General features: G+C 70.7%; 50 protein-coding genes (1 of these 50 cut by a window edge). 32 read left to right on the forward strand and 18 right to left on the reverse strand.

The window, feature by feature from the left end:
* Positions 1-83: 83 nt before the first annotated feature.
* Positions 84-1,109 carry an alpha/beta hydrolase gene (locus ABZV00_RS29915; RefSeq protein WP_355612239.1) on the forward strand — a complete coding sequence of 342 codons (1,026 nt, stop codon included), beginning with the start codon at positions 84-86 and terminating at the stop codon, positions 1,107-1,109.
* Between the two features lie 34 nt (positions 1,110-1,143).
* Here the strand turns inward: ABZV00_RS29915 and prfH are convergent, their stop codons facing one another.
* The gene (gene prfH / locus ABZV00_RS29920) at positions 1,144-1,824 is read right to left on the reverse strand and encodes a peptide chain release factor H (protein WP_355612242.1); all 681 of its coding nucleotides are present in this window, start codon (positions 1,822-1,824) and stop codon (positions 1,144-1,146) included.
* The gene (locus tag ABZV00_RS29925; RefSeq protein ID WP_355612245.1) at positions 1,821-3,008 is read right to left on the reverse strand and encodes an RNA ligase RtcB family protein; all 1,188 of its coding nucleotides are present in this window, start codon (positions 3,006-3,008) and stop codon (positions 1,821-1,823) included. Before ABZV00_RS29925 ends, prfH begins: the two co-directional genes overlap by 4 nt.
* 169 nt (positions 3,009-3,177) lie before the next feature.
* Here ABZV00_RS29925 and ABZV00_RS29930 point away from each other — a divergent pair, with 169 nt between their 5' ends.
* Positions 3,178-3,708 (forward strand): AAA family ATPase, encoded by a 531-nt coding sequence (locus tag ABZV00_RS29930; protein ID WP_355612248.1) that lies wholly within the window; start codon positions 3,178-3,180, stop codon positions 3,706-3,708.
* Positions 3,709-3,783: 75 nt separating this feature from the next.
* Here the strand turns inward: ABZV00_RS29930 and ABZV00_RS29935 are convergent, their stop codons facing one another.
* Positions 3,784-4,437, reverse strand: a complete 654-nt coding sequence (locus ABZV00_RS29935; protein WP_355612251.1) for a methyltransferase domain-containing protein — start codon at positions 4,435-4,437, stop codon at positions 3,784-3,786.
* 243 nt (positions 4,438-4,680) lie between these two features.
* Between ABZV00_RS29935 and ABZV00_RS29940 the strand changes: the two genes are divergently transcribed.
* On the forward strand, positions 4,681-5,436 hold the full coding sequence (locus ABZV00_RS29940; protein ID WP_355612254.1) for an SDR family oxidoreductase: 756 nt from the start codon (positions 4,681-4,683) through the stop codon (positions 5,434-5,436).
* Positions 5,437-5,438: 2 nt separating this feature from the next.
* On the opposite strand, the gene ABZV00_RS29945 is transcribed toward ABZV00_RS29940, so the two are convergent.
* The 3 genes from ABZV00_RS29945 to ABZV00_RS29955 form a co-directional block, all read right to left on the reverse strand.
* Positions 5,439-7,667, reverse strand: coding sequence for a hypothetical protein (locus ABZV00_RS29945; protein ID WP_355612257.1), 2,229 nt, complete (start codon positions 7,665-7,667; stop codon positions 5,439-5,441).
* 220 nt (positions 7,668-7,887) lie between these two features.
* The gene (locus ABZV00_RS29950) at positions 7,888-8,736 is read right to left on the reverse strand and encodes a nuclear transport factor 2 family protein (RefSeq protein ID WP_355612260.1); all 849 of its coding nucleotides are present in this window, start codon (positions 8,734-8,736) and stop codon (positions 7,888-7,890) included.
* Between the two features lie 33 nt (positions 8,737-8,769).
* The gene (locus ABZV00_RS29955) at positions 8,770-9,867 is read right to left on the reverse strand and encodes a sigma-70 family RNA polymerase sigma factor (RefSeq protein WP_355612363.1); all 1,098 of its coding nucleotides are present in this window, start codon (positions 9,865-9,867) and stop codon (positions 8,770-8,772) included.
* A gap of 18 nt (positions 9,868-9,885) precedes the next feature.
* Here ABZV00_RS29955 and ABZV00_RS29960 point away from each other — a divergent pair, with 18 nt between their 5' ends.
* The 21 genes from ABZV00_RS29960 (at position 9,886) to ABZV00_RS30060 (ending at position 34,255) form a co-directional block, all read left to right on the forward strand.
* Positions 9,886-11,100: an FUSC family protein gene (locus ABZV00_RS29960; RefSeq protein WP_355612263.1), complete on the forward strand. Its 1,215-nt coding sequence runs from the start codon at positions 9,886-9,888 to the stop codon at positions 11,098-11,100.
* Between the two features lie 75 nt (positions 11,101-11,175).
* Entirely contained in the window at positions 11,176-11,700 is a 525-nt protein-coding gene (locus tag ABZV00_RS29965; RefSeq protein ID WP_328425369.1) for a hypothetical protein, read from the forward strand.
* A gap of 74 nt (positions 11,701-11,774) precedes the next feature.
* Positions 11,775-12,617 carry a DUF4097 family beta strand repeat-containing protein gene (locus tag ABZV00_RS29970; RefSeq protein WP_355612267.1) on the forward strand — a complete coding sequence of 281 codons (843 nt, stop codon included), beginning with the start codon at positions 11,775-11,777 and terminating at the stop codon, positions 12,615-12,617.
* 41 nt (positions 12,618-12,658) lie between these two features.
* Positions 12,659-13,615 carry an ATP-binding cassette domain-containing protein gene (locus ABZV00_RS29975; RefSeq protein ID WP_355612269.1) on the forward strand — a complete coding sequence of 319 codons (957 nt, stop codon included), beginning with the start codon at positions 12,659-12,661 and terminating at the stop codon, positions 13,613-13,615.
* Positions 13,612-14,400: an ABC transporter permease gene (locus tag ABZV00_RS29980; protein ID WP_355612272.1), complete on the forward strand. Its 789-nt coding sequence runs from the start codon at positions 13,612-13,614 to the stop codon at positions 14,398-14,400. Before ABZV00_RS29975 ends, ABZV00_RS29980 begins: the two co-directional genes overlap by 4 nt.
* A gap of 178 nt (positions 14,401-14,578) precedes the next feature.
* The gene (gene araB, locus ABZV00_RS29985) at positions 14,579-16,261 is read left to right on the forward strand and encodes a ribulokinase (RefSeq protein ID WP_355612275.1); all 1,683 of its coding nucleotides are present in this window, start codon (positions 14,579-14,581) and stop codon (positions 16,259-16,261) included.
* Entirely contained in the window at positions 16,258-16,950 is a 693-nt protein-coding gene (locus ABZV00_RS29990) for an L-ribulose-5-phosphate 4-epimerase (RefSeq protein WP_355612278.1), read from the forward strand. The genes araB and ABZV00_RS29990 overlap by 4 nt, the downstream gene beginning before the upstream one ends.
* A 130-nt stretch (positions 16,951-17,080) precedes the next feature.
* Entirely contained in the window at positions 17,081-18,079 is a 999-nt protein-coding gene (locus ABZV00_RS29995) for an ABC transporter substrate-binding protein (protein ID WP_355612281.1), read from the forward strand.
* 87 nt (positions 18,080-18,166) lie between these two features.
* Positions 18,167-19,708, forward strand: a complete 1,542-nt coding sequence (locus ABZV00_RS30000; RefSeq protein WP_355612284.1) for a sugar ABC transporter ATP-binding protein — start codon at positions 18,167-18,169, stop codon at positions 19,706-19,708.
* Positions 19,705-20,775, forward strand: coding sequence for an ABC transporter permease (locus ABZV00_RS30005; RefSeq protein WP_355612287.1), 1,071 nt, complete (start codon positions 19,705-19,707; stop codon positions 20,773-20,775). Before ABZV00_RS30000 ends, ABZV00_RS30005 begins: the two co-directional genes overlap by 4 nt.
* Positions 20,772-21,761 (forward strand): galactofuranose ABC transporter, permease protein YjfF, encoded by a 990-nt coding sequence (gene yjfF / locus ABZV00_RS30010; RefSeq protein WP_328425387.1) that lies wholly within the window; start codon positions 20,772-20,774, stop codon positions 21,759-21,761. The genes ABZV00_RS30005 and yjfF overlap by 4 nt, the downstream gene beginning before the upstream one ends.
* A 26-nt stretch (positions 21,762-21,787) precedes the next feature.
* Positions 21,788-23,290, forward strand: a complete 1,503-nt coding sequence (araA, locus tag ABZV00_RS30015) for an L-arabinose isomerase (RefSeq protein ID WP_355612291.1) — start codon at positions 21,788-21,790, stop codon at positions 23,288-23,290.
* Positions 23,291-23,653: 363 nt separating this feature from the next.
* Positions 23,654-24,643, forward strand: coding sequence for a LacI family DNA-binding transcriptional regulator (locus ABZV00_RS30020; protein WP_328425391.1), 990 nt, complete (start codon positions 23,654-23,656; stop codon positions 24,641-24,643).
* A gap of 213 nt (positions 24,644-24,856) precedes the next feature.
* The gene (gene chvE, locus ABZV00_RS30025; protein WP_355612294.1) at positions 24,857-25,999 is read left to right on the forward strand and encodes a multiple monosaccharide ABC transporter substrate-binding protein; all 1,143 of its coding nucleotides are present in this window, start codon (positions 24,857-24,859) and stop codon (positions 25,997-25,999) included.
* 79 nt (positions 26,000-26,078) lie between these two features.
* On the forward strand, positions 26,079-27,617 hold the full coding sequence (mmsA, locus tag ABZV00_RS30030) for a multiple monosaccharide ABC transporter ATP-binding protein (protein ID WP_355612297.1): 1,539 nt from the start codon (positions 26,079-26,081) through the stop codon (positions 27,615-27,617).
* Positions 27,614-28,864 (forward strand): multiple monosaccharide ABC transporter permease, encoded by a 1,251-nt coding sequence (mmsB, locus tag ABZV00_RS30035; protein ID WP_355612300.1) that lies wholly within the window; start codon positions 27,614-27,616, stop codon positions 28,862-28,864. The genes mmsA and mmsB overlap by 4 nt, the downstream gene beginning before the upstream one ends.
* A gap of 346 nt (positions 28,865-29,210) precedes the next feature.
* Positions 29,211-29,972, forward strand: a complete 762-nt coding sequence (locus tag ABZV00_RS30040; RefSeq protein ID WP_328425398.1) for a DeoR/GlpR family DNA-binding transcription regulator — start codon at positions 29,211-29,213, stop codon at positions 29,970-29,972.
* A 54-nt stretch (positions 29,973-30,026) separates the two neighbouring features.
* Complete coding sequence (locus tag ABZV00_RS30045; RefSeq protein ID WP_328425400.1) at positions 30,027-31,388, forward strand: sugar ABC transporter substrate-binding protein; 1,362 nt, start codon at positions 30,027-30,029, stop codon at positions 31,386-31,388.
* A gap of 61 nt (positions 31,389-31,449) precedes the next feature.
* Positions 31,450-32,418, forward strand: coding sequence for a sugar ABC transporter permease (locus ABZV00_RS30050; RefSeq protein WP_355612303.1), 969 nt, complete (start codon positions 31,450-31,452; stop codon positions 32,416-32,418).
* Entirely contained in the window at positions 32,415-33,269 is an 855-nt protein-coding gene (locus ABZV00_RS30055; RefSeq protein ID WP_328425404.1) for a carbohydrate ABC transporter permease, read from the forward strand. The genes ABZV00_RS30050 and ABZV00_RS30055 overlap by 4 nt, the downstream gene beginning before the upstream one ends.
* Entirely contained in the window at positions 33,266-34,255 is a 990-nt protein-coding gene (locus ABZV00_RS30060; RefSeq protein WP_355612306.1) for a zinc-dependent alcohol dehydrogenase family protein, read from the forward strand. Before ABZV00_RS30055 ends, ABZV00_RS30060 begins: the two co-directional genes overlap by 4 nt.
* 108 nt (positions 34,256-34,363) lie before the next feature.
* Here ABZV00_RS30060 and ABZV00_RS30065 read toward each other — a convergent pair whose 3' ends face one another.
* The 3 genes from ABZV00_RS30065 to ABZV00_RS30075 all read right to left on the reverse strand — a co-directional run bounded on the left by ABZV00_RS30065 (position 34,364) and on the right by ABZV00_RS30075 (position 39,033).
* A complete protein-coding gene (locus ABZV00_RS30065) occupies positions 34,364-35,272 on the reverse strand; it encodes an ATP-binding cassette domain-containing protein (protein ID WP_355612309.1) in 909 nt (302 codons plus the stop codon).
* Positions 35,269-38,301, reverse strand: a complete 3,033-nt coding sequence (locus tag ABZV00_RS30070; RefSeq protein ID WP_355612312.1) for an FtsX-like permease family protein — start codon at positions 38,299-38,301, stop codon at positions 35,269-35,271. The genes ABZV00_RS30065 and ABZV00_RS30070 overlap by 4 nt, the downstream gene beginning before the upstream one ends.
* A 66-nt stretch (positions 38,302-38,367) precedes the next feature.
* The gene (locus tag ABZV00_RS30075) at positions 38,368-39,033 is read right to left on the reverse strand and encodes an ATP-binding cassette domain-containing protein (RefSeq protein WP_355612315.1); all 666 of its coding nucleotides are present in this window, start codon (positions 39,031-39,033) and stop codon (positions 38,368-38,370) included.
* Between the two features lie 200 nt (positions 39,034-39,233).
* Here ABZV00_RS30075 and ABZV00_RS30080 point away from each other — a divergent pair, with 200 nt between their 5' ends.
* Together ABZV00_RS30080 and ABZV00_RS30085 are read left to right on the forward strand one after the other, a co-directional pair.
* Positions 39,234-40,493 carry a peptidoglycan DD-metalloendopeptidase family protein gene (locus ABZV00_RS30080; protein ID WP_355612318.1) on the forward strand — a complete coding sequence of 420 codons (1,260 nt, stop codon included), beginning with the start codon at positions 39,234-39,236 and terminating at the stop codon, positions 40,491-40,493.
* 71 nt (positions 40,494-40,564) lie between these two features.
* Positions 40,565-41,953, forward strand: coding sequence for an N-acetylmuramoyl-L-alanine amidase (locus ABZV00_RS30085; protein WP_355612321.1), 1,389 nt, complete (start codon positions 40,565-40,567; stop codon positions 41,951-41,953).
* Positions 41,954-41,967: 14 nt separating this feature from the next.
* Here the strand turns inward: ABZV00_RS30085 and ABZV00_RS30090 are convergent, their stop codons facing one another.
* From ABZV00_RS30090 to ABZV00_RS30100, 3 genes are read right to left on the reverse strand one after another with little or no spacing between them, the layout of a single operon-like run.
* Positions 41,968-42,534 carry a TetR family transcriptional regulator C-terminal domain-containing protein gene (locus ABZV00_RS30090; RefSeq protein ID WP_355612323.1) on the reverse strand — a complete coding sequence of 189 codons (567 nt, stop codon included), beginning with the start codon at positions 42,532-42,534 and terminating at the stop codon, positions 41,968-41,970.
* A gap of 53 nt (positions 42,535-42,587) precedes the next feature.
* Positions 42,588-43,253, reverse strand: coding sequence for a hypothetical protein (locus ABZV00_RS30095; protein ID WP_355612325.1), 666 nt, complete (start codon positions 43,251-43,253; stop codon positions 42,588-42,590).
* Positions 43,254-43,280: 27 nt separating this feature from the next.
* Positions 43,281-45,683, reverse strand: coding sequence for a PEP/pyruvate-binding domain-containing protein (locus ABZV00_RS30100; RefSeq protein WP_355612328.1), 2,403 nt, complete (start codon positions 45,681-45,683; stop codon positions 43,281-43,283).
* Positions 45,684-45,808: 125 nt separating this feature from the next.
* On the opposite strand from ABZV00_RS30100, the gene ABZV00_RS30105 reads away from it, so the two are divergent.
* Both ABZV00_RS30105 and ABZV00_RS30110 read left to right on the forward strand, forming a co-directional pair.
* Positions 45,809-46,465, forward strand: a complete 657-nt coding sequence (locus ABZV00_RS30105; protein ID WP_355612366.1) for a M23 family metallopeptidase — start codon at positions 45,809-45,811, stop codon at positions 46,463-46,465.
* A gap of 108 nt (positions 46,466-46,573) precedes the next feature.
* Positions 46,574-46,804 carry a DUF2188 domain-containing protein gene (locus ABZV00_RS30110; protein ID WP_328425424.1) on the forward strand — a complete coding sequence of 77 codons (231 nt, stop codon included), beginning with the start codon at positions 46,574-46,576 and terminating at the stop codon, positions 46,802-46,804.
* A gap of 87 nt (positions 46,805-46,891) precedes the next feature.
* Here the strand turns inward: ABZV00_RS30110 and ABZV00_RS30115 are convergent, their stop codons facing one another.
* On the reverse strand, positions 46,892-47,914 hold the full coding sequence (locus ABZV00_RS30115) for a DUF4331 family protein (protein WP_355612331.1): 1,023 nt from the start codon (positions 47,912-47,914) through the stop codon (positions 46,892-46,894).
* 74 nt (positions 47,915-47,988) lie between these two features.
* On the reverse strand, positions 47,989-49,161 hold the full coding sequence (locus ABZV00_RS30120; RefSeq protein WP_355612334.1) for an ROK family transcriptional regulator: 1,173 nt from the start codon (positions 49,159-49,161) through the stop codon (positions 47,989-47,991).
* Between the two features lie 90 nt (positions 49,162-49,251).
* On the opposite strand from ABZV00_RS30120, the gene ABZV00_RS30125 reads away from it, so the two are divergent.
* Complete coding sequence (locus ABZV00_RS30125; protein ID WP_355612337.1) at positions 49,252-50,550, forward strand: DUF1479 domain-containing protein; 1,299 nt, start codon at positions 49,252-49,254, stop codon at positions 50,548-50,550.
* 103 nt (positions 50,551-50,653) lie between these two features.
* Here the strand turns inward: ABZV00_RS30125 and ABZV00_RS30130 are convergent, their stop codons facing one another.
* Positions 50,654-51,913, reverse strand: a complete 1,260-nt coding sequence (locus tag ABZV00_RS30130) for a family 16 glycosylhydrolase (RefSeq protein WP_355612340.1) — start codon at positions 51,911-51,913, stop codon at positions 50,654-50,656.
* A gap of 338 nt (positions 51,914-52,251) precedes the next feature.
* On the opposite strand from ABZV00_RS30130, the gene ABZV00_RS30135 reads away from it, so the two are divergent.
* A complete protein-coding gene (locus ABZV00_RS30135; RefSeq protein WP_328425434.1) occupies positions 52,252-52,650 on the forward strand; it encodes a hypothetical protein in 399 nt (132 codons plus the stop codon).
* An 85-nt stretch (positions 52,651-52,735) separates the two neighbouring features.
* A complete protein-coding gene (locus ABZV00_RS30140) occupies positions 52,736-53,095 on the forward strand; it encodes a VOC family protein (RefSeq protein WP_355612343.1) in 360 nt (119 codons plus the stop codon).
* 17 nt (positions 53,096-53,112) lie between these two features.
* On the opposite strand, the gene ABZV00_RS30145 is transcribed toward ABZV00_RS30140, so the two are convergent.
* From ABZV00_RS30145 to ABZV00_RS30155, 3 genes are all read right to left on the reverse strand, one after another.
* Complete coding sequence (locus tag ABZV00_RS30145; protein WP_355612346.1) at positions 53,113-54,591, reverse strand: aminotransferase class V-fold PLP-dependent enzyme; 1,479 nt, start codon at positions 54,589-54,591, stop codon at positions 53,113-53,115.
* On the reverse strand, positions 54,581-56,263 hold the full coding sequence (locus ABZV00_RS30150) for an ATP-binding cassette domain-containing protein (RefSeq protein WP_355612349.1): 1,683 nt from the start codon (positions 56,261-56,263) through the stop codon (positions 54,581-54,583). The genes ABZV00_RS30145 and ABZV00_RS30150 overlap by 11 nt, the downstream gene beginning before the upstream one ends.
* Before the next feature lie 91 nt (positions 56,264-56,354).
* Positions 56,355-56,975 (reverse strand): TetR/AcrR family transcriptional regulator, encoded by a 621-nt coding sequence (locus tag ABZV00_RS30155; protein WP_328425442.1) that lies wholly within the window; start codon positions 56,973-56,975, stop codon positions 56,355-56,357.
* 117 nt (positions 56,976-57,092) lie between these two features.
* Between ABZV00_RS30155 and ABZV00_RS30160 the strand changes: the two genes are divergently transcribed.
* Positions 57,093-57,406: the start of an SDR family oxidoreductase gene (locus ABZV00_RS30160; RefSeq protein ID WP_355612352.1), read on the forward strand. Its footprint extends 403 nt past the window's final position; only the first 314 of its 717 coding nucleotides appear in the window; the start codon lies at positions 57,093-57,095; the stop codon falls past the right edge of the window.

Consider the following 57,406-nt stretch of genomic DNA (forward strand, 5'->3'; position numbering starts at 1 on the left):
GAGACCAGCATCCCCCACGCCGAGCAGTCCCTGGACGAGGAGGAGACCGCGCCGCTCGCGGTGGACGACGACGCCGAGCCCAGGTGGCAATCGGTCGCCCCGGTCCTTGTGCAACCCGCCGTCGTGGCCGGCCCAACGCCCTACGATTCAAGCTTGTCGGGCAGGCCCGAACCGCGTTCAGGCACGGGGAGCAGCCGACAAGAGGGGCCGGTGCGATGGCAATGTTCGATGAGGTGAAGCAGGTCGATGCCGGTGTCCTGAATATCGGCTACGTCGACGCTGGCCCGTCGGATGGTGCCGCCATGATCCTTCTCCACGGCTGGCCGTACGACATTCACAGCTTCGTTGACGTCGTGCCTCTGCTGACGGACGCCGGTTGCCGGGTCATCGTGCCGTACCTGCGTGGATTCGGCTCGACGCGGTTCCGGTCCGACGAATCCGTCCGGAACGGCCAACCGGCGGCCATCGCACTCGACCTCGTCGCCCTCATGGACGCCCTCAAGATTGACGCGGCGAAGCTGGCCGGCTTCGACTGGGGTGCCCGCACCGCCGACATCGTGGCCGCGCTGTGGCCCGAGCGGTGCCGCGGCCTGGTCTCGGTGAGCGGCTATCTGATCGACGGCCAGGAATCGGGCCGGAACCCGCTCCCGCCGAAGGCGGAAATTGCCTGGTGGTACCAGTTCTACTTCGCCACCGAACGCGGCCGGAAAGGGTACGACAAGAACCGGCGCGACTTCGCCAAGCTGATCTGGCACACCGCCTCGCCGAGATGGATGTTCGACGACGCGACATTCGACCGCAGCGCGGCGGCGTTCGACAACCCCGATCACGTCGAAATCGTGATCCACAACTACCGGTGGCGGCTGGCCCTCGCCGCGGGTGAGCCGCAGTACGAGGAGTTCGAGAAACGGCTGGCCGACAAGCCGAAGATCACGGTGCCCAGCATCTCCCTGGAAGGGGATGCCAACAGTGCGCCACACCTGGAGCCCAGCGTCTACGGCACGCAGTTCTCTGGCCGGTACGAACACCGGACCATCAGCGGCGGGGTGGGGCACAACCTGCCGCAGGAGGCGCCCGGGGCCTTCGCCGACGCGGTGCTGCAGGTCTGAGCCGCCCCCGAGCGGGCCGCGCCAACAGCCTCCCTCAGGCTGCCCCGCCGGCCGGTCGCCGTCGCTTGTGCCCGCGCTGCTGAGAGGCCAGATCGCGTCCCGACGGTTCGGGGCGTTCGACGCGGGTGGGGTTGCCGCGTACGAGCTCGTCGTGGATGCGCCAGCGGGATGTGGTGACGGCGCGTCGGGCCGCCTCGTCGCCGTGCTCGATGCGCTGTCGCAGCAGGTTCAGGGCGATCCGGCGGTTCAGGCTGAACTGCCGCTCGTCGTCCACCACCACGACGATGCCCGAGGGACGGTGGGTCGCCCGTACCGCCGTGCTGGCCTTGTTGCGGTGCTGACCACCGGGGCCCCCGGTACGGCAGGCCACGATGTCGACATCTGCCTCCGTGAACCTCGTCGGCGCGGTGTCGAGCTGGGGCGGTTGAGCAATGACGTACCAGTTCTTGCGCCCGGTGCTCGCCCGGTACGGGCTGGGAGCCTGCCAGCACAGGGTTCCGGTCCAGGAGGCGGCGAACGCCTCGGCGCCGGCGCCCGAGACCTGGATCAGGACCGACCGGTAGGTGCCGGGCCGGTCGCCCGACACGGCCTGGACTCGCTGGGTCGTCAGGCGCTGTCCGGTGGCGTCGTCCTCCAGGCGGCTCAGCAGTTGGGCCAGCGCCCAGGCGCACTCCTGCGGGCCACGCCCGGCCGACAGCAGCAGCTGGACGCTCATCGCCGGCCTCGCCCGCGGCGCTGGTCCCGGCGGTCGGATCGGTGCGGGGACCCGAGGTCGGGTGTCTTGTAGGTGACCAGCGGAGTGGTGGTGGCCACCGGCGTGGCCAGGTGGTGGTCGACGAGGTCGGCGATCACCTGCTCGATGCGCTTGTACGCCGTGGGTGCCTCCTCGAAGAGCAGTTGGCGGTCGCCGCACACCACGATCGAGCCCACCGGCGTGCGGCGCAGCTCCTCGACCGTGTGCTTGGCCCGGCCCCGGCGCAGGGCGTCGGCGCGGGACATCTTGCGGCCCGCGCCATGCGCCACCGAGTGGTTGGCGTCCGAGCCGGCGTGGGCGGCCACGAGGTACGAGGCGGTACCGCGCGTACCGGCGATGAGCACGTCGCGGCCGTCGCCGGGGGCAGCCCCCTTGCGGTGCAGGTAGACCCCGTCACGGACCTCGACCAGGTTGTGGCACTGGTCGACGATCGGCTCGGTCGGTTCGGCGCCCAGGGCGTGCGCGACCCGGGCGGCCATCAACCGCCGGTTGAGCGACCCCCATCGCACGGCGTCGTCATGCATCGCCAGGTAGGCGGCCGGATCGGGGGCGGGGCCGGCACCGTGGGCACCGGTGTGCGCCCGCAGGATCCGCTCGCCCAGGCCGCGCGAGCCACTGTGGACGATGAGGACGAGGCCACCGGCGTCGAGCCCGAGGCGGCTCGCGTGGCCCGGGTCGAAGACGGTCTCGACGCGTGCGAGCTCGACGAAGTGGTTGCCCCGGCCCACCGTCCCGAGGCCCTCCAGGTGGTCGGCGGGAATGTCACCCGACACGACGGCCCAGGCCGGGTCGTCGGCGTCCTGCGCAGGGTCCAGCGGGCGGTCCAGGTCGGGGAACCGGGCGGCGAGCCGTTCGGGTACGGCGCGCTTGAGGTGGATGGGGAACACGGCGATGCCGCAACCGATGTCGGAGCCCACCAGGAACGGGTACAACACGCTCGACGCCATGGCCGCGCCGATGGGCGCGCCCTTGCCTGGGTGCAGGTCCGGCATGGCGGCAACATGGATCATGCCGTCGAGGGCGGCCACCTGCTGGCACTGCGCGAGCGCGTCAGACTCGATCCAACTGGCGGGGGAGGCGAATACGGTGACGGTTGCAGGGGTGGACGGAGACAGAGACTCCCGACGGGAGTGGTGCTGGGACAAGGATGCTCACTTCTGGCTGAGACGTAGGGGCGGACGGCGTCACGGCCCCGGGGCGGCGTCACCGGGGGCTCGGAGCAGAGGGGTTGTCCGTCAGTACGTCATGGACGCCACTCTGGTGGAACCCACCGCGCCCGGCAAGCGAGTTTCGATCGCCGCGTACGCTGCCGCGATGAGCGCACCGCGTCGCATCCTGATCTACGGGGTGCATGGCGCTGGCAAGTCCACCCTCGCGGAGCGGCTGGCCGAGCACCTCGGGTTGCCGTGGTACCCGGTGGACGATCTGCTCTGGAAGCCGGGGTGGGTTGAGGTGCCGGTCGCGCAGCAGCGGAGTCGGATCGAGAAGATCTGCCAACGGGACCGCTGGATCCTCGATGGGGCGTACCACGGGTGGCGCGACGTACCCCTGGCTCGGGCCGACCTGGTGGTCGGCCTGGACTATCCGCGGTGGTGCTCCTTCTGGCGGTTGCTGCGTCGCACCATGCGCCGGTTGGTGACGGGCGAGGAGATCTGCAACGGCAACCGCGAATCACTGGGCAGTGTGCTGTCCCGGGACTCGATCCTGGTCTGGCACATCGGCGGGTTCGGCCGGGCCCGGCGGCGGATGCGGGCGTGGCAGACCGATCCGTCCGCGCCACCGGTGCTGTTGATGCAGTCCCCGGCCGACCTGGATGACTGGCTGATCGACCTCCCCCGTCGTTGAACGACCGCGCTCACCGGCTGAACCGACCAGCCGGTGACGGCCGGATCGCCGCCGGCGGTCGACTGGCTGCCGTCGTCACTGCCCGCTGTTGGGCGCCGGTTTGATCGCGCGCCCGACGACGCACGGCGAGGACGGGCTGTTGCTGGCTGTTGGGAACCGGAACCGGTGCAACTCCTCGATGACGAAACCGGCTGCCGTGATGGCGGCGGTGGTGTCGCGGCCGGTGTGGCAGCCGGCGAACAACTTCGGCCACAGCGTCGCGTCGAGCACCCGTTGGACCCGGCGCAGACCGCCGGGCTTCTCGGCGGCGACGTGCTCGAAGAAGCGCAACTGACCGCCGGGGCGCAGGACCCTGCCGATCTCGGCGAGCGCGCCCGCCTGATCGGGCACGGTGCACAACACCAACGCGACCACGGCAGCGTCGAACTCGCCCTCGCCGGCCGGTAGTGCCTCGGCCAGAGCGTCGACGACCCGGACCGGTACCGGCGCTGTCGTGGCCGCTCGGACGGCGGCTGCACGCAGACGCCGTTCCGGCTCGACCGCGACGACCTCGGTCACCCCGGGTGGGTAGTGGGGGAACATGCGGCCGTTGCCCGCGCCTATCTCGATCACCCGACCGGAGAGGCCGGCGACCAGATTCCGTCGGTGCTCGGCGGTGCCGGCCCGGTCCATGGCCACGCTGAGCCGCTCGTAGAACCGGGCGAACACCGGGTGGGACACCGCTGCCATGCCGACCTCCAGAGGCGATGGGATGCCGTCACCCATCGTGTACGACGCACACAATCATGAGTCGTGATGTCTCCCCGCCGCGTACCCGCAGGTACGTAGCCTGATTTCATCCGTGACACCGCCCACCGTAGCCACCTCGTGCACCGACATCGGTGGACGTGTCACGGATCGGCGCCCTGGTTACGTCGTACTTGGTTGGCAACGACTCGGCCCCACCGCGGGCAGGTAGGAAGTGTTCAGATCATGAAGATAGTCGTCATCGGCGGCAGCGGCCTCATCGGCTCCAAGCTCGTGGACCGCCTCGGTGCGCAGGGGCACGAGGCGGTGGCGGCGTCGCCCAAGACCGGCGTGAACACGCTGACCGGCGAAGGAGTGGGCGAGGTACTCGACGGCGCCGATGTCGTCGTGGACGTGTCGAACTCGCCCTCGTTCGAGGACGCCGCCGTGCTGGACTTCTTCCAGACGTCCACCCGGAATCTCCTCGCGGCCGCGACGGAGGCCGGAGTGGGGCACTACGTGGCGCTCTCCGTCGTGGGCTCGGACGGCCTTCCGGACAGCGGGTACATGCGGGCGAAGGTCGCCCAGGAGAAGCTCATCGCCGAGTCCGGGCTGCCCTATTCGCTGGTGCACGCCACGCAGTTCTTCGAGTTCGTCCAGGGCATCATCGACGCCGGCACGGATGGCGACACGGTTCACCTCGCGCCGGTGCTCATCCAGCCGATCGCGGCCGACGATGTCGCGGCCACGGTGGCCGACGTCGCGGTCGGGACGCCGACGAACGCCGTGGTCGAGGTCGCCGGGCCGGAGCAGTTCCGCCTCGACGAGCTGGGCCGGTCCGTTCTCGCGGGCAGTAAGGACCCCCGTTCTGTGGTGACCGACCCCGCCGCCCGGTACTTCGGCGCCACCCTGGGCGAACGCTCACTCGTTCCCGCCGACGGCGCCCGCGTCGCTGACCGGAGCCTTGACGACTGGCGCACCCAGGCGGCCCGCGGGCGGTAACGCTACGGCGGGCCGGCGGTCGGATCCGCCGGCCTGCCGAGGCGCTCCAGCAGGTCCCGCACCGCCTGGGTGAACCGTTCCTCGGATTCGCACGGCCAGTGCCCCTGAATGGGTGGTGGGACGCTGTCGCTGGGTGGAGTCACCACGTCGCGGGGATCTCGCAGGCGGCGGTCCACCGTCGCCGCCGGACCGTCGACGGCCGCCGGCTCACCTGGCCGGTGGCCGGAGAAGATCCAGCCGCCGATGGCATCGGTGTCGCGCCACAGGTTCACCCACCGCCAGCCGACCCGGCTGCCGACCTCGTGCAGCACCGCATCGTTGATGAAGGCGGGGAAGAGCCGCCCGTAGAGTCGGCGCAGCGGTGCCCCTTCGGTGATCAGGGCGACCCGGTTGCCGACCTGCGGTGGCAACTGGAGCACCGTCGCGGCGACCAGGACCGAACCATGGCTGTGCCCGGTGAGCAGCACCGCGTTGCCGCGGGAGACCAGGTACGTGATTCGTCGGGCCAGCTCCGGCACGGCTCGTTCGGCGTAGCAGGCCGGTGCGAACGGGTGGGCGGCCCGCGGCCAGAAGGTGCCCAGGTCCCAGAGGACGCCGACGTGCCGCCGGAACGGGAGGGTCCGATAGCCGAAGATCCCGCCGATGATCAGGCCGAGGATGATCGCCGCGATCACCCAGCTGCCGAACGCGATGCCGAAGGTGACCACGTCGGCCGGCACGCCGATGTTGCGCTCGATGACGTCGCTCGGGAACAGCTCCAGCAGGCCGATGGTGGTGGTGGCCGTGCCGAGTCCAGCGAGGCAGCTGTAGACCACGGCCAACGGCACCAGTTTCTCGGTGAACAAGGCCCGGGCGATCGTTTGCTGCACCTGTCGCAGGCGGGGCGCGGCCTCGGCGGGCGCGTCGGGGAAGTCGCGCTCGACGATCTTCGCCGCAGCGCGGTACCGCCCGCGGCGGGAGATCAGAACGAGCAGGCCCGCGACAATCAGTGTGATCAGTACCGCCCGGAGGAAGCCGTAGATCACCCAGGTGTACGCCCGGGCCGGCACGCTGGTCAGGCCCTCGCCGGTCGGCGTATCGCGATCCAGGAAGTCCGCCACCCGGTAGATCAGCTCGGCGGAGTACGCCACCGCCAGACTGATCGCGGCGGCCACGATCACCAGCGTTCCCAGCCCGAACAGCGGAGTGACGTCCCGCCGCCGGTCCCGGCGCCAGAGCAGCACGACGCCCAGGGCCACCAGCAGCGTCGTCTGGGCGACGAACAGCCCGGTCAGGGTCCCCTCGTAGCCGGGCAGGCCGCCCCCCTGAGGCCAGGGCGCCGGGCTGGCCAGCACGTGGGCCACGACCACGACGGTCAGGATGATGGCGATCGTCCGCAGGGTGCGGGTGATCCCGTCGAGCCGCCGGTCCGTGGCGGCCCGGTCGATCAGCGGGGGCGTGCAGAGCAGGACCACGCAGACGGCCAGTACGGCCCCGGTGGCCACGGCCAGCGCGATCGTGCCGGCCGAGTGGCTGGTTGTGGCTCGGGCGGCGAGCAGAGTGACGTCCAGCGTCGCGAACGCCGCCGCGACGTGGATGGAGCGCAGCCGACCCACCAGCGGCTCGGCGTCCCACTGACCGACCGCGCCGAGCGGGAGCCCGGAGACCTCCTTCTCGGGTGCGCGAAACGCCTCGAACGTTCTTCCCGGGCGGTTGGTGAGTCGCCAGAGCAGACCGATGGCGGCGGCCGGGACCAGCGCGAGCACCGCCAGCCGCAGTCCGACGGGGCGTCCTCCCAACCAGGACAACCAGCTGCGCCCGGCCAGGCAGCGGGGCAAGGACATGCACTTCCAGGCGAGCAGGTCCAGGGCGACGCCGGCGACGGCGAGCACGTACAGCACGGTGAGCGTGAGCGCCAACACCCGGCACAGTGACTTGACCATCGTCTCGGAGCCAGGGTTCGCCGGGCGCATCCAGATCGCCACATTGGCCAGCATGAACGGCAGCAGGAAAACCAGCGCCAGGGTGCGGGCCACCGTCCCGGAGGGCAGGTCACCCCAGCGGTACGCCTCCAGCTTCACCCCGTACGCGCCGGTGTCCGAACGGCACGGGCTGGGTCGGTAGAAGCCCCCACTGCGGTCGCCCGCGACCTGCGCCACCTGCTGCAGGCCCAACACCTGATCGGCGCTCGCGCTGGAGACCCCGTGCACCCGCAACTCCACGACGTCGCCGGAGCTGCGTGGCCCGCTCAACGGCGCTGATCCATCCGACATCGCCCCCCGAGGTGTCTCGGCAGCCCCTGCCACGCGATCAGCCGCCGAGGCGGGCCCCGCCACCCGCGTGGCAGACCGGGGTCTACCCCACCTGGACCAGCCCAATCGTGGCAACAGCGGACGCGCCGCCCGCCGGGTGGCCGCCCACGCTCTCGACCCGGGCCACCCGGCTTCCCGGAGCCGACCCCGGTGGCGAGGGCTAGTGCGCCCGGGTGGGCATCAGGTCCGTCCTCGCCAGCCCGGTCTCCAGGTCGAGCGGGAACGACACGTGCTGGTGGACCATCTCCCAGCCGTGGTCGGTCCGGTGGAACACCCGCGTGCCCCGCGACCAGCTCTCGCTGGTGGTGCCGTCCTCCTGTTGCGCGGTCATCCGGTTCAGGCCCCATGACACGGCCAGGTCGTCGCGGACGACGACCGCCAGATCGGGAACCTCCCAGGTGACGGTGCCGCCGCTGGCGTCGAGGCCGCTGGCGCAGACCTCGCGGACCTGGTCCCGGCCGACGTACTCCAGCGGCTGCTCGTGTTCGTACGACACGACGGCCGGGGCGATGGGCTCCATGAGGCCGTCGAGGTCCTTCGCCGCAGTGGCCTCGAACCAGCGCCGGTGCAGCGCCCGCACCTCGCGTTCGGATTCTTCGCGCTCGCCGGCGCCGTTGTCGTCGGGGAACGAGTGGTGCTCGTGTGCGACGACCCACGATCCGCCCTCCTTGCGCAGGCCGAGGGTCAGGCGCAGCAGGAACTCCGGCCTCTTCGCCAGGTCGGCGGGGGTGCCGCAGCGCAGCAGCGCGTGGGCGTAGGCGACGGTGTCGCCCGCGGTGATGTCGAGGCTGGCCAGCTCGAACGTGGCGCCCGATTCCTGCCACCGGAAGAAGTCGGGCCAGCTCCGCTCGTACGCCTCAATGCCCTCGACGCCCTGGTATGGCGGGGGGACGTCGTACATGACGATGTCCTCGGCGTGGTCGGCGAGGACGCCGGGCAGGTCACCGACCCGGACCGCCTGTGTCCAGCGTTCGATCAGTTCGCGGATCTGTGTCTCGTCGTCGGCCATGATGTCCCCTCGTGGGTCGGGTAGCTCTCACCTCTACAACCCGCGCGGAGCGACGAACTCATCGCCGCGTACTGACCAACTTTCCTCGTCCTGCCCGAGTTCCATGCCGAGGCCGCACATCCGGACGGTCTCCGGGGTTAGGAACGACACCACCTCGGCGATCATGGTGCCGCGCAGCGCGACGACGTCCAGTGCCGCCGCGGTGAAGACAGACGTCTCCGGATCCCAGAGGTAGGTCCCGAAGGCGAGCTGCCCGTTCGCGTACGTCGGGACGAACCGCCACCGCACCGCCAGCGGGCCGTCCAGCAGGAACCCTCGGATGCCCTCGTGGCCCTCGTACCACCGGGGCAGCGGCGGCATCGAGTACCGGGCGTCGTCGGTGAGCATCGCCAGGATGGCGTCGACGTCGCCCCGCTCCCACGCGGCCACGTACCGCCGGGCCACCTCGCGTACCTTCTCGTCGCCGAGGCCGCTCAACTCCGTCTGCTGGCTGGTCGCGGTCGGGCGCAGCGCGTCGACCACCCGGCGGGCCCGTTGCAGGGCACTGTTGACCGCCGCGGCGGAGGTGTCGAGCAGATCGGCGACCTCGGCGGCGGGGTAGCCGAGCACGTCCCGCAACAGCAGTACGGCCCGCTGCCGGCCGGGCAGGTGCTGCAGCGATGCGACGAACGCGAGCTCCAGATGCTCGCGCTCCACCATCCGCTGCGCCGGGTCCCGTTCCCCGGCGGGGGCCGACCGCCGGTCCGGGTACGGCCCGAGCCAGGCGGTTTCGGCCACTGCCGCCGCCCCCGGCGTGAGGTCGGTGGGCAACTCCCGGCGCCGACCCCGGCGTTCGATCATGGTGAGGCACCGGTTGGTGGCGATCTTGTAGAGCCAGGCTCGCAGCGTGCCGCGATCCTCGTACCGGTCCCCGCTCTGCCAGGCCCGCGTGAAGGCCTCCTGCACCGCGTCCTCGGCGTCGTGGAAGGAGCCGAGCATCCGGTAGCAGTGGGCCGTCAGCTCGTCGCGGTATGCCTCGACCAGCAGGACGAACGTCACGGTGGTAGAGCCTACATTCACCACGGCCGACGTCCGGTCGCCCGCGAGCTGACCGCTGGCTGCGGCGACGGCTGCCAGGATTGATCCGGCCATGGCGGGGTAGGTGCCGCCATGGTCGATGCGGGTCGGCACGAAGCGGACAGGGGAGCCTCGACCCGCACCGACGACACCGCCCAGACCGGCCTGGCGGCGATCGTCGCCCGTTTTCGCGGCCGTTCGGCGGCCACCGTGCGGGACCGGTTGCGTCGGGTACGCGCCATGGGCGGGCTCGCCGTGCAGGCCGGCCTGGCCGCGACGCTGTCCTGGCTGGTGGCGCACGACCTGCTGCACATCTCGCAGCCGTTGTTCGCGCCGATCTCCGCGGTGTCGACCCTCGCCGCGTCGGTCGGCCAACGCCTGCGCCGCACCGTCGAGCTGATCATCGGGGTGACCGTCGGGGTGCTGATCGGTGACCTGCTGCTCGTCGTGATCGGCACCGGGTGGTGGCAGCTCGCCGTGGTCGTCGTCCTGGCGATCCTCGTCGCGTTGTTCCTCGTCGGCAGTGCGGCGGTGGTGGTCCAGGCCGGGGCGACCGCGGTGCTCATCACCACGCTCAGCCCATCCGTGCGTGACCTGGAGATCCCCCGGTTCGTGGACGCGCTCGTGGGGGGAGGGGTGGCGCTGCTGGTGACCGCGGTGCTGCTGCCGCTGAACCCCCTGCGGGTGCTCAACCGGGCCGCGCGGCCGGCGCTGGATCTCCTCAGCACCCAGCTCGACGCCACCGCCGGCGCGCTGACCGAACGCGATGCCGCTGCGGCGCGTACGGCCCTGGCCGAGCTGCGGCAGAACAAGGACGAGTTGAAGGCACTCGTCGAGGCGACCCAGGGCGCCCGGGAGGCCAGCACCCTCTCGCCGGTGCACTGGCACGAGCGGCACGGGCCGGTGGGCCGGTTCGCGCATGCGGCGGAACCGATCGACCGGGCGATGCGCAACAGCGGGACGTTGATCCGCAGGGCGGTGAGTCTCATCGAGGACGGCGAGCCGGTCCCGGAGCCGATGCCGAGGGCGGTCGCCTGCCTGGCCGAGGCGGTCCGGCTCCTGAAACGGCAGTTCGCCGTCGGCGACGAACCGCGGCAAGCGCGGGATCAGGCGCTGCGAGCGGTCTGTGCGGCCGGTGACGCCTACCGGGAGGGGGTCGGCTTCTCCGGTGCCGTCGTGGTCGCGCAGGTCCGAACGACCGTCAGTGACTTGCTGGTGGCTACCGGGCTGGACCAGGAGGACGCGAACCTCCTGGTCAGGCGCGCCTTCGGCGAGTTGACGTCGCCCATCGGGGGCCGCGGGGACTGACCGGTTCCTACCTGGTGGCACCATCGTGAGCCAAGGGGTGTTGCGGCTGAGCCAAAGTGGTGCCATGATGGTGCCATGGAACTGAGGCCGTACGTCGAGAACCTGCGAAACGAGTTCGCTGTGGCCGCGGAGGGCGTCGACCAGGACGGTCGCGCGCTGGCCGAGCGGCTCTTCACCCAGTTGGAGGCGGCGACCCGCCTCACGCTGCTCGAGGCGCTGTCCGACGCGGCCGACGAGATCACCCGCGAGCTCGCCCCGGGTTCGGTGCACGTACGGCTGCGCGGTCGCGAGCCCGACTTCGTGGTGACGCCGGCCAGCCCGCCGGTCGACGGCGCTGGCGAGCAGACCCGCGCGCCCGCGCAGCCAGCGCCGGTGCTCACACCCGAGGGTGACGACGGCGGCACGTCGAGGATCAACCTCCGCCTCCCCGACCACCTGAAGGCCAGCGTCGAAGAGGCCGCCGGCCGCGCCGGGCTGTCGGTCAACGCCTGGCTGGTGCGTGCTGTCGCCGGCGCCATCGGGGCGGGCGATCCAGATCGTCGTCCGACCCGCCGGACGGAGCCGCGCTCCGGCCAGCACTTCACCGGCTGGGCGCGCTGACCGCGTACCCCTGCTTCTTTCTTCCCGCCGCTCACCTGTAGCGATGCCCGCTGCCCACATTCCGGGAGACCACCATGCCTGTTTTCGATACGCCAGAGCCCATCTCCGTCCAGATCGAGCTGCCCGTCGGCGACGCCTGGATCGCCGCGACCGACCGCACCGACACCGTCGTGCGGGTGCGGCCCCGTGACCCGTCGAGCAAGGCCGACGTGAGCGCCTCCGAGCAGACCACGGTCGAGTTCGCCGCCGGCCAACTGATGATCAAAGCGCCGAAGAGCTGGCGTCGCTTCGGCCCCGGAGCCGGACCCTCGGTCGACCTCCTGATCGAGGTGCCGAGTGGATCGCGGGTGGACGCCAAGGCATCCTGGGCGGCTTTCCGCTGCGAGGGGCGGCTCGGCGAGTGCAACGTCAAGACCGGTGGCGCGATCCGGCTCGACCGGACCGGGCCGGTGGACATCGACAGCAGCCACGGCGAGGTCACCGTCGAGCACGTCGCCGGATCTGCCCAGGTGAAGGCGTCCTCCGGCAAGGTACGCATCGGCGTGGTCGACGGCACCGCCGAGATCAAGAACTCTTCCGGCGACTGCTGGATCGGCCAGAGCAACGGCAACGTCCGGCTCAACACCGCCTACGGCGACATCGCCGTCGACGAGCCGATGGCCTCGGTGGAGGCGCGCACGGCCTACGGCAACGTCCGCCTCGGTGGGGTCGTGCGGGGGTCGATCGAGGTGCAGACCTCCTACGGGGCCATCGAGGTCGGCGTCCGCCGCGGGACCGCCGCCTGGCTCGACGTCAGCTCCCGCCATGGCCGGGTGCACAACGCGCTCGACACGACAGACAGCCCGGGGCAGACCGACGAAACGGTCGAGGTCCGGGCGAGCACCGCCTACGGCGACATCATGATCCGCCGCGCCTGATGGACCGCGCACGGCGAGACCGTCCACGAATCGAGGAGACCATGGCCCGACCCTCCCGGCCCGCGATCATCGCGACCGGCCTGCGCAAGTCCTACGGCGACAAGGTCGTGCTCAAGGGCATCGACCTGGAGATCGCCGAAGGAACGATCTTCGCGTTGCTCGGCCCCAACGGCGCCGGCAAGACCACCGCCGTGCAGATCCTGTCCACTCTGATCAATGCCGACAGCGGCGAAGCCCGCATCGCCGGCCACGACCTCACCCGAGAGCCCGACGCCGTACGCGAGCTGATCGGCGTCACCGGCCAGTTCTCCGCCGTCGACAACCTGCTCACCGGTCAGGAGAACCTGAACCTGATGGCCGACCTGTGCCACCTGGACCGGGCGGCCGGCCGGCGGCGCACCGCCGAACTGCTCGACCAGTTCGACCTGGTGGAGGCGGCGAGCAAGCCGGTGTCGACCTACTCCGGCGGCATGCGCCGGCGGCTCGATCTCGCGATGACCCTGGTGGGGGAGCCCCGCCTCATCTTCCTCGACGAGCCGACGACCGGCCTCGACCCGCGCAGCCGCCGCGCCATGTGGCAGATCATCCGTGACCTCGTGGCGGATGGCGTCACCATCTTCCTGACCACGCAGTACCTGGAGGAGGCCGACCAACTCGCCGACCGGGTCGCGTTCCTCGACCACGGCCGCCTGATCGCCGAGGGCACCCCGCACGAGCTCAAACGGCTCATCCCCGGTGGACACGTCGTGCTGGAGTTCGCCGACCTGGCGGGGCTCGACGCGGCCGCCCGCACGCTCGCGACGGCCACCCGCGACGACACGGCGCTCACCCTGCAGGTCCCGAGCGACGGCGGGGTCGGGTCGCTGCGGTCCCTGCTCGACCAACTCGACCGCGCCTCGGTCAGCGTGGCCGGCCTCGCCCTGCACACCCCCGATCTCGATGACGTCTTCCTTGCCCTCACCGGCCAACCCGACAACGAAAGGGCCATGGCGCGATGACCACTCTCTCTCTTGCCGTCCGTGACTCGAGCACGATGCTGCGGCGCAACCTTCTGCATATGCGGCGCTATCCGTCGATGACCCTCATGCTCGTCGGCATCCCGGTCATCATCCTGCTGCTCTTCGTCTACGTCTTCGGTGGCACGCTCGGCGCCGGCCTCGGGCCCTCCGGCGACCGTGCCCAGTACGCCAACTACGTCACCCCTGGCATCCTGATCATCACGGTGGTCAGCGGGGCGCAGGGCACCGCCATCTCGATTGCCATGGACATGACCGAGGGCATCATCGCCCGGTTCCGCACCATGGCGATCTTCCGACCGTCGGTCCTCACCGGCCACGTGCTGGGCAGCCTGTTCCAGACACTGATCAGTCTCGCGGCCGTCACCGGCGTGGCGCTGCTGGTCGGGTTCCGACCGACCGCCAACCCGATCGAGTGGCTCGCCGCGATCGGCGTCCTGGCCATGATCACCTTTGCGCTCACCTGGCTGTCGGTGGCGCTCGGCCTGGTCAGCGAGAGTGTCGAGACGGCGAGCAACCTGCCGATGCCGCTGGTGCTGCTGCCGTTCCTCGGCAGCGGGTTCGTCCCCACCGACTCCATGCCCACCGCGGTACGGTGGTTCGCGGACTACCAGCCCTTCACGCCGGTCATGGAGACCATTCGCGGCCTGCTGCTCGGCACCGGGATCGGCAACAACGCGATCCTCGCGGTCGGCTGGTGCGCCACCATCTCCGTGCTCTGCTTCTTCTGGGCCAAGGCGCTGTACAAGCGCAGGGCCGCGGGCTGATCCCGGCCAATCCACCGAAGACCGACGGCCCGGCTGACCAGCCGGGCCGTCGGTTCATGCTCGGGTCTGCCGGGAGCACCATGGGCACCCGCGGACGTTGCGAAGCTGTTGCGGGCAGATGTCTTGACGGCTTTGGATGTGAGCGTTAACACTGGGTCCGTCAACGGTGGAGGTGGACATGACCCGTGTGGACGGAGCCGGCGAAAGCTACGTCGTCGGCGTCGACTTCGGCACCCTGTCCGGGCGAGCCCTGGTGGTCCGTGTCGGTGACGGCGCCGAGTTGGGGACCGCGGTGCACGAGTACCGCGACGGAGTCATCAGCGCGGCGCTTCCCGGAGGCCGGCCACTGCCGCCGGACTGGGCCCTGCAGAATCCGGACGACTACCGCGACGTGCTGCGGTACGCCGTACCGGCGGCCGTGTCCGCCGCCGGGGTCGACCCCGCCGCGATCGTCGGCATCGGCATCGACTTCACCGCCTGCACCGTGCTGCCGACGTTCGCCGACGGCACTCCGTTGTGCGAGGTGCCGGAGCTGCGCGACCGCCCGCACTCCTGGGTCAAGCTGTGGAAGCACCACGCCGCCCAGCCGCACGCTGACCGGATCAACGCCCTGGCGCACGGTCGTGCCGAGCCGTGGATCGGCCGGTACGGCGGCAAGATCTCCGCCGAGTGGCAGTTCGCCAAAGGCCTGCAGATCCTGGAAGAGGACCCCGAGGTCTACCACCGGGCCGAGCGTTTCATCGAGGCCGCGGACTGGATCGTCTGGCAGCTCAGCGGCACCGAGACCCGGAACGTCTGTACGGCCGGTTACAAGGGGATCCGGCAGGATGGCCGGTACCCGTCGGCGGGTTTCCTGACCGCGCTCAACCCCGACTTCGCCGACTTCGTGGCCAAGTTGGACGGCCCACTGCTGCCCCTCGGTGCCCGGGCCGGCTCGCTCACCGCCCGTGCCGCGGCCTGGACCGGCCTGCCGGAGGGGATCGCGGTGGCCGCCGGCAACGTCGACGCGCACGTCACGGCGGCCTCCGCGCAGGCCGTGGAGCCCGGTCGGCTCGTGGCGATCATGGGCACGTCGACCTGCCACGTGGTCAACGGCGCACACCTCGCCGAGGTGGCCGGGATGTGCGGCGTCGTCGACGGTGGCATCAGCCCCGGCGCATGGGGTTACGAGGCCGGGCAGAGCGGAGTCGGCGACATCTTCGGCTGGTTCGTCGAGCACGCCGCCCCGACCGGGTTCGACTCGCACGAACGCCTCACGGAGTTGGCCGCCAGCCAGCCGGTCGGCGCGCACGGCCTGGTCGCGCTGGACTGGTGGAACGGAAACCGCTCGCTGCTGGTCAACCACGACCTCAGCGGGATGATCGTCGGGATGACCCTGGCCACCCGGCCGCAGGACATCTACCGGGCGCTGTTGGAGTCCACGGCGTACGGCACGCGGATGATCATCGAGGCGTTCGTCGAGGCCGGCGTGGCGGTGGACGACCTGGTGATCGCCGGCGGTCTCACCTCCAACGAACTGCTGATGCAGATCTACGCCGACGTGACCAACCGGCCGCTGAGCATCATCGCCTCCGCGCAGGGGCCGGCGCTCGGGTCGGCGATCCACGCCGCCGTCGCCGCTGGCGAGTACCCCTCGATCCACGAGGCGTCGCGGGCGATGGGCCGGGTGCACGAGGCCGTCCACCGGCCGGATCCCGATCGGGCACGGGCGTACGACGCCCTCTATGCCGAGTACCGGGCGCTGCACGACCACTTCGGTCGCGGTGGCAACGAGGTCATGCTCCGCCTGCGGACGATCCGCAACGCCGCCCTCGGGACCGGTGTGGCCACGCACGAGACAGCGCTGGAGGTGGTCGCGTGAACGCCGAGGTGAGCCGACAGATCGGCGAACTGCGCGAGACGGTCGCCCGGCTGCACGCCGAACTGACCCGGTACCGCCTGGTGGCCTGGACGGCCGGCAACATCTCCGCGCGGGTTCCCGGTCGGGACCTCATGGTCATCAAGCCCAGCGGCGTCGGCTACGACGAACTCTCGGCGGACACCATGGTGGTCTGCGACCTCGATGGCGTCCTCGTCGAGGGCGACCTCGCCCCGTCCAGCGACACCGCCGCCCACGCCTACGTCTACCGGGCGATGCCGGAGGTCGGCGGGGTCGTCCACACGCACAGCAGCTACGCCACCGCCTGGGCGGCCCGGGGGGAGGCGATCCCCTGCCACCTGACCGCCCAGGCCGACGAATTCGGCGGGGAGATCCCGGTGGGCCCGTTCGCCCTGATCGGTGGTGACGACATCGGCAAGGGCATCGTCGCCACGCTCGCCGGGCATCGCTCACCCGCGGTGCTCATGCGCAACCACGGCGTCTTCACCGTCGGTCGTGACGCCCGCGCGGCGGTCAAGGCCGCGGTCATGTGCGAGGACGTCGCCCGCACCGCGCACCTGGCTCGCGCACTCGGGCAGCCGGTGCCGATCGCGCAGGCCGACATCGACGCGCTCTACCACCGCTACCAGAACGTCTACGGCCAACAACCGCTCTCACCGGCGGGTTCCTGACCGGCCACCGGCCACGCCCGGATCCGCCGGCCGGCACCACCGAGGTACCAGTACGCACCACCCGCGTACGCCGCTCTCCGCACGTCGGCGGTTGGCGCGGTCACCCACCACCCCGAGCCAAGGAGATCCGATGCGAAAGATGCGAACGCCCTCCGCTCCGTGGCGCGCCGCGGCGGTCCTCGCCAGCGTGCTGCTCGTCGGCAGCGTGGCCGCCTGCGGCAACAGCGACACCGGCGGGGCAGCCGACGACGGCAAGATCACCCTGGGCTTCTCCCAGGTCGGTGCGGAGAGCGGCTGGCGTACCGCGAACACCACCTCCATCAAGGACTCCGCCGCCGCGGCCGGCATCGAGCTGAAGTTCGACGACGCGCAGCAGAAGCAGGAAAACCAGATCAAGGCGATCCGCAACTACATCCAGCAGAAGGTCGATGTGATCGCCTTCTCGCCGGTGGTGGAGTCGGGCTGGGACACCGTGCTCAAGGAAGCCAAGGACGCCGGCATCCCGGTGATCCTGACGGACCGCTCGGTCGACTCGGCCGACAAGTCCCTCTACAAGACCTTCATCGGCTCGGACTTCGTCAAGGAGGGCCGGCTCGCCGGGGAGTGGCTGGTCGAGCAGAAGAAGACCGCGTCCGGGCCGGTGAACATCGTCGAGTTGCAGGGCACCACCGGCGCGGCGCCGGCCAATGACCGCAAGCAGGGCTTCGCCGAGGCGATCGCCGCCAACCCGAACCTGAAGGTCGTCGCGTCCCAGTCGGGCGACTTCACCCGGGCCGGCGGCAAGCAGGTCATGGAGCAGTTCCTCAAGGCCAACCCGAAGATCGACGTGCTGTTCGCGCACAACGACGACATGGGCCTGGGCGCGCTGGAGGCGATCACCGCCGCCGGCAAGGTGCCCGGCAAGGACATCACCATCATCACGGTCGACGCCGTCAAGGACGGCATGCAGGCCCTCGCCGACGGCAAGTTCAACTTCATCGCGGAGTGCAGCCCACTGCTCGGCCCGCAGTTGATGGACCTGACGAAGAAGGTCCACGCGGGCGAGGAGGTGCCGGCTCGGATCGAGACCGAGGAGACCACCTTCACCTCTGAGCAGGCCAAGGAGGCACTGCCCAACCGCAAGTACTGATCGACGCCGGGGTCGCCGCGCTCGCGTGGCGGCCCCGCCTCGTCGCCAGGGCACGTCCACGTCGACAACCAGAAGAGGTCTGATGGGATGACGGATAGTCGTCCGGTCCTGACGATGACCGGGATCAGCAAGTCCTTCCCCGGGGTGCGCGCACTCCACGACGTCGACTTCCGGCTCCTCCCCGGCGAGGTGCACGCCCTGATGGGCGAGAACGGCGCCGGCAAGTCGACCCTCATCAAGGTCCTGACCGGCGTCTACGACACCGACGAGGGCGTGATCACCCTCGACGGCGAGCCGGTGTCCTTCACCGGGCCGATGCAGGCCACGGCCGCCGGGGTGAGCACCGTCTACCAGGAGGTCAACCTCTGCACCAACCTCTCGGTGGCGGAGAACATCTTCATCGGGCGCGAACCTCGCCGGCTCGGCGCGGTGCGCTGGGGCGAGGTCCGCCGCCGAGCCCGTGCCCTCCTGACCCGCCTCGACCTCGACCTGGACGTCAGCGCACCGCTCGGGACGTACTCCCTCGCCATTCAGCAGATGGTCGCCATCGCCCGCGCGATCGACATCCAGGCCCGGGTGCTGATCCTGGACGAGCCGACCTCCAGCCTCGACGCCGGTGAGGTCGCGCAGCTGTTCCGCATCATGCGCCAGCTCCGCGACGAGGGCATCGCGATCCTCTTCGTGACCCACTTCCTCGACCAGGTCTACGAGATCGCCGATCGGATCACCGTGCTGCGCAACGGCGGGCTCGTCGGCGAGTACCCGATCGCCGAGCTACCCCAGCTCACGCTGGTCGAGAAGATGATCGGCAAGGAACTCGACGTGCTCGAAAGCATCGAGGAGCACTCCCGGCGGGACGTGACGGCCCTGGAAGAGGGCACCCCGCTCCTTGCGGTGTCGGGCCTCGGCCGCTCCGGAGCGGTCGAGCCGTTCAGCCTCACCATCCACGCCGGGGAAGTGGTCGGCCTGGCTGGCCTGCTGGGCTCCGGGCGTACCGAGGTGGCCCGGCTGTTGTTCGGCGCCGACCGGGCCGACGGCGGACAGGTCACGGTGGACGGCACCACGAGCAGCCTCCGCACCCCCGCCCAGGCCATCGGCCACGGCATCGGCTTCTGCTCAGAGAACCGCCGCGCGGAGGGCATCGTCGCCGACCTGTCGGTGCGCGAGAACCTGATCCTCGCCATGCAGGCCGCCCGCGGCTGGCTGCGGCCCGTCCCGCGCCGCCGCCAGGACGAGCTGGTGGAGAAGTACATCAAGGCCCTCAGCATCCGGCCGTCCGACCCGGAGGTGCCGGTGCGCAATCTCTCCGGCGGCAACCAGCAGAAGGTGCTCCTGGCCCGGTGGCTGATCACCGAGCCGCGGCTGCTGATCCTCGACGAACCCACCCGGGGCATCGACATCGGCGCGAAGACCGAGATCCAGAAGCTCGTGACGCAGTTGTCCGACGGCGGCATGGCCGTGCTGTTCATCTCCGCCGAGCTGGAGGAGGTGCTGCGCCTCAGCCACAAGGTGGCCGTGATGCGTGACCGGCAACTGGTCGCGCAGCTCGCCAACGACGACAGCCTCGACGCCGACCGCATCATGCAGACCATCGCCAGCGGATCCCACCGGGAGGAGGCAGACCGATGAACGACACCATGGGCCGCTACCGGGCGCTGACCGCTCACCGGCTGTTCTGGCCCGCCGCCGTGCTGGTCGTCATGCTGGCCGCGAACACGATCTACCGGCCCGGGTTCCTGTCCATCGAGGTCACCGACGGGCACCTGTACGGCACGCCGATCGACATCCTGCGGCTGAGCGCGCCGCTGATCCTCGTGGCGCTGGGCATGACCGTGGTCATCTCGACCGGCGGCATCGACCTGTCGGTCGGCTCGCTGTGCGCGATCAGTGGCGCGATCGCCTGCATGTACATCAGCCAACAGCCCGACCAGAACAGCCTTCCCGTGGTGCTGACCGCGCTCGCGATGGCGCTCGGGGTCGCGCTCGTGCTCGGCGCCTGGAACGGGGTGCTGGTCGCGGTGATCGGTATCCAGCCGATCATCGCCACGCTGATCCTGATGGTGGCCGGCCGGGGGCTCGCGCAGCTGATCACCGAGGGCCAGATCATCACCATCAACTCCGGCCCGTACCGGGCGATCGGGCTGGGCCACGTGCTGACCCTGCCACTGGCCATCCTCATCGCGCTGGCGGCGGCCCTGCTCGTCGGCGCGTTCACACGCCGCACCGCGCTCGGCATGATCATCGAGTCGGTGGGCGGTAACGCCGAGGCCAGCCGGCTGGCCGGCATCCGCTCCGGCCGGGTCATCTTTCTCGCGTACGTGCTCAGCGCCGGCTGCGCCGCGATCGCCGGTTTCATGATGACGGCCAACGTCTCCAGCGCCGACGGCAACGCCGCCGGCCTCTGGGTGGAGCTCGACGCCATTCTCGCGGTCGTCATCGGCGGCACGTCCCTCGCGGGCGGCCGGTTCTTCCTCAGCGGCACGATCCTGGGCGCGCTGATCATCCAGACCCTGACCACCACGGTGTACGCCATGAACATCTCGCCGCAGACCGCGCTCTTGTTCAAAGCGGTCGTCGTCATCGCCGTCTGCCTCATCCAGGCCCCGGCCTTCCGGGCCCGCTTCACCCGCCGAAGGAGCGGCGCCCCGCCGCGCGGCGCCGTCGCCGACAAGCCGAAGGAGCAGGTGCCGGCATGACCACTGGATCACTCACCGCCCGTCGGCCCCGGATCCGGCTGCCACGGCGACAGGTACCCGTTCTGGCCACGCTCGCCCTGCTCCTGGTGATGTACGGCATCGGCGTGTCCCAGTACCAGGCGTTCTCCAACGTGCAGGTCATCTTCAACGTCTTCATCGACAACGGCTTCCTGCTCGTCGTCGCGGTGGGGATGACCTTCGTGATCCTCACCGGCGGCATCGACCTGTCGGTCGGGTCCGTCGTCGCCATGACGGCCATGGTGTCGGCCTCGCTGCTCCAGCAGGGCCTACCGGCGGCGCTCGTGCTCGTCATCGCGCTGCTGATCGGGCCGACGCTCGGCCTGCTGATGGGCTGCGCCATCCACTTCTTCGACATCCAGCCGTTCATCGTCACGCTCGCCGGGATGTTCTTCGCCCGGGGCATGTGCACGTTCATCTCCGGGTCGTCCATCCCGATCACCGACGGGTTCTGGACCAGGATGTCGCAGGAGCGGGTCGGCGATCCCCGGGGCAACTTCGTCTCGATCAGCGTGCTCATCGCCTTCGCCGTGGTCGCCGTCGCCGCTTACACGCTGGCCTACACCCGGCTGGGGCGCAACGTGTACGCCATCGGCGGTAACCCGCAGTCGGCGCTGCTGATGGGCCTGCCGGTGGGGCGTACCCGGATCGCCGTCTACACGATCAGTGGTCTCTGCTCCGCCATCGGCGGGATCCTGCTGTCGTTCTACACCCTCTCCGGTGCGCCCCTGATCGCCGTCGGCATGGAGTTGGACGTCATCGCCGCGGTCGTGATCGGCGGCACCGTGCTCACCGGTGGCTCGGGATACGTCCTCGGCACGGTGCTCGGCGTGCTGGTCCTGGGCGTGATCCAGACGCTCATCACCTTCGACGGGAGCCTCAACTCCTGGTGGACCAAGATCGTGATCGGGGGTCTGCTCTTCGCGTTCATCCTCCTTCAGCGCCTCATCGGAATCCGTTACAAGTGACCGCCCCTCTCGCGGAAGGCAACCCCATGGCACCACGCACCGAACCCGAGATCTGGTTCCTCACCGGCAGCCAGGGCATGTACGGCGAGGAGACGCTCCGGCAGGTGGCCGAGCAGTCCCGTCTGATCGCGGCCGTGCTCGACGACTCGCCGCAGATTCCCGCCCGGGTGGTCTGGAAGCCGGTCCTGACCAACAGCGGTGACATTCTGCGGGTCTGCCGCGATGCCGCCGCACAGGGCGCGATCGGGGTCGTTGCGTGGATGCACACCTTCTCCCCGGCGAAGATGTGGATCGCCGGCCTGGACGCGCTGCAGACGCCGCTGCTGCATCTGCACACCCAGGCCAACGTCCTGCTGCCGTGGGACGAGATCGACATGGACTTCATGAACCTGAACCAGGCCGCCCACGGCGACCGGGAGTTCGGGTACATCCAGACCCGCCTCGGTGTGGCCCGCAAGACCGTCGCGGGGCATGTCAGCGACCCGCGGGTGACGAGCCGCGTCGGGGCCTGGGCCCGGGCGGCAGTCGGCTGGTCGGCGATGCGTTCGTTGCGTCTGGCCCGCTTCGGCGACAACATGCGCGACGTCGCGGTGACCGAGGGCGACAAGGTCGAGGCGGAGCTGCGCTTCGGGGTCTCGGTCAACACCTACGGCGTCAACGACCTGGTCCAGGTGGTCGACGGGGTCGCCGACACCCAGGTGGACGACCTGGTCAAGGAGTACGACGACAGCTACCGCATCGTCCCCGAGCTGCGTCCCGGGGGTGAGCGGCACGACTCGCTGCGGTACGCCGCCCGCCTGGAGATTGGCATGCGCGCCTTCCTCGACGAGGGCGGGTTCCGGGCGTTCACCACCAACTTCGAGGATCTCGGCGGCCTGCGTCAGTTGCCCGGCATCGCCGTGCAGCGGCTGATGGCGGACGGCTACGGCTTCGGCGGCGAGGGTGACTGGAAGACCTCCGTCCTGGTCCACACCCTCAAGGCAATGTCGGTCGGCCTGGACGGCGGCACGTCGTTCATGGAGGACTACACCTACGACCTCACCCCGGGCGAGGAGTTGGTGCTCGGTGCCCACATGCTCGAGGTCTGCCCGACGATCGCGGCGGGCGTGCCCGACGTGGAGATCCACGCGCTGAACATCGGCGGACGGGAGGACCCGGTCCGGCTCGTGTTCGACGCCGCTCCCGGTCCGGCGGTGGTGCTCGGGCTGGCCGACATGGGGGAGCGTTTCCGGCTGGTGGCCAACGAGATCGATGTGGTGTCTCCGCCGCAGCCGTTGCGGCGGCTGCCGGTGGCCCGGGCCGTCTGGCGTCCACGACCGCACCTGCCCGGGTCGGCCGAGGCGTGGATCACCGCGGGCGCGCCGCACCACACGGTGCTGTCGCAGGCGGTGGGCGTGGAGGAGTTGCACGACTTGGCCGAGATGAGCCGGACCGAACTCGTGGTCATCGACGCCGACACCGAGCCCCGCCGTTTCGCCAACGAGATCCGCTGGAACCAGGCGTACTACCGGCTGGCCCGCGGCTTCTGACCTCGCGGCCCGCGCATCCATGACGGATGGCCCGTCCCTGCCTTCGCCGGGCGGGTAGGGATCGGGCCACCCCGCGTCGGCGACGGAATGCCCTCCCGGTGGAAGGAGTCCGAGCTGCCATGCCGTACCACGAGAACGTCGCCGCCCGCGTCCCGCATGCTCCGCCGTCCCGGCTCGGCCGCGCCGGGACGACGAGGGCTGTTGGCGTAGGCTGTCGGCAATCAGCGCTGGTCACCAGGGATTCAGCACCGGTTCGGTGGGTGAGCCGGAGGATCGGGGCCTGGGCCGCCCCGGTCGACGTCGGCGGGCCGCAGCTTCGACGTCGTGGGCGGGGGGAGTGACATGGCCGTGCACGGTCCGGCGATGACGGACGTCGCTCGTCTGGCCGGTGTCTCCCACCAGACGGTGTCGCGGGTGCTCAACGGGCACCCCAACGTGCGTGAGCAGACCCGGCTGCGGGTGCGGGCGGCGATCGCCGAGCTCGGTTACCGGCCCAACGGTGCGGCGCGTGCGTTGGTGACCGGCCGGTCGCAGGTCATCGGCGTGGTCGCACAGAACACGACGTTGTACGGTCCGGCGTCGTTGCTGGCCGCGTTGGAGCAGACCGCCGCGGAAGAGGGTTTCGCGGTCAGTGTGGGCAGTGTGCGGGACCTGGACCACCGTTCCATCTCGGCCGCGGTGGAGCGGCACCTGTCGCACCGGGTCGCTGGCATCGTCGTCATCGCACCGGTCGAGTCGGCCGGTGAGGCTCTGGAACGTCTGCCCAAGGACGTCCCGTTGGTCACCGTCGACGGTGATCCGCGCCGGCCGGTGCCGTTGGTGACGGTCGACCAGGCGGCTGGTGCCCGGGCGGCGACCCAGCACCTGCTCGATGCCGGGCACCGCACGGTCTGGCACGTGTCGGGGCCGTCCGACTGGTTCGACAGCGTCGGTCGGATCGAGGGCTGGCGGGAGGCATTGGCGGCAGCAGGGGCGGAGCTCCCACCGCTGATGCCGGGGGACTGGTCCGCGGCCTCGGGATACCGGTGCGGGCAGATGTTGGCGCGGATGCCTGAGGTCACCGCGATCTTCACCGCCAACGACCATCTCGCGCTGGGCGTGCTGCGGGCGTTGCACGAGTTCGGTCGGCGTGTGCCGGACGAGATCAGCGTGGTCGGCTTCGACGACGTGCCGGAGGCGGCGTACTTCATCCCGCCGCTGACCACCGTCCGGCCGGACTTCGACGCGGTGGCTCGGGCGAGTCTTCAGCTGTTGCTGACCCAGATCGAGACGGGCACCGGAGGGGCGCTGCGGCAGACCATCGCCCCGACCCTGGTCGCCCGCGACAGCGTCGCCGCGCCGCCCCGCCGCTGACGGCTCCCGCTCCTGCCGCCCAGCCCCGCCGGGCGGCTCCGGTCCGGAGTGGAGGGAGCGCGAGCGGCCTCGCTCGCCGGGTGGCTTCCGTTACGAGACTGTGGCGCCGGGATTTCCGAGAAGGTGTTGACGTGTGCTGTGTGAGCGCTAACACTACCCGAAAGGTGACAGCTTGCCCCGGCGGTCGGCGGGGAGTCCGGAGAGGAGAAACCCGTGCGCAGGAAATTCCTGGTTGCTCTCGGCGGCGCGGTGTTGGCGCTGAGCCTGGCGGCGTGCAGTGGCGAGGGTGCTGGCAGCGGCGGTGACACCAGCGAAGAGAAGCCCGGCGACCTGACCATCGGTGTCTCGATGCCGACCCAGACCTCGGAGCGGTGGATCGCCGACGGCAAAGCGGTGAAGGAGAAGCTGGAGGCGAAGGGCTACAAGGTCGACCTCCAGTACGCGGGCGACGACATCCCGACCCAGTCGCAGCAGGTCGACCAGATGATCACCCAGGGCGCGGACGTCCTGGTCATCGCGGCGATCGATGGCACGGCGCTCAGCGGCCAGTTGCAGGCCGCGGCCGACGCGAAGATCCCGGTCATCGCCTATGACCGGTTGATCCGCGGCAGCAAGAACGTCGACTTCTACGTCAGCTTCGACAACTACAAGGTCGGCGTCGCCCAGGGCACCGGTCTGCTGGTCGGTCTCGGTCTGCTGAACAAGGACGGCTCGAAGGGCACGGCGAAGGGCCCGTTCAACATCGAACTCTTCGCCGGGTCGCTGGATGACAACAACACCCAGTACTTCTTCGGCGGTGCCATGGACACGCTGAAGCCGTTCATCGACGCCGGCACCCTGAAGGTGAAGTCGCGCCAGACAACCGCCGAGCAGGTGGCGACCCTGCGGTGGCAGCAGGAGACCGCGCAGAAGCGGATGGAGGACCTGCTCACCTCCAGCTACAACGACGGCTCGCGGGTCGACGGCGTCCTGTCGCCGTACGACGGCATCTCCCGGGGCATCATCACCGCCCTGCAGAACGCCGGCTACGGCAAGGCGGGTAAGAAGCTCCCGGCGGTGACCGGCCAGGACGCCGAGATCGCCTCGATCAAGCTGATCAACGACGGCGTGCAGACCTGCACCGTCTTCAAGGACACCCGTCTGCTGGCCGAGCAGGCCGTGAACGCTTCCGAGGCGTTCCTGCAGGACAAGCAGCCGCAGGCCAACGACACGCAGACGTACAACAACGGCGTGAAGGTCGTGCCGTCGTACCTGCTGCCGATCGCGACCGTCTACAAGGACGACATCAAGACCGCGCTCATCGACTCGGGCTACTGGACGGCCGAAGAGGTCGCCGCCGGTCAGGCCAAGAACTGACCGTCCGCCGGGCTCGGCGGCCACCGCCGAGCCCGGCGCCACGGAGTACCGCGTCCGTACCTGACAGAGGACAGTGAGCATGGACGACACCATCCTCGAGATGCGCCGCATCACGAAGACCTTCCCCGGGGTGACCGCGCTGGAGGACGTCACCCTCGCGGTGCGCCGGGGCGAGATCCACGCCATCTGTGGTGAGAACGGCGCTGGCAAGTCGACCCTGATGAAGGTGCTGTCCGGCGTCCACCCGTCCGGCTCGTACGACGGCGAGATCCTGTTCGACGGCAAGCCGATGCAGTTTCGCGGCATCCGGGACAGCGAGGCCAACGGCATCGTCATCATCCATCAGGAACTCGCCCTGGTGCCGTACCTGTCGATCGCCGAGAACCTCTTCCTCGGCAACGAACGTCGCGGCCGCAGCGGGCTCATCGACTGGAACCGGGCCAACGCCGAGGCGGCCGAGTTGCTGGCGTCCGTCGGGTTGCACGAGAACCCCGTCACCCCGGTCATCCAGCTCGGCGTGGGCAAGCAGCAGCTGGTGGAGATCGCCAAGGCGTTGTCGAAGAAGGTGCGCCTGCTCATCCTGGACGAGCCGACCGCCGCCCTCAACGACGTCGACTCGGCTCACCTGCTCGACCTGTTGCGACAGCTCAAGGACCAGGGGATCACCTGCATCATGATCTCCCACAAGCTCAACGAGATCACCGCGATCGCCGACTCGACCACGGTCATCCGGGACGGGCGCGCGGTGGAGACCCTCGACATGCGAGCCGACGACGTGACCCAGCAACGGATCATCCGGGGCATGGTCGGGCGCGACCTGGACAGCTTCTACCCGGACCGGGAGTCGTCACCCGGCGAGGAGGTGCTCCGGATCGAGGACTGGACGGTGCGGCACCCGACCCAGGACCGGATGGTCGTCGAGGGCGTCGGCCTGTCCGTACGGGCCGGTGAGGTCGTCGGCGTCGCGGGGCTGATGGGGGCCGGGCGGACGGAGCTGGCGATGAGCGTGTTCGGCCGGTCCTACGGCCGCGACATCAAAGGCCGGCTGTTCGTGCACGGGCGGGAGATCAGCGCCCGTACCGTCGCGGAGGCGATCGACAACGGCATCGCCTACGTCACCGAGGACCGCAAGCGGTTCGGCCTGAACCTTATCGACGACGTCCGGCGCAACGTCTCCGCCGCCGCCCTCGACCGGCTGGCCCGGCTGGGCTGGGTGAACGGCAACGAGGAGATCAAGGTCGCCGAGGCGAGCCGGCGGGAGATGAACATCAAGACGCCCAGCGTCATGGCCGTCGTCGGCAAGCTCTCCGGCGGCAACCAGCAGAAGGTCGTGCTGTCGAGGTGGCTCTTCACCGACCCGGACGTGCTGATCCTGGACGAACCGACACGCGGGATCGACGTCGGAGCCAAGTACGAGATCTACACGATCATCAATCGGCTGGTGGCCGAGGGCAAGGCGGTGATCATCATCTCCTCCGAGCTGCCGGAGCTGCTCGGGATGTGTGACCGCATCTACACCCTCGCCGCGGGCCGGATCACCGGTGAGAAGCCGGTGGGCGAGGCGACCCAGGAGAGCCTCATGGAGCTGATGACCAAGGACAAGGAGTTCGTGGGATGACCAGCATCAAGACCCCCTCGACGGAGCGCCCGACACCCCCGGACGGCGCGCCGGCCGCCGCCCTGCACACCGGGACGAGCGACCTGCGGGCACTGGTGCTGAACAACCTGCGGCAGAGCGGCATCTACGTCGCCCTGGTCGTCATCGTCGCGCTCTTCGCGATCCTGACCGACGGGGTGTCGCTGAGCCCCGGGAACATCACCAACATCGTCCTGCAGTACTCGTACATCCTGGTGCTCGCGATCGGGATGGTCATCCTGATCATCGGCGGGCACATCGACCTGTCGGTGGGGTCGGTGGTCGCGCTGACCGGAGCGGTCTCCGCCGTCCTGGTGATCCAGCAGGGCTACCCGTGGTGGGTCGGCATCCTGGCCGCACTGGCCGTCGGCGTCGCGGTCGGCGCCTGGCACGGCTTCTGGGTCGCGTACGCCGGCATCCCGGCCTTCATCGTGACCCTGGCCGGGATGCTGCTGTTCCGTGGCCTCACCCTGCGGGTGCTCGACAACATCTCGCTGTCGCCGTTCCCGGCCGAGTACCAGCGCGTCGCGGCGGGATTCCTCAACGGACTGCTCGGCGGGCAGGGCTACGACGCCTTCACGCTGCTGATCGGCGCCGTAGCCGTGGCCGGGTACGCGGTGAGCGGCTTCCGCACCCGCGTCGCGCGCATCCGCTACCAGCAGCCCGTCGAGTCGTTCCCGCTGTTCGTCGCCCGGGTCGCCGTGGTCGGCGCGGTCATCATGTACTTCGCCTGGCAGTTGGCGCACGCCCGTGGGCTCCCGATCGTGCTGATCGTCCTGGCGGTCCTCGTCCTGGTCTACGGCCTGCTCACCCGGCGTACCGTCTTCGGTCGCCAGGTCTACGCGATCGGCGGCAACCTCTCGGCGGCGGCGCTCTCCGGAGTGAAGGTCCGCACCGTCAACTTCTGGATGTTCGTCAACATGGGCTTCCTCGCGGCGGTCGCTGGCGTCATCTACTCCTCGCGGTCCAACGGCGCTCAGCCCGCCGCCGGCAACATGTTCGAGCTGGACGCGATTGCCGCGGCGTTCATCGGTGGCGCGGCGGTCACCGGCGGGGTGGGCACGGTGGTGGGCGCGATGGTCGGTGGTCTGATCATGGCGGTGATGAGCAACGGCATGCAGCTGATGGGCGTCGACCAGTCGACGCAGTCGGTGGTGAAGGGGCTCGTCCTGCTCGTCGCCGTGGCCTTCGACGTCTACAACAAGCGACGCGCCGGCGCGGCCCGCTGACGGCGGGACGGCGCGTGCCGTCGCGCCTCTGGGGCTGAACCCGTCCCTGCGCCCTCCTGTCGAGCTGCCCCACATCTGGGGCAGCTCGACAGCGTTTCAGGGAGGTCCTCCGGTCCGGTGGGTGAGGGCCGTTATCCAAGATCGGTCACCAGGCGGGCAGGTAAGCGGGCCGATTCGGTCACCGGGTCGGGTCGTCGAATCGCCGGATGTCAGGTCGTAACGCCGAGGCGCGCGTCCGACCCGGGCACAACCCGGGCACCGGAGCGACCCCTGTGAGTCTCGCCACATCGATGCGCCGGTGTTAGACAGGACCCAGACAAAGCGGTGCCAGCGGAGGAGGTGCGGAATGCAGGCTCAGGAGCGGCGGCATCGGATCCTGGAGCTGGTCCGCGCCGAGGGCCAGGTGCTGGTCGCCAAGCTCGCCGTCGAGCTGGTCGCGGCTCCCGAGACCATTCGTCGGGACCTGCGGGTTCTCGAGGAACACGGGCTTGTGCGGCGTACTCACGGGGGTGCCTACCCGGTGGAGAGCGCGGGCTTCGAGAGCAGCCTGGCGGTGCGGACGACCCGGCGGGTGCATGACAAGCGCCGGATCGCCGCGGCTGCCGTCGGTCTGCTCCAGGACGCGGAGACGGTGTTCATCGACGAGGGCTTCACCCCTCAGTTGATCGCCGAGGCGCTGCCCCGGGACCGGCGGCTGACCGTGATCACCGCGTCGCTGATCACGGCCGCTGGCCTGGCCACCGCCCCGGCGGTGACCGTCCTGCTGCTCGGCGGCAGGGTCCGCGGCCGGACACTGGCCACGGTGGACCACTGGGCCGGTGACATGCTGGCCGGCTTCGTCATCGACCTGGCCTTCGTCGGCGCCAACGGGATCAGCCGCGAGCACGGGCTGACCACACCCGATCCCGCCGTGGCCCACGTCAAGTCACGTGCCATGCGGGCGGCCCGGCGCAGCATCTTCGTCGGCCTGCACACCAAGTTCGGCGCGAGCAGCTTCTGTCGCTTCGCGGAGATCGCCGATCTGGAGGCCATCGTCACCGACGCCCACCTCGGTGCCGCCGAGGCGCACCGGTACTCCGTTCTGGGGCCGCAGGTTATCCGGGTCTGACCCCGACCGAAAAACCACACCGCCATCACCCGACCGCCATCTGGGAGGTTCGTTGTGCCTCATCGTGCCCGAACAATCGCCGTCGCCGTCCTGGCGGCCGCCTCCACCGTCCTGGCAACCGCCGGCTGTAGCGGCGCCGGTGGCGGAGGTGACGCCGGTGGCGCAAAGACGATCAACGTCCTCATGGTCAACAACCCGCAGATGATGGACATCCAGAAGCTGACCGCGGACAACTTCACCAAGCGGACCGGCATCACGGTCAACTACACGGTGCTGCCGGAGAACGACGTCCGCGACAAGATCAGTCAGGAGTTCTCCAGCCAGGCCGGCCAGTACGACGTCGCCACCATCAGCAACTTCGAGGTGCCGTTCTACGCGAAGAACGGTTGGCTGACCCCGCTGGACGACCACGTCGCCAAGGACAGCGCGTTCAACCAGGCCGATATCCTGCCGCCGATGACCGCGTCGCTGACCGCGGCCGACGGCAAGCTGTACGCGGAGCCGTTCTACGGCGAGTCCTCCTTCCTCATGTATCGGAAGGACGTGTTCGCCGCCAAGGGCCTGACGATGCCCGAGAAGCCGACCTGGCAGCAGGTCGCCGACCTGGCCGCGAAGGCCGACGGGGCACAGCCCGGCATGAAGGGCATCTGCCTGCGGGGCCAGCCGGGTTGGGGCCAGCTCTTCGCGCCGCTGACCACGGTGGTGAACACCTTCGGCGGGACCTGGTTCACCAAGGACTGGCAGGCTCAGGTCAACTCCCCGGAGTTCACCCAGGCCACCAAGTTCTACGTGGACCTCGTGCGTAAGCACGGTGAGGCTGGCGCGCCGCAGGCCGGCTTCACCGAGTGCCTGAACAACTTCATCCAAGGCAAGGTCGCCATGTGGTACGACGCCACCTCCGCTGCCGGTTCCATCGAGGCCAGCTCCTCGCCGGTCGCCGGCAAGGCCGGGTACGCCCTGGCTCCGGTGAACCGGACAGCCAGCTCCGGCTGGCTCTACACCTGGGCCTGGGGCATCCAGAAGGCCAGCAAGAACGCGGACAACGCGTGGAAGTTCATCTCCTGGGCGTCCAGCTCCGAGTACGAGCAGTTGGTCGGCAGCCAGCTTGGCTGGGCCAAGGTGCCGGACGGCAAGCGGGCCTCGTTGTACGCCAACCCGCAGTACCAGCAGGCGGCGGCCGCCTTCTACAAGGTGACCGAGCAGGCCATCACCACCGCCGACCCGAGCAACCCGGGAGTGCAGCCGCGGCCGGCACCCGGCATCCAGTTCGTCGGCATCCCGGAGTTCACCGACCTCGGCACCCAGGTCTCCCAGGGCGTCAGCTCGGCGATCGCCGGCCGGACCTCCGTCGAACAGGCGCTCGCCGACGGGCAACGGCTCGCCGAGCAGGTCGCCGAGAAGTACCGCGGCAAGTAACCGTCGGGTGGTGCCGGTCCCGCCGTGCGGGACCGGCGCCACCGTAGAGGAGGAGGCAGCGATGAGCGCTGTTGACCTACGGGCCACGACCGCGACCGGGACCACAACGGCCCCCGGCTCGTCCGACGGGCGGCGGCAGTGGCGGCGGCAGCAGTGGATCCGTCGGGCACCACTGTTGCCGGCCCTGATCTTCACGATCGTGGTGACCCAGTTGCCGTTCGTGGCGACGCTGGTCATCTCGTTCCTGAACTGGAACTCGCTCTATCCCGACGAGCGGCGGTTCACCGGTCTGGACAACTACGCGGCGGTCGCCTCAGACCGGGTGCTGCGCAATTCGGTGGTGACCACCGTCCTGCTCACCGTCCTGGTAGTGATCATCAGCCTGCTGATCGGGTTGGGGCTGGCGCTGCTGCTCGATCGGTCCTTCCCGGGGCGCAGCATCGTGCGGACCCTGATGATCGCCCCGTTCCTGGTGGTGCCGGTCGCCGCGGCACTGCTGTGGAAACACGCCCTTTACAACCCGGAGTACGGCCTGTTCAACGGGATGATCGCCGTCGTCGCGAACTGGTTCGGGGTGACCGCCCCGCAACCGGACTGGATCTCGAACTTCCCGCTGCCGGCGGTGGTCGCCTCGCTGGTCTGGCAGTGGACGCCGTTCATGATGCTGATCCTGCTGGCCGGCCTGCAGAGCCGTCCGCTGGACGCCCTCGAGGCGGCCCGGGTCGACGGCGCCGGGGCCTGGCAGGTGTTCCGCTACGTGACCCTGCCCCACCTGCGCCGCTACCTCGAACTGGGTGCGCTGCTCGGCTCGATCTACATCGTGCAGAACTTCGACGCCGTCTTCACCATCACCTCGGGTGGTCTCGGTACCGCCAACCTGCCGTACACCATCTACACCACCTTCTACCAGGCACACGACTACGGCCGTGCCTCGGCGGCCGGCGTGATCGTGGTGATCGGCTCGATGATCATCGCCACCTTCGCGCTGCGGGTGGTGCTGTCTATGTTCCGGGAGGAGACGAAGCGATGACTGCCCCTGCTGTCGCCAGGGCGAGGCCGCGCAGCCGCAGCGGCCCGCTGCTCGGCCTGCTCGCCTGGCTGCTCGGCCTGCTGTTCTTCGCGCCGGTCGGCTGGATGGTGCTGACCTCGTTGCACAGCGAGTCGGACGCCGCCCGCAACCCGCCGGCCTTCACCGCGCCGCTGACCCTCGACGGATACCGCGAGTTCTTCGGCGCCTCCAGCGGCGCGAGCCCGTGGCCGCCGATGCTCAACTCGGTCACCGCCAGCGTCGTGTCGACCCTCATCGTGCTCGCGCTGGCCATCCCGGCGGCGTACGCGCTCGCCGTGAAACCCGTCCGCAAGTGGACGGACGTGCTGTTCTTCTTCCTGTCCACCAAGATGCTGCCGGTGGTCGCCGCGCTGCTGCCGATCTACCTGATCGCCCAGACCGTCGGTCTGCTGGACAACATCTGGTTGCTGGTCATCCTCTACACCTCGATGAACCTGCCGATCGCGGTCTGGATGATGCGGTCGTTCCTGGCGGAGGTGCCGGTCGAGATCCTGGAGGCCGCGGCGCTCGACGGCGCCCGGCTGCCGGCCATCCTGCGTCGGGTCATCCTGCCGGTCACCGCCCCCGGGATCGCCGCGACCGCCCTCATCTGCTTCATCTTCAGCTGGAACGAGATGCTGTTCGCCCGTGTGCTGACCGGCGTCGTGGCCGGCACCGCACCGGTCTTCCTCACCAGCTTCGTCACCAGCCAGGGCCTCTTCCTCGCCCAGGTGTGCGCCGCCGCGACCGTCATCTCGCTGCCGGTGCTCGCGGCCGGGTTCGCCGCTCAGGACAAACTCGTGCAGGGACTGTCGTTGGGAGCCGTCAAGTGAGAGCCGCTGTGATCACCGCGCCGGGCAAGGTCGAGGTCACCACCGTCGAGGATCCCACCCCGGGTCGCCGCGAGGTTGTCGTGCGCGTCGCCGCCTGTGGCCTCTGCGGGACGGACCTGCACATCCTGCAGGGCGAGTTCGCGCCCACCCTGCCGGTCGTGCCCGGGCACGAGTTCGCCGGCGAGGTGGCGGCGGTCGGCGCCGACGTCACCGAACTGGCGGTGGGCGACCGGGTCGCGGTCGACCCCTCCCTCTACTGCCACGAATGCCACTACTGCCGGCTCGGGCGGAGCAACCTCTGTGAGCGGTGGGCCGCGATCGGGGTGACCGTCGCCGGCGGCGCCGCCGAGTACGCCGTGGCGCCGGTCGCCAACTGCGTCCGGCTGCCTGATCACGTCCGCACCGAGGACGCGGCCCTGATCGAGCCGCTGTCCTGCGCGGTGCGTGGCTACGACGTGCTGCGCTCCCAACTCGGCTCGCACGTGCTCATCTACGGGTCCGGCACGATGGGGCTGATGATGCTCGAACTCGCCAAGCGCACCGGTGCGGCCAGCGTGGACGTGGTGGACATCAACCCGGAGCGCCTCACCACCGCCCGTTCCCTCGGCGTCTCCCGTACCGCCGCCGGCCCGGACGAGCTCGACCAGCCGCGCGGCTGGGACCTCGTGGTCGACGCCACCGGCAACGTCGCCGCCATCCAGGACGGCCTCACCCGGGTCGGCAAGGGCGGCACGTTCCTCCAGTTCGGTGTCGCCGACTACGCCGCCCGCGCCGTCATCGAGCCGTACCGGATCTACAACCAGGAGATCACCATCACCGGGTCGATGGCCGTTCTGCACAGTTTCGAACGGGCCGCGGATTTGTTCGCGCAGGGCGTGCTCGACCCGGATGTGTTCATCAGCGACCGCCTGAGCCTGGAGCGCTACCCCGAGGCGCTGGACCGTTTCGCCGCCGGCTCCGGCCGCAAGATCCAGGTTCGCCCGTAGGCCCCCGGAGTCCGACGGGCGTCGATCCCGCTGCGCCGCCAACAGCGCAGCGGGATCGACGGATCACTGTCGAGTGGCGGCAACTCCGCACGACCACCGGGCCCGGTGTCAATCGACGTGGCCGGGTTGATCGCTGCTCGTGGCCATCTCCTGCCGGCCAGCCGACGACGGGTTCGCTGTGGCGCGCAGGGTGATCGACTCGTCGGTGTGGTCGACCGTGAAGAGCGTTCCCGCCGGGAAGGCCGCCAACGTCTCCGGCGGCAACTGGATCGTGCCGTCCCCGGCTACCACGGCGAAGTCCCGGCCGTCCCGGCCCTCGGCGCCCACCCGACCGTCGCGGATGGTGACCGCTCGGCCCAGCCGGGCACCGACGTCACCGTCGTGGGTCACCACGACCACCGTCGTCCCCCGCTCGGAGTTGATGGTGGCCAGCGCCGCGAGCACCTCGTCCCGGCCGGCCCCGTCGAGCTGGCTGGTCGGCTCGTCGACGAGGAGCAGCCCAGGCCCGGCGGCGAGCCCCTGCGCCAGTGCGGCCCGCTGACGCTGCCCCGGGGTCAGATCGCCGACGCGCCGCGCGCCGGCATCGGCGAGACCCACGAGGTCCAGGATCGCCTCCGGCGGGTCCAACCGGCGCCCAGCGAGGCGGGCCGCGGGTCGCTGGGCCAACCAGATGTTGCGCGACAGCGACACGTACGGCAGCAGGTTGCGTTCGGCGCCCTGCAACACCGTGCCCACCGTGGTCCCGCGCAGGGCGGCCAGGGCGGTCGTGGAGAGCCGGGACAGGTCGTGCTCGCCCACGTACACCCGCCCGGCGCTGGGTTGCATGAGCCCGCCGAAGATCGCCACCAGAGTGGACTTGCCGGAGCCGGACGGGCCGACCAGCGCCAGCATCTCGCCGGCGGAGATCTGCAGGTCCACGCCGGAGAGCGCGACCACGTCACCGGTGCCGGTCGAGTAGATGTGGATCAGCCGGTGGCAGGTGACCGCTACGCCCCCTGCGGGCACCTCGGCGGTCATTGGCCGGTCCGGCGGCGAACCGAGGCGGCGACGATCCGGCCGAGCACCGCCGCGGTGACGGCGAAGAACGCCACCGTGGGCACCGTGAACAGCAGCAGCCGGCCGACGTCCGGCCAGTCGGGCAGCGGGACGGGCGATCGGCCGTCACTGAACAGGCGTTGCCCGTCCCGAGTGAGGAGCCAGATCACCAGGGTGGCGAGGCCACCCGACACGGTGGCGATGACGACCGGCCAGCCGTAGCCGCCACGGACGGCGCGCGGGGCCAGCCCCTGCCGCCGGAGCGCCACCAGCATCGCGACCCGGTTGCGCTGTTCGGCCGCTGCCATCGCGATGAGGCCGGCCGCCCCGATCAGGACCCCGGCCAGCGCGGCGAACAGGTTGAAGCGCAACGCCAAGGCCGCACCCTGCCGGTCGAAATCCTGTCGTACGCCGGCGATCGTCCGGTCGTCCTTGATGACCAGACCCTCCGCGCGAAGCCGGTCGAGGATGTCGGCGGGAGCCGTCGGGGCCAGCCAGACCTCCTCGACGCCGGTCTGGCCGGCGACGGCGAGCCGGTCGGCGTACTCCAGGTCAACGATCAGGCCGGATCCCCCGAGCCGGGGCAGCCGGTCCGCCAGGCCCTCGACCGACGCCTGCGTCGGCGACCCGTCGACCCCCTCGTACTGGTGAGGCCGGCCCAAGGGCGTCCCGTTCGACCGGGTCAGCCAACCGGGCAGCGGGAACGGCGAATCGACCACGCTGATGCCGGCCGGCCTCACTCGCCGGTTCTCCACCAAGCCAAGGACCAGCGCCGCGTCCGGCCCGCTCGTGGCGTCGAGAAACGTGTCATCCGGGTCGGTCAGCCGCCACCGATTCAGGTCGGCGAACTCCGCACCGGTCAGCAGAACCGTCTCGCCGTCGCCATTGCCGCTGCGCAACTCCTCGAACCGGACCTTCAGTTGCCGGGATACCACCGGAGCGACGATCTCGACATTGACCAGGCGGCATTCCTGCACGCACTCGGGCACCTGTATGACGTAATCGCGGCGGCCGGGCTCGATGTCATCGCGAGCAACGACCACTCGGCTGCCGTTCCTGTTGGAGACCGTGACCGCGAGGCGGACCCGATTCCCGGCAAAGGCCGCCGCGTCGAGGTCGGTGGAGATCACCACGGTGAGCAGACGCCCTCGCAGGTGTAGCGGTGCTCCGGGTGGGTCCGGGCGGATCGTTCGCGCGATGTCCGCCAGATCCGCGCCATAGGAGGCATGCGGTACGGCCACCGTCGCCAGCCGGTCGGAGTCGACGGCGAGTACCGGTGTGCCGGCCTCGGAGGCCGCGTTCGTCACGACCGCGGCCATCGCGGAGCGACCCTCGGGGTCGGCCGCCCGGACGGACGCCAACAGGTGCGACCGCGAGGATGCCTTGACCTCGACCACGCGGGGAGCCCCGACCTCGACGGTTGCCCGATCCGCGTAGGCGGCCGACGCGACCTCGCTCGTCGCGGCGGTGAAGGCGAGCATCGCGACAACGACCGTGAGCAGCGCCATCAGGGGCCGGAAGCGTGGTTGCCGCGCCACCTGCACGAGGGCGAGGCCGACGCTTGTCCGGCCTCGCGCCAGCAGCGCAGCGCCTACCGCCGCTCCGGCGATCATGGCGACCCGCGCCAGCAGGACGCCCGCGGCGAGCGCGCCCACAACCGGTGCCACCAGGGCCAGGCCGGTGGGCGATCCGCCGAGGCGCAACTGCACCACGGCGGCCACGGCGACGGCCACCGCGACGACGTCACCGACGCTTGCCCGCCACCCCCGCACCCGCGCCGGCACCCGGCGCAGCAGGTCGACGACCGGTGCGGACATGGTCCGCGCCTGAGCCAGCAGCACCGCGGCGAGCGCGCCAACGGCACCGACGGCGGCGTAGCCGACCGCGGTCGCGTCCAATGTGACGTCGGCCTGGGCGGGCAGGGTGTGCGTGGCGAGCAGTTTGGCAGCGGCCAGGCCGCCCAGGCAGCCCAGGGGGATCGCGACCAACACGGGTACGGCGTGCTCGCCGACCGCCAGGGCCCACCGTCGCCGGCGCTGCACCCCGTGCAGCAGGAGCAGGCCCTGCTCTGGCCGGCGCTCGTCGGCCGCCGAACTGATCGCCACGAACAACACCAGCCAGCAGAGCAGGACGAGCAGCCCGGCACCCAGTGTCACGCCAGCGGCCAACTGCCCGCGCTGCAGGGTGACGCGATCAAGCAGGCTCGGCAGAGAGGTGCCGGCACCGAAGCCCTGCCGGCTCCCGTCGCGCGTCACCGTCGCGACGGTCGACCGCAGGTCCTGCACCGACCCCGTGACCACCAGTTGTCTGCTGACGAAGAGGTCGGCCGTCGATCGGTACAGGATGGCCTTGTCGTCGGCCAGGGGCGAGGACTCCGCCGTGAAGATCGCGTCGAGGGCGCTGCCCACGGTCGACGTGGAGGCCGGGCCGGGTGCGGGTGGCCGTAGGTACTCCTCACCCAGCCAGAACGGGTCGGTCGCGTCGAGCGGCCGGTAGACGCCGGCCACCCGTACCGGAACGGCGCCGAAGGTGAACTGGCCGCCGGTGGCGACACCCAGATGTGCTGCGGTGTGCGTGCTGACCATCACCTCGGGGAGCCGGCCCCGCGAGGTGGACCGGGGGCACGCGCCGGCCACGGCGACCCGTTCGCAGACCCCCGCTCGGAAGATCAGGTTCGAGGTGACCGTCCCGGCCGGGCCGGTGGCGACGCCACCGCTCTGCGCACCGAGGACGACCTCGAACCCGGCTGGCGCGAGTCGCTCGACCTGAGCGCCGAACACGCTTCCGGCCGGGTCGCCCGGCATCCCCGGGTACTCCGTGGGGGCGACGAGCCGCAGCCGTAGCTCGTTCGGATCGGCTGTGGAGAGTTCGTACCGGGCGAGGGCCTGCCCGGCCGCGGCCACGTAGCTCACCGCGGCTGCGGCGGCGGCACTGGCGAGCACCGCGAGCAGGAGCACCGCCAGGGCTTGTGCCCGGCGGGCCGCAAGTGCTCCCCCGATGACGGCCAGCATTGAGGCTCACGCTATCGACCGGCCGGCCTGCACACCGCCCCGCGGACGCGCATCGATACCGAGCGGTTACCTACCGCGATCTTCTCCACCGCGCACGACCTGCGCCCGCCCCTCGGCGAGGTGGAGTTCCGCCTCGCAGGAGGCGGCCACCTCCGCGTCGTGGGTGGCGAACACGACCGCCGCACCCCGCCGGGCCTCGTCGTGCAGCAGATCCAGCACCCGCTGTCGGTTGCCCGCGTCCAGCTCGCTGGTCACCTCGTCGGCCAGCAGCACGCCGCCGCGCAGCGCCAGGCCGCGGGCGATGGCCGTGCGCTGCTGCTGGCCGCCGGACAGCTCCTCGACCAACTGGTCGGCCTGCCCGGCGAGGCCCAGTTGGGCCAGCGTCGCGGCGGTCTGCCGGCGCGCCTCGGGCGGTGCCACGCCGCCGGCGACGAGGGCCACCTGCACGTTCTCGGCGGCGGTCAGGATCGGGGCCAGCCCGTTGTCCTGCGGGATGAGGACGATCCGGTGGTCCACCGCGTGGTCACGGTCGCGTAGTTGCTGCCCGTCGACGCTCACCGCGCCGTCGCGCGGCCGCAGCAGCCCCGCCATCGCGTTGAGCAGGGTGGTCTTGCCCGCGCCCGACGAGCCGGTCAACGCCAGCACCCGACCCGGGCGGACCGTCACCGAGACACCCCGGAGGACGGCTGGCGCATCGCCGTACCCGAGAGACACCCCTTGGATGGTCAGCATGTGCAACCGCCCCCTCCGGTACCGGCGTCCGCAGAATGCCACGCCCGGCCGGGACCGCACAATCCTCATCGATCGTCGCGCCGTCATGTAGAAAACTTTCGATGTCGTGGTTGACTTCGATGGTTTGTGACACAACAATCACCGTCAATATAGATGCACATCTCTTTTCTCCGCAGGCCGCGCACTACCAGGGCCGGCCGGTGACGGCGGTGTCCGCCGTGCCGCTGGCCAACCGCGAACCCGACGGGGTGCGGGTCGCCGTGGTCGACGAAACCCGCACCGAGAGTGAGGTCACGATGAGACACGGTCGACGATGGGCCGGCGGCGCCGCCGCGGCCCTGCTGATGGTCACGGGCCTGGTCGGGGCGGCGCCCAGCGCCGCCGCCGCGGCCGACGCCCCCACGCTCACCGCCGCGGTGACCGCCAAACTGCTCAGCTCGGTCGAGCTGTCCACCGCTGGCGCGGAACGAGACACCCGGGTCACCGTCAGCCGCAGCAGCGGCCGGTGGGCGTTCGGCACCGCCGTCGCCCTCGCACCCCGACAGGAGGACGCCCACCCGACCGGGTCGATCTTCATCGCCCGGGCCGACCCCGCCGGGTGGCGGGTCGCCTTCGACGGTGAGGCCGCCTTCGGTGAACTGGCCGCCCAGTCGCCCCTGGTGACGGGTCCGGAGAGAAGCGCGCTCACCACCGCTCCGACCCCGATGTACGCGGGCGGGGACTACCGGACCGGGATGGCGCTGCCGTTCGCGGTGGGCCAGACGTGGACGCTCACCGGCGGCCCGCACGGCTGGGGTGGCAGCGCGCCGTACAGCTCGGTCGACCTGGCCGGCGGCGACCAGGTGGTCCGCGCGGCCCGGGCCGGCGCGGCGTACACGATGTGTCAGGGGTGGATCCGGGTCATCCACGACCGGGGCTACTCGACCGACTACTACCACCTGTGGAACAGCATCTCCGTCGACGGCGCCAGCGTCGGTCAGGGCGCCTTCCTGGGCAACACCGGCACCGACGTCACTTGCGGCGGATCCGCCACCGGCCGCCACGTCCACTTCGGCCTGCGGCAGAACAGCGCCTACGTGCCGATCGCCGGCCACGACATCGGCAAGTGGGTGCTGGCCAACGGCGCCGCCGCCTACCAGGGTGGGGCGCGACACGGGTCGGCCTGGGCCGGGGTCGGCTCCGGCCTCTACAACTACGGCGCACTCGGCCTCACCCAGGCGGTGGTCGACGCGAACGGCGGTGGGGCACTGACCCGTCGAGCCGGGCCGGGGACCGGTTACGGGGCGGTCGGCTCGCTGGCTGACGGTGTCACCGTCTCCGTCTCCTGCTCCGCCAACGGCACCTCCCACACCGGGCGGTACGGCTCCACGGCGCTCTGGGACCGGTTGAGCGACGGCAGTTGGGTGTCCGACGCCTACCTCTGGACCGGTGCGAACGCTCCGATCAACGGCTGGTGCTGACGAGCTCGACCGCCGAGCCGGCGGGCCGCCGGCCGCCGGCCGCCCGACCCCCTTCGTCGCAAGGAGTGGCAATGACCGTACGAACCTCCCGCCGGGGCCGGCTCCTGCTCGGCGGCCTGCTCACCCTGACCACCGCCCTGGCCGGTCCCGTCGTGGCCATGTCACCGGCGGCTGCCGCCCCGACCGGTACGCCGGCGTCGGCCGGCCCGCTGGCCGCCGCGTTCGACACCGCCGCCGCCCGGTACGACGTCCCGCGCGACCTGCTGGTGGCGCTGGGGTACGCCGAGTCGCGCCTGGACATGCACTCCGGTGCGCCGAGCGCGGCCGGTGGCCACGGGCTCATGCACCTGGCGAGCAACACACAGGTGCACACCCTGGAGGAGGCGGCGACGCTCACCCGGCTCACCCGGGCAGCGCTGCGCGCCGAACCCGCCGCGAACGTCCTCGGGGCGGCCGCCGTGCTGCGCTCGTACGCCGACCAGGCCGGCCTCACCGCCGCTGCCCGCGACGACGTGAACGGCTGGTACGGACCGGTCGCCCGGTACGGCGGCGCAAGCGACGCGTCGGTGGCGCGGCTCTACGCGGACACCGTCTACGACCTGCTGCGCGACGGGTTCACCTCGACGCGCGGCGAGGCGGTGGCCGGGCGGCCGGTCGCACCCCGGCGGGGCGGCCTGGAGCGGGCCGGCGTGCTCGGCGGGTTCGGCACCCTCAGCACCGACTACGGGCCGGCCGCGTGGGCACCGGCCAGCACGAGCAACTACACCGTGGCCAGTCGACCGGGCAGCCACCCGGTCACCCGCATCGTCATCCACATGACGCAGGGCTCCTACGCCGGCGCGGTCAGCTGGTTCCAGAACCCGGCCGCCCAGGCCAGCGCCCACTACACCTTCCGCTCCTCCCACGGCGCCGTCACCCAGTCGGTGCGGGAGAAGGACATCGCCTGGCACGCCGGCAACTGGACCTACAACACCCAGTCGATCGGCATCGAACACGAGGGGTACGTCGACAACCCCGCCTGGTTCACCGATGCGATGTACCGCGCCTCCGCGACGCTCACCCGTAGCCTCGCCACCAAGTACGGCATACCCAAGGACCGGGCGCACATCATCGCGCACGCCGAGGTGCCCGGCGCCACCCACACCGACCCGGGCCCGAACTGGAACTGGACCTACTACCTGCAACTGGTGAACGGAACCACCGGCATCGGCTCCGGCACGGTGAACACCGAGGCGTCCAGCCTCAACGTGCGTTCCGGCCCGGGCGCCAGCTATCCGGTCGTCGGCTCGGTCGCCGACGGCGCCACCGTCGCCATCTACTGCCAGGCCGTCGGCAGCACGGTCACCGGCCCGTACGGCACGACCTCCGTGTGGAACCGGATCGGCACCAACCGCTACGTCTCCGATGCCTACCTGCTGACCGGCTACGACGGATACATCCCGACCGTGCCGCGCTGCTGACGGCGCGGCACCCGTCAACCGAAGAGCAGGTCGAGGTGGGCATCCAACGCCGCCACGGCCTGCTCGGCGGTGTACTGCCCACCGAGCAGATAGACGCCCAACCCCTCCATCAGTGCCAGCAGGCCGGCCGCGGCGGCATCGGCGTTTCGGCGGGGCAGGATGCTGGCGATGAACTCGGTCAGCTGCGCGGTGTCCTCGCGCAGGCTGGCCGCGGCGGCCGGTCGTACCGCGGTGTAGGCGAAGAACGCCAGCGCCACGCTCCCGTCGTCGCGGGTCCGCTCATCGAGCGGCAGCAGCGCGGCGATCATCGTGCGCAGCAGCAGCCGAGGGGAGGGGTCCGCGCCCAGTCGCGCCATCGCCTCGGCGATCCGGATCTCACCGCGCTCGCGGACCACGGCCAACGCGAACGCCATCATCTCGTCCTTGGTGCGGAAGTAGTGCTGGACCATCCCGGCGGACACACCGGCCTCGGCAGCCACGTGACGGAGGCTGACGGCCTCCAGGCCCTGGTCCGCGGCGACCCGCATCAACGCGTCCGCGATGAGGGTGCGTCGCTCCTGGTGATCGACCTTCTTGGGCATGACCTCGATCGTTTCACAGTGGGTGGCCTGGAAGCCCCGCCGGCGGTCGGCGGCTAACGGCTGACGGTTCCGGTGGCGGGGATGCCCCGCGCGCTGCGCAGGAGGCCGTCCGGATCGTCGGCGTACAACCGCAGCTCGTTCATCGGCTCGGACCCGACCTTCGGCAGGTCGAAGCTCGTCGGGTGGCGCAACAGGACGTCGATGCTCGTCTGGCTGCCGACCGAGATGGACACCACCCGGCGGTCCCCCTCCTGCTCGACCTGCACCGACTTGCTGGACGGCAGCGAGCGGTAACGCTTGCGCAGGGCCTCGATGTCCGTCCACGGGATCCAGATGTCGATGCCGGAATTCAGCCGCACCCGCAGGCCCGTGTCACCCACCACGTGAGGGTTGATCGTCATGCTCGCGAAGAGGCCGACCATCCAGAGCAGACCCCAGACGCCGAGCGCGAGCACGATCCAGCGGGCCGGCCCCCACGGCACCACGTTGGTGACGATGAGGTCGAAGATCGGAATCTCCACGATCGACAGGCCGATGAAGATGCCGAGAATCGGCTTGACCACGCCCAGGTAGCCGAACGGCTCGTCACCCGGCGCCAGCGGCAGCGGCCTGCGCCGCGCCCACAGGTACAGGTTGCGCCACATGGCGGCTTCCAGCTTGGCCACCCGGCGCAGCAGCGGGCCCACCTTCGCCCTGGTGGGGGTCTTCATGTCGGTCATGTCGTCCTCGCGATGGTGGTCGGGCGGTCAGTGGACGGTGACGGTGCCGGCGCCGCCGTCCACGGTGACGAGCTGACCGGTGGAGATCGTCCGGGTGGCGTCGGGCACGCAGATGACGGCGGGGATGCCGTACTCCCGGGCCACTGTGGGGCCGTGCGCCATGATCGCGCCGGTCTCGGTGATCAGCGCCGAGGCGGTGAGGAACAGCGGGGTCCAGCCGGGGTCGGTGGTCGCGGCGACCAGGACGTCGCCGGGCTCGATGTGCGCGGTGCCCGGGTCGTGGACGACGCGGGCGGGGCCGGTCACCCGGCCCGCCGACGCGCCCACGCCGGTGAGTGTGCCGTCCACGGCGGGCGCCGCCGGCAGTACGGCCTCGACGTCGGTGCCGTCGGACAGCAACGCCACCGGCACCGCCCTGCGGCGTGACTCCCTGCGGTGCACCGCCCTGCGGGAGGCGACCGTCGCCCGGTGATCGCTGCCGTCGTGCACCGCGGCGTGCACCTCGTCGAGGGTCAGGAACATGATGTCGTCGGGCTGCTCCAGCAGCCCGGCGCCGTGCAGGTCGACGCCGATGAGCAGCAGTTGCCGGCGCGTCTCCCGTAGCGGGTACAGCCCGGCGAACTTGCCGGCCTCGCGCAGGCCGGCCAACGAACGGGCCCGGCGCAGCAGGAACCCGGCGATCGTGCCGCGTACCGGCCGCCGACGGCGGGCACGCCTGACCAGTTCCTGAAGCGCGGCCTCGGCCTCTGCGGCGGCCCGCTGGAAGCGCTGGTCCGGCCCCTGCCGCGGATCGGTGACCCGCAGGTAGTTGGCGATCGCCGCGAAGACCGGTGCCGGATCCTCCGCCCAGCGCGGCACCCCGAGGTCGACCTCGGCAACGCCGCGATGGCCGTAGGCGTCCAGGAAGCCGGCCATCCCGACGTCGGGCAGCGTCCCGCGCAGATACCGCGCGGCCAACTCGTCCGGCGGGGTGTCAAGCAGGAGCCGGCGGTGTTCGCCGGCGCCCTGGGCGAGCCGCCAGAGCGCCAGATCCATCTCGATGGTGACGTTGTGCGGCATCCCGCCCAGCACGGTGTGGATCTCGTCGGAGCTCGCGACGCCCTTGAGCAACGACGCCGGCAACGCGGCGGCGAGCATGCCGGTGACGATCGGCCACATGATCGCGTCGGCGCTGTCCTCGGAGTCCCGCGACTCCACGAAGCGGAGCCGGTCGGCGGCGGTCCGCAGGTCGGCGGGGGCGGCCGACCGTACTCTCATCTGCTCGATCGCCCGGAACATCCGGACCCGCGCCGCGTCGGGACGGGCCAGCGCGCGCAGGATCCCCGCCACCGCGCGGCCGGCGGTCCGCAGGGACGCCGCCCCCTGCGCCGCGCCGCGCTGGGTGCTGGCCGTGGTCACGGCGAACCGCGGATCCGTCAGGACGTGCTGCATCACCGCCTGCGCCCGTGGGCCGAAGTCGACCGCCAGGAGCTTGACCAGCCGCTTGCGGGACGACCTGCTCCGAGCCAGGTCGGTCAGGTCACCGTAGAGGCGACCGCCGATGTCGACGATCTCGACCAGGACGCCGAGCGAGGCGAGCATCGCCGCGATCTGCGACCGCAGGGTCGACATGCCCATCGGGGTGACCGGTTGCAGCATGCCCTGAACGTGGCCGAACTCCAGGTAGACGCGGGGGAGGGGCTTCCCGGTCTCCGGCGGGAGGGGAAACAGGCTGGTGATCGGCCGCGACTGCAGCAACCACAGCACACCGTCGCCGTCGATCGCCCACTCCACGTCCTGCGGGGAGCCGAAGTGACCCCGCAGCCGCTCACCTGTGGCCCGCAGCTCCGCCAGGTGCGCGGACGTCAGGCACCCAGCCTCGTCTCGGGTGACGCCGTCGAGCACGTAGTGGTCCACGGTCGCCGCGCCGTCCACCACCGTCGTGCCGAGGCCCGGCGCGGCGTCGACCGCCATCTCGTCGCGGCGACCGGTCAGCGGGTTGGCGGTGAACAGCACCCCCGCCACCGCAGGGGCAACCATGCGTTGCACGACGACGGCCATCCGCACCGCCTGATGATCGATTTCGCGGGCGTCGCGGTAGGCGACGGCGCGATCGGTGTGCAGCGAGTCCCAGCATTTCCTGATCGCGGCGATCAGCTCGGCGGTGCCCGTGACGTTCAGGACGCTGTCCGACTGCCCGGCGAAACTCGCGTCCGGTAGGTCCTCGGCGGTGGCGCTGGAGCGCACCGCCACCGCGCCCGCACCAAGCCGTTCGTACGCGGCGACGATCTCCGCCTGCGGGATGACGCCGAGCCGGTGCGCCTCGGTGGTGACGCAGAATCCCTCGGGGACGCGCTCGCCTCGCCGGATCAGCTCGCCCAGCCCGGCCGCCTTTCCGCCGACCAGGTCGACCATGGCGGCAGTCGCCTCGGACAACGCGATGACGTGCATGGGGGCCTTCTCTCTATGCAATGCAACTGCATTGCATCCCAAGGTACCCACTTGGCGATACGACTGCAATGTAACGGCCAGGCGTGGCGGTGCGACCCGGGGTCGGGGCGTTGTCGGCGTCTGCCATGCTCGGGACGGTGACGACCGGCCGCCCCACCAGAGTTCGCACCCACCGTCGCGTCCGCAGCCGCACCGCCCGGGTTCTCCTCGCGCTCGTCGCGGTCGTAGCTGTCCTCGGCGTCGCCTTCGTCGTCGTGCCGATGTTGCGGCCGCCCGGTCCACGACCGCTCTTCCAGCTCCCGGTCGCCTGCGGTGAGACGTGGCAGCTCAGCACCTACCCCGGCCATGACGACTACGACGTCGACCTGTTTCCGACCGAGGGCGAGGCGTGGGGGCGGCCGGTGCTCGCGTCGTACGCCGGCACCGTCACCGTGGCGGGCGTCAACGGGTCGGTGGGCGGGCGGAACCCGGAGAATCCAGAGGGCCCGCGCGGTCGCGGCGGCGGCTACTGGGTGAAGATCGATCACGGTGGCAAGTGGGAGACGCAGTACCTGCACCTGCTCGAACCGCCGTCGGTCCGGGTCGGTCAGCGGGTCGCCCAGGGCGAGCAGATCGGGCGGCTCGGCAGCACCGGCAACTCCGGCGCCCCACACCTGCACTACGAGCAGCGCCGAGGCTGGGAGAAGGTCGAGACCCACTTCGACGGGGAGCCGTCGGGCATCACCACCGACGAACGCGAACTCATCCTCAAGCGCAAGAGCAACAACTGCGTCTCCGGGTGACCGCGCACGCCGCCCACCGTCTCCTGAGGACGACATCGGGCACGTTTGCCCGACACGGCTCGGGGCACTGTGTCTGGCGAACAGTCCAGACGCAGGGAGGAGCCGGCCGTGGCCAAGGGTGACGTCGAGACGTACCAAGAGGACGGGCAGTGGAAGAACCGCCCGGAGGGCAACGAGCGAGCCAGCAGCACGCATGAGGGCAAGGCCGACGCGCAGACCCAGGGTCGCGAGATGGCGGCCGACCGTGGTGTCGAGCACGTGATCAAGAAGCAGGACGGCACGATCGGGGAGAAGAACACCTACCCGCGCAGCCGCGACCCGCGAGACATCCCGGGCTGACATCCTCCGTATCCTGCGGGCTGACCTCCTCGGCGCGACCGAGGAGGTCAGCCTGTGGCACCGCCGTCGGGAGCTGAGGCGGCCCGATCAGGCCGGCACCACGTACGGGAACGCGTCGGCGCGCGCGCCTTTGGTCCCGTCCGGGGTGAGGCCGGAGGTCATGCCGGTGTTCAGCACCAGGGAGAACATCACCTCGGGTGCGTTGTCGGCCATGGTGCGTCCGTTGCGGACGGCGAAACCGTAGTTGGCCGGCGTGCCGACCTGGTACGACAGCACGTCGGGATAGAGCTGCCGCGCCACGCTCCAGCCGTACGCCTGCGGATCCGGCGCCGTACCGTTCGCCGCCACGACCCCCGCGACCGCGGACGCGATCTCCTCGCCGTCCTCCTTGAGATCCTCGCCGGGGTGCCGCGCGTTGGCCGGGTTGGTGAAGTCGGTGTCGGTGGGCCAGAAGATCGGCCACATCATGGGGTGGCCGGCACGGTTGATCTGGCGCCACCCGCCCGCGTCGGTGGCCAGCATGGTGCGGCACCAGACGCCGATCTCGGTGCCGTCACGCAGCATCGGCTCGTCATGGGACACCTCGAGGACGATCGACTCGACGGTGGTGCCGGCGAAGCTGTTCGTGGCCTTGTCGGCCCGCCACGCCGAGCGGTCCAGCTTCGCGCCGTTCTTGATCGCGGCGTTGACGGTCGCGAGCTCGCCGAGGTCGATGTAGAACGGGTCGGTGATCCGCCCGGCCCAGACCCGGACGTTGCCGCCGCTGGACACCTCGCCGCTGTGGCCCTGGACGATGGGAGTGCCCATCGCGCCGTCGTCGCGGGCATCGGCTCCGGTGAGCTCGTACAACTCCAGCGTCTGCCTGCCGTCACCGTCCGGCTCACCGAAGGCCAGCCGGTAGGCCAGTCCCTCCACCTCGGCGCCGTTGAAGTGAATCTTGAACTCGTAGCGCGCCTCGGCGTGGAAGCCGCGCTTGATGTCGGCCTTTGTCACTGAACTGTTGACGTCCATGACGAACACCGTGGCGCGGTCGCCGTTGAAGACGAACAGGTCGTTGATGAAGAGCTGACCGCTCTGGGCGGCGAGGGGGGTGTCAAGGTGATGCGACATGGACTCACTCCCGGTGATGCCGGATTTATAGGACTAATCCGAACATAGCGGCGACCTTCACACCCCTCGCGTCATCAGCCGAATCCGTGGTCCTGCTGGTCTGGGAGCCGGAGGGTCGCCGAGGGGTCCGTCCGTTGGGGGAGGGCGATGATGGCCGAGCGGAGACGGTCGAGGGCTTCGGCGCGGGCCCCGGTCAGCGACGGTTCCTTCGTCAGCCGTGCCGGGCGTACCTCGACATGGCGGGGCATCTGGGTGAAGGCCGTGGTGATGGCGTCGAGGATCGCCGGGTGGCTGCCCCAGGGGCCGCCGATGAGGACCAGTCGTGGGTCGGTGAGCGCGACGATGGCGGCGAGCACGCCGCTGACGGCCCGCCCCAGCGCCTGCCGGTTGACTGCGGCGAGCTGACGGACGCGATCGATGTCGATGGCCGTCGTGCCGGCGCGTCGAAGGTCGAGGTCGGCGAACACGTCGATGAACCGGGTCGCCTGACCGTGGGGGCCGGTGGTCAGCAGGTGCGCGATCTCGCCGGCGACTCCGGAGTGGCCACGGCGTACCTCGCCGTCGCTGACGATCGCGCATCCCAGTCCTTCGCCGAGGAACACGTAGGCGAAGTCGCCCAGGCCCGTCGGATCGGTGTCGCGCTCGGCCTGCGCCGCCCAGTTGACGTCGTTGTCGACGATGACCGGGCCGGCGACCTGTGGCGTCAGCACCTCGACCGGGTCGAGCTCGCCGAGCAGGAACGGCGCGTCGGGCAGTCGGACCAGGCGACCACTGGCGCGTTCCACCGGGTCGGCGGCGCTGACGACCGCCAGCCGGATGGCCTCTCCGGTGCCCTCCTGCGCCTGCGCGGCGGCGGTGCGCAGGGCGTCGGCCACCTGCTCGGCCCGGGCTGGCCGACTGATGTCGTGCCGGGTCCGCCCGAGGACGTCGCCGTGTGCGCCGACCCGCTCGACCACCACGCCGTCGGGAGCGATGCTGATGGCCAGGGCGGTGCCGACGGTGTCGGCGAGGGCGTAGTACGAGCCGACGCGACCCCGGCCGCGCCCGCCGGGCGTCCGTTCTCCGGTGTCCACGACCAGGCCGGCATCGGTCAGCCGGCGCACGCTCTCGCCCACGGTGGGCTTGGACAGGCCACTGCGGGCCGCCAGGTCGGCGCGGGTCAGCCGCCGCGCCCGCATCAACTCCCGCAGCACGTGCTCGTCGGTCAGGGTGCGCAGCAGCTCCAGCGAGGGCTTGGCGATGGTCACCCCGCGATTCTAGGCAGGAGTCTTGCCTAGAAGGGTGCCCGACCCCTACAGTCTTTCCAAGAAGGAGCCCTAACTAGAAGGAGTCGCGCCATGAACGCCCAGCCCGCCCTGGCCGTCGCCCCGCTCCCGCCCCTGCCGCACTGGGAGTCGACCCCGGACGACCTCCCGGCCGCCATCCGCCAGATCAAGGCCGCGCTGCGCGACCGGATCGAGGCCTCCGGCCGTACGGTCGAGGAGGTGTTCGCGGTCGTCGAACGGCGGGTCCAGGCGAAGGTCGACGAGATCGCCGCCGCCAGGGACCGCGGCGAGACGATCTGGCCGGTCATCGAGTATGCGGACATCGAGGCCGGCACCGTGCCGGCGGAGGCGCTGGCGAAACTGCGCCAGCGGGGGTGCCTCGTCGTCCGCGGCCACTTCGACCGCCAGCAGGCCCTCGACTGGGACCGAGGCATCGTCGACTACGTGGACAGCAACGGGTTCACCGAGGCCTACCGCGGTCCCGCCGACGACTTCTTCGGCAGCGTGGGGTCCAAGCCCGAGATCTACCCGGTCTACTGGTCGCCCGCGCAGATGCAGGCCCGCCAGAGCGACCGGATGGCCCGGGTGCAGGCGTTCCTCAACCGGCAGTGGAAGCACGAGTCCGAGGGTGTGCGGTGGTTCGACCCGGACCGCGACTCGCTCTACCCGGACCGGATCCGCCGCCGGCCGCCGGGCGCCGACTCCAACGGACTCGGTACCCACCTCGATCCCGGCACCCTCGACCTGTGGATGACCGAGGCGTACCAGAAGGCCTTCCGCCACCTCTTCGACGGCACCGTCGAGCAGTACAACCCCTGGGACCCGGCCCACCGCACCGCCGGACCGCAGTACCCCGGCACCACCATGTGCTCGGCCTTCCGCACCTTCCAGGGCTGGACGGCCCTCTCCGACATGGACCACGACCAGGGGGTGCTGCACACCGTCCCGATCCCCGAGGCGATGGCCTACCTGATGCTCCGGCCGCTGCTCGCCGACGTGCCCGCGGACGACATGTGCGGCGTCACGGTCAACCAGGTCTTCCCTGCCAACGAGACGTGGCACCCGCTGCTCATGCAGGCACTCGCCGGCATCCCCGACGTCAAGGCGGGCGACTCCGTCTGGTGGCACTGCGACATGATCCACAGCGTGGCACCGGTCCAGGGCCAACAGGGTTGGGGCAACGTCATGTACATCCCCGCGGCCCCGTGGTGCCCGCGCAACGAGCGGTACTCGGTATCTGTCCGGGAGGCGTTCCAGACCGGGTCCAGCCCGACGGACTTCCCGGCGGAGCACTACGAGCGCAGCTGGCCCAACCGGTTCCAGCCCGACGACCTCAATCCCACCGGGCGGCGTGGCCTGGGCCTCGACTGATCGCCGACCAGCCGACGGGGTCCGGTCGCGGCGGGCCCACGGACGACGGTGGGTCGCCCGGACGTGTTGCCGGGCGGCCCACTCGCCGGTGGTACGTGGGGCCTCAGATGCGGGACCATTTCTGGTTGGCCGCACCCGTGCAGTCCCACAGGTGCAGCTTGCCGCCGTTGTTGGGGTTGGCGTCCCGGACGTCCACGCACCGGTTGGCGCTGATGTTGACCAGGTCGCCAGCGGCGCTCAGGGTGAAGCGTTGGGCGGGATTGCCGTTGCAGGTGACCAGGTTGACCTCGGTGCCGTTGGCGGTGCCGGCCCAGGCCGGGTCCATGCACTTGCCCATCGCGCGGACGGTCCCGTCGGAGGCGAACGTCCAGGCCTGCGCGGCGGTGGTGTTGCAGTCCCAGATCTGCAGCTTGGCGCCGTCGACCGGGTTGGCGCTGGGGATGTCGATGCAGCGCCCGCTCTGCGCACCCCTGATCCGGCTGGTGCCGGGAGCCGGGTCGCCGCCACCGCCGGAGGTGTAGCTGGACACCCGGACGTAGTCGACCAGCATCTGCTGGGGGAACTGCGTGGAGCCATCCGGGTAGCCGGGCCAGTTACCGCCGACCGCCACGTTGAGGATCATGAAGAAGGGGTGGTCGAACACCCACCGGTTGCCGCCGAGCCGGGCGGGGTCGACCCGGTGGTACTGCACCCCGTCGATGTACCAGGTGATGACGTTCGGCTCCCAGTCCACCCGGTAGGTGTGGAAGCCGTCGGCGAGCGGGCCGCCGAGGGTGCGGCTGCCGGTGATGCCTCCGCCGCCGGAGTAGCCGGGCCCGTGCACGGTGCCGTAGACGGTGTTGGGTTCCCGGCCGATGTTCTCCATGATGTCGATCTCGCCGGCGTCGGGCCACCCGCCGCCGGTGCCGAGCATCCAGAACGCCGGCCAGATGCCCTGGCCGCGCGGGATCTTGATCCGGGACTCGAACCGGCCGTACGTCTGGCTGAAGGTGGCCGCGGTCAGCAGCCGCGCCGACGTGTACTCGCAGCGCCCGTAGTGGCACTGGTAGTTGGCGGGGTTGTCCCGGCGGGCGGTGATGACCAGGTTGCCCTGGCCGTCGTGCACCGCGTTGCTGGTGCTGTTGGTGTAGTACTGCCGCTCGTTGTTGCCCCAGCCGCCACCGCCGATGTCGAACCGCCACTTGTTCTGGTCGACGGGCGTGCCGGCCGGGGCGTTGAACTCGTCCTGCCAGCTGATCGGGCCGATGGCGGCCTCGGCCCGGTCGTTCTGGGCCGGGAGGACGAGCGCCACGGAGGTGGCGATGAGGGCGACCGCCGCGAGGACGAACGGTCGGAGGCGGGGGGTGGGACGGGCTGTGAACACGGGAGGCTCCTCAGCGAGGGGATGGCGGAGGCTTCGCGCCCGGAGAACGTAGGAGAGCGCTCTCTATAACGAAGAATGTCGATATGCTGGCTTTCTGTCAAGAGTGTTACCAGTACGGTGACGGGTGGTCACCGCCCGATGCTCGCGGGTGAGCGCCCGCACCCGCGGGGCCTGCTGGTCCGCCCCGGACCGCGGACACGTGCTACCACGAAAGCGGTCGAATCGACCCTTCCTATTGCCGTGGGGCGTCCACGGGGGACAGGATGACGAGGCTCGCCGGAAACATCCCCGTAACCTGCGCGCTGCTGGTCTCTGTCACGAGGAAGTGGGAGTCAGTCATGAGCGACGTGTCGACGGCGCTGGGTGTGCGCCTTTACCCGGATCTGGTCGAGCGGGGTGGTCTGGCCCCCGCGCTCATTGAGATCGCTGCCCGCCACGAGCTCGACCTCGGCCGGGTGACCGCCCCCGAGCAGGGGCGTAGCCGGTTCACCTGCGCTGAGCTGCACTCCGATCAGGGTGTGGTCTGCGTCGGGCTGGGCTCCCAGGCCCGATACTTCATGGTCGACCTTCGGGTGTCGGGTGAGGTCCAGGCTCGGGGCGACGCCATGGACCTCGTCCAGGTGGCCCAGCTGGCCTCGGCCTGGCGCGCCGGGCTGACGCTCGCCGAGCTGACCGCCCGGTTCCCGTTCATGGAGGAGATGAAGCGCCGCCCGACGTCGGCGGCCCAGGTCCGCTGACGCTCCGCTGGCCACAGCGGGTGGCCGCGAACGGCCGACACGTGGTGGGCGTTCGCCGTCGAAGCGCAAGTCGAGGGGAGTGGCCATGGCCGCCCAGCGAATAGTCGCCGATCTGCACAGCGCCTCGATGGCCGAGGCGACCGCCTTCTACACCACGGTCCTCGGCCTGCGGGTGGTCATGGACCATGGCTGGATCGTCACGCTGGCCGACCCCGACCGGCCGGAGGTGCAACTGAGCCTGATGACCGAGGACGCCACCGCGCCGGTCGTCCCGGTCGTCTCCATCGAGGTGGCCGACGTGGACGCGAGCTACCGGGCGGCGCGGGCCGCCGGGTCCGAGATCGTCCACGACCTGACCGATGAACCCTGGGGCGTCCGCCGGTTCTTCGTCCGGGACCCGAACGGCCACGTCGTCAACATCCTCGCCCACCAGCCTCCGGCGTGACGCGCGCACGATCGGGCTCAGCAGCGCAGCCGGGGCGGCAACGGTGACTCGGTGGTGGCGTCGCGGTCCAGGTAGGTCGACTCGGCGAACGCGAGGAAGCGCTCTGCGTCGGCCGCGTTGGACGCCAGGCCGAACGAGACGCGCACCGCGCCGCCGGTCGGCAGCCGCAGCGCACCGAGGTACTGGTCGATCGTGTCGACCCGCGCGAGCAGCCGTCGGCGCAGGGAGCCCCGGCTGATCCCGAACGCGCCCTCACCCGCACCCGGGTTGCAGAAGCAGCCGGCACGCAGGGAGAAGCCCGCCTCAGCCGATTCCCGCGCGACGAGCCGCTCGTCGACCAGGGAGCCGTCCGGCTGGCGGAAGTTGAACGTCACCGTGCCGCCCCGGCCCTCAGCCGTCGCCGGCCCGTACACGTGGACCAGGGGTCGGCCGGTGCGGTGCCGCAGCGTGGTCAGCCGGTCCAGCAGCCAGCCGGTGAGCAGGCCGACCCGGGTGTGCACGAGCTGTACGCCGATGGTGTCGAGCCAGCGCAGGCCGAACTCGACGTCCGGGATGCTCAGGAAGTTGAGCGTGCCGTCCTCGAAGGCCGACTCGTCGTCCATCGACCGGTGCCAGTCACCCTGGACGCTGACCGCGCGGATCGTGCCGCCGGCGAACCACGGCCGGCGCAGCCGGGCCAGCGCGTCGCGGCGGGCCAGCAGCGCGCCGACCCCGGTGGGATAGCCGAAGAGCTTGTACCAGCTCAGGCAGACGAACTCGGGCTGGACGACGCTGAGGTCCAACCGGTTCGTGGGTGCGAACGCGGCGGCGTCGAGCAGCACGTCGTACCCGTGCCGGTGGGCCAGTTCCACCCAGCCCAGCGGGTGCTGCACGCCGGAGAAGTTGCTCTGCGCCGGATACGCGAACAGCCCTCGACCGCCGGGCCGGCCCCACCGCCCAGCCAGCCCGCCGCGGCCGGCGTCGAGCATCGTGGACAGGTCCGACTCGGCGACCCGCAGCTCCGGCCCGGTGAGCGGTACGTAGCGCACCCGCGCGCCGGCCGCTCGGGCGTACTCGCGGATGCCGTTGACCGAGTTGTGGTTGTCCCAGGTCAGCACGAACGGTGCGGCCCGACCGAAGTCGTACGCCTCGCCGACCAGCCGGCAGGCGCCACTGGCGTTCGGGGTGAAGACGACCGTGTACTCGGCCGGGTCCGCGCGGAAGAAGTCGAGCACCGCGCGCCGCGCCGACTCGACCAGCGAACCGGCCGCCTCGCTGGTCGGGTTCTCCGAGTGTGGATTGCTGTACAGGCCCGTTAGCAGCCGATCGTGGTGGGCTCTCACCTGGGCCTGTGCGGCCACCCCCGCCCCGGCGTAGTCGAGGTAGACCTGGCCGTGCCGGTCCAGGTGCCGGTACTCGGTGGCGCGCAGTTCGTCGATCGGAGCGGTGTCGGCGTACCCCGGCAATGCCGTCGGCGAGGTGCGGGTCGCGGCGTGGGGGGCCGGCTCAGGCCGCACGGCGGGCCTCCCGACCTGCCAGCACCGCCCAGGTCGCGCCGAGGAAGAGCACCACGAACCCGCCGAGCACCAGCCAGTTCACCCACACCGGCCGGGAGAAACTGTCGCCGTACGTGGCCAGCAGTGGCGGGCCGAGCGGGGAACCGCCGTCGCGCCAGAGCCGCTCCACCCCGGCGGTGTGTCCCAAGCCCTCGAACGCCCACCGGTTCGACATCGCGTAGCTGAGCCACTGGCCGCCGACCGCCACGGCCGGCACCGGCAGGATCGCGCCGACGAACAACACCTGCGGGAAGCAGAGCATCGGCAGCATGAGCGTCGCCTGGGCGGCGTCGGAGACGGCCGCGGAGCAGAGCAGGCCGAGGGTGAGCGCGGCTGCCGAGGAGAGCAGCAGCGTCGCGTACAGCGCGGCGAAGTCGGCGCCGCCTGCCGGCGGCAGCCGGTCGATACCGCGCAGCACCCCGAGCAGGGCCAGGTCCACCAGGGCCAGTAGCGGCAGCAGCACCGCGACCTTCGCCAACAGGTACGGCACCAGCCGGACACCCGCCAGCCGCTCCCGGCGCAGGATCGGCAGCTCGGTGCAGATCTGGAGCAGGCCGTAGGTCAGCCCGAAGAAGAAGCCGCCGAACGCGATCCAGAACAGGATCATCACGGTCACGTTCGGGCTCGGTTGGGCCGGGTCGAACGCCCCGGGCCGGAACAGCAGCGCGAACATGCCGAGCACCATCAGCGGCGAGCCGAGCAGGATCGCCAGGGTCAGCCGGTTTCGGGCAACGATCTCCGCGTTGCGCACGGAGAGGACGGCCCACTGCCGCAACCTGCCGACCTGCCGACGCCCCGAGCTGTCGACCCCCGGCTCGACCGTACGGGCCGGCGGGTCGCCGTCGTCGCACGCGGCGAAGCGGTCGGGCCAGGCCGTCGGGTCCGTCTCCTCGTCCAGCCGGAGGTGCACCTCCGCGAGGGACCGCAGGCCGAAGAACTCCCGGGCGACGGCCGGTGTGCCGGCGAACGCCAACCGGCCCTGGCGGGTCAGCACGACAACGCGGTCGCAGCGGTCCACGTCGGTGATCTGGTGGGTGGTGAGCACCACCGTGGTCCCCGCGTCGGCGAGGGTCCGCAGCACCCGGAGCAGGTCCACGGCGATCGCCGGGTCCAGCCCGGAGGTGGGCTCGTCCAGGAAGAACACGCCCGGTCGGGTGAGCAGTTCGACGGCGATGCTGGCGCGTTTGCGCTCACCGCCGCTGAGCCGGCCCACCGGCACCGCGGCCCGCTCGGTGAGCCGCAACTCGGCGAGCACCTCGGCGACCCGGCGGGTCACCTCGGCCGGCCCGGTGTCCGGCGGCAGGCGCAGCCGGGCCGCGTACCGCAGGGTGCGTCCCAGCGGCAACTCGCGGTGGATGATGTCGTCCTGCGGGACGAAACCGATCGCGCCGACCTCGGCGGCGCCGTCGTACGCCACGGTGCCCGCGTCGGGTCGCCGGATCCCGGCGAGCGTCTCCAGCAGGGTGGTCTTGCCGGCGCCGCTGGCGCCGATGATCGCGACGACCTCGCCCGGCTGGATGGCCAGCGAGATGTCGTCCAGGATCCGGCGACCGCCCCGGACACTGTGGCCCAGACCAGTGGCCGTGATGCCGACGCCGGTGCGCGGGGGAGACGTGGTCTGCTCGGTCGTCATGTCGGGTGCCCGATCCGGTCGGGGAGTGGTCCGCCTGAATATCGTGCCTCGCCGATGCTACGTCCGGTGTGGACCGTGCGGTCCTGGCCCTTCAGTCCGTGGTGGTGCGCGCTTCCGGTGGTACCTGGAGGAGGTCCAGGCAGTTGCGCCACAGCGTCTCCAACTGGGCCGGGTCGTTGAGCAGCTTCGCGAGCAGGACCCGACCCTCGATCTGGGCGACGATGGACCGGGCGGCCTCGCGGGTGTCGACCGACGAGCCGGCCAGGCCACGTTCCTTCGCCTCGACGACCACCTGCTCGATCAGGTTGATCTGTTCCTCGAAGATCTCCTGAAGCCGACGGCGGATCTCCTCGGCCTGGTTGCTGAGTTCGAGGGCGAGGTTGCCGAACAGACAGCCGGCGACCACGCCGGCCTTCTGCTGGCCGGCGCGCTGGATCTCCTCGGTGGCCTCGAACAGGTCCCGTAGCCGCCGCAGGGGGTCGCGCCCGCTGCCGAGCAACTGCTCCCACTGGCGGCGCTGGGTCGCCCAGTGCTCGTCGATGACAGTGCGGGCGAGCGCCTGCTTGGACTCGAAGAAGTAGTAGAAGCTGCCCTTCGGGACGCCCGCCGCCGCGCAGATCTCGGCCACGCCCAGCGCCGAGTAGCCACGCTGCTCGATCAGCGTGGCGGCCGAGTCGAGGATCTTGTTCCGCGCGTCACTGGTCCGTCCCATGCTTTGAAGATACACGACCGGTCGGCTAATTTTTAGTAGACCAGTCGTCTAGTGGTCATCCGGCAGGGCCGTCAGGGCCCGGCCGCCAGGGCTCCGGCCAGTCAGGAAGTGGTTCTCATGAGCACCAGTCAGGGACAGAAGGTCGTCGTGATCACCGGTGCGTCCCAGGGCATCGGCGCCGGCCTCGTGGACGCCTATCGCAAGCTCGGGTACGGCGTCGTGGCGACCTCGCGCTCGATCGGCGTGTCCGACGACCCGGAGATCGTCACGGTCCGGGGCGACATCTCCGACGCCGACACGGCGGAGCGCGTGGTCGCTGCGGCCCTCGACCGCTTCGGGCGGATCGACACCCTGGTGAACAACGCCGGCGTCTTCGTCGCCAAGCCGTTCACCGACTACACCGACGAGGATTTCGCCCTGCTCACCGGGGT

The organism is Micromonospora sp. NPDC005173 (assembly GCF_040608515.1).
In the GTDB taxonomy this organism is placed as follows: domain Bacteria; phylum Actinomycetota; class Actinomycetes; order Mycobacteriales; family Micromonosporaceae; genus Micromonospora.

Bases quoted from the DNA above. Each gene is read 5' to 3' on its own strand.
- prfH (WP_355612242.1), bottom strand. From the start codon at position 1,824: ATGAGCGTCCAGCTGCTGCTGTCGGCCGGGCGTGGCCCGCAGGAGTGC.
- ABZV00_RS29930 (WP_355612248.1), top strand. From the start codon at position 3,178: ATGAGCGCACCGCGTCGCATCCTGATCTACGGGGTGCATGGCGCTGGC.
- ABZV00_RS29935 (WP_355612251.1), bottom strand. From the start codon at position 4,437: ATGGCAGCGGTGTCCCACCCGGTGTTCGCCCGGTTCTACGAGCGGCTC.
- ABZV00_RS29940 (WP_355612254.1), top strand. From the start codon at position 4,681: ATGAAGATAGTCGTCATCGGCGGCAGCGGCCTCATCGGCTCCAAGCTC.
- ABZV00_RS29950 (WP_355612260.1), bottom strand. From the start codon at position 8,736: ATGGCCGACGACGAGACACAGATCCGCGAACTGATCGAACGCTGGACA.
- ABZV00_RS29955 (WP_355612363.1), bottom strand. From the start codon at position 9,867: ATGGCCGGATCAATCCTGGCAGCCGTCGCCGCAGCCAGCGGTCAGCTC.
- ABZV00_RS29960 (WP_355612263.1), top strand. From the start codon at position 9,886: ATGGTCGATGCGGGTCGGCACGAAGCGGACAGGGGAGCCTCGACCCGC.
- ABZV00_RS29965 (WP_328425369.1), top strand. From the start codon at position 11,176: ATGGAACTGAGGCCGTACGTCGAGAACCTGCGAAACGAGTTCGCTGTG.
- ABZV00_RS29970 (WP_355612267.1), top strand. From the start codon at position 11,775: ATGCCTGTTTTCGATACGCCAGAGCCCATCTCCGTCCAGATCGAGCTG.
- ABZV00_RS29975 (WP_355612269.1), top strand. From the start codon at position 12,659: ATGGCCCGACCCTCCCGGCCCGCGATCATCGCGACCGGCCTGCGCAAG.
- ABZV00_RS29980 (WP_355612272.1), top strand. From the start codon at position 13,612: ATGACCACTCTCTCTCTTGCCGTCCGTGACTCGAGCACGATGCTGCGG.
- araB (WP_355612275.1), top strand. From the start codon at position 14,579: ATGACCCGTGTGGACGGAGCCGGCGAAAGCTACGTCGTCGGCGTCGAC.
- ABZV00_RS29995 (WP_355612281.1), top strand. From the start codon at position 17,081: ATGCGAAAGATGCGAACGCCCTCCGCTCCGTGGCGCGCCGCGGCGGTC.
- ABZV00_RS30000 (WP_355612284.1), top strand. From the start codon at position 18,167: ATGACGGATAGTCGTCCGGTCCTGACGATGACCGGGATCAGCAAGTCC.
- ABZV00_RS30005 (WP_355612287.1), top strand. From the start codon at position 19,705: ATGAACGACACCATGGGCCGCTACCGGGCGCTGACCGCTCACCGGCTG.
- yjfF (WP_328425387.1), top strand. From the start codon at position 20,772: ATGACCACTGGATCACTCACCGCCCGTCGGCCCCGGATCCGGCTGCCA.
- araA (WP_355612291.1), top strand. From the start codon at position 21,788: ATGGCACCACGCACCGAACCCGAGATCTGGTTCCTCACCGGCAGCCAG.
- ABZV00_RS30020 (WP_328425391.1), top strand. From the start codon at position 23,654: ATGACGGACGTCGCTCGTCTGGCCGGTGTCTCCCACCAGACGGTGTCG.
- mmsA (WP_355612297.1), top strand. From the start codon at position 26,079: ATGGACGACACCATCCTCGAGATGCGCCGCATCACGAAGACCTTCCCC.
- mmsB (WP_355612300.1), top strand. From the start codon at position 27,614: ATGACCAGCATCAAGACCCCCTCGACGGAGCGCCCGACACCCCCGGAC.
- ABZV00_RS30040 (WP_328425398.1), top strand. From the start codon at position 29,211: ATGCAGGCTCAGGAGCGGCGGCATCGGATCCTGGAGCTGGTCCGCGCC.
- ABZV00_RS30050 (WP_355612303.1), top strand. From the start codon at position 31,450: ATGAGCGCTGTTGACCTACGGGCCACGACCGCGACCGGGACCACAACG.
- ABZV00_RS30055 (WP_328425404.1), top strand. From the start codon at position 32,415: ATGACTGCCCCTGCTGTCGCCAGGGCGAGGCCGCGCAGCCGCAGCGGC.
- ABZV00_RS30065 (WP_355612309.1), bottom strand. From the start codon at position 35,272: ATGACCGCCGAGGTGCCCGCAGGGGGCGTAGCGGTCACCTGCCACCGG.
- ABZV00_RS30070 (WP_355612312.1), bottom strand. From the start codon at position 38,301: ATGCTGGCCGTCATCGGGGGAGCACTTGCGGCCCGCCGGGCACAAGCC.
- ABZV00_RS30075 (WP_355612315.1), bottom strand. From the start codon at position 39,033: ATGCTGACCATCCAAGGGGTGTCTCTCGGGTACGGCGATGCGCCAGCC.
- ABZV00_RS30085 (WP_355612321.1), top strand. From the start codon at position 40,565: ATGACCGTACGAACCTCCCGCCGGGGCCGGCTCCTGCTCGGCGGCCTG.
- ABZV00_RS30090 (WP_355612323.1), bottom strand. From the start codon at position 42,534: ATGCCCAAGAAGGTCGATCACCAGGAGCGACGCACCCTCATCGCGGAC.
- ABZV00_RS30095 (WP_355612325.1), bottom strand. From the start codon at position 43,253: ATGACCGACATGAAGACCCCCACCAGGGCGAAGGTGGGCCCGCTGCTG.
- ABZV00_RS30100 (WP_355612328.1), bottom strand. From the start codon at position 45,683: ATGCACGTCATCGCGTTGTCCGAGGCGACTGCCGCCATGGTCGACCTG.
- ABZV00_RS30105 (WP_355612366.1), top strand. From the start codon at position 45,809: ATGCTCGGGACGGTGACGACCGGCCGCCCCACCAGAGTTCGCACCCAC.
- ABZV00_RS30115 (WP_355612331.1), bottom strand. From the start codon at position 47,914: ATGTCGCATCACCTTGACACCCCCCTCGCCGCCCAGAGCGGTCAGCTC.
- ABZV00_RS30125 (WP_355612337.1), top strand. From the start codon at position 49,252: ATGAACGCCCAGCCCGCCCTGGCCGTCGCCCCGCTCCCGCCCCTGCCG.
- ABZV00_RS30135 (WP_328425434.1), top strand. From the start codon at position 52,252: ATGAGCGACGTGTCGACGGCGCTGGGTGTGCGCCTTTACCCGGATCTG.
- ABZV00_RS30140 (WP_355612343.1), top strand. From the start codon at position 52,736: ATGGCCGCCCAGCGAATAGTCGCCGATCTGCACAGCGCCTCGATGGCC.
- ABZV00_RS30150 (WP_355612349.1), bottom strand. From the start codon at position 56,263: ATGACGACCGAGCAGACCACGTCTCCCCCGCGCACCGGCGTCGGCATC.
- ABZV00_RS30155 (WP_328425442.1), bottom strand. From the start codon at position 56,975: ATGGGACGGACCAGTGACGCGCGGAACAAGATCCTCGACTCGGCCGCC.